Below are 55,548 nucleotides of genomic sequence, written 5' to 3' on the forward strand. Positions count from 1 at the left end.
CTCTATTTTTTGTCGTTTTTTTGTTTTGGGGGTCGGGGGGGGGGCCCCCCCCCCCCACCCCCGCCCCCCCCCCCCCCCCCCGGTGGGGGGGGGGGGGGGGGGCCCCCGGGGGGGGGGGGGGGGGCCGCTTCGACCGGTGTCGGCGCCAGGGCGGTGCTGAATTGGGCGGCGCCTCCTGAGGCGACCCCCTCCGTCCGCTTCGCGGACACCTCCCCCTCGAGGAGGGAGGAAAGTGCGGCGTCGATATCGGCTTTTACAACACGGCCGTATGGGCCTGTGCCGGATACGGTGGAAAGAGCAATGCCCGCCTCACGAGCTAGGCGCCTGGCCAAAGGTGTCGCGCGGGCTTTCCCCTCCCCCTCGAGGGGAGGGTGGCCGGCCGCAGGCCGGTCGGGTGGGGTCGGTTCGACTGGGCTCGACGGTACAGGGGTGCCTCCTGAGGCAACCCCCTCTCTCGACTTCGTCGACATCTCCCCCTCGAGGGGGGAATTTGGCGCATAGCTTTCACCGTCGGCATAGATCCACGCGACGGCAGCGCCGACCGCGATATCGACACCTTCCTTGCCGCTGACATCGCGCAGCACGCCGCTGGCCGGCGCGTCGATTTCCATCGCCGCCTTGTCGGTCTCGATCTCGAACAGCACATCGCCCTTCTTGACGTGCGCGCCTTCCTCGGCGAACCAACGCGAGATCTGTCCGGTCGCCATGTCCATGTCGACCTTGGGAAGAATGACTTCGGTCGGCATTTCTCAGCGAACCCCTTTCACGAGGTCACGCGCAGCGGTGATGATGTCGGGAATTTGCGGCACCGTCGCCTTCTCGAGCTCCGGATTATAGGGGATCGGCGTTTCGGCGCCGCCCAGCCGCACGATCGGCGCATCGAGATAATCGAACGCTTCGCTCTCGGCGATCATGGCGCTGACCTCGGCGCCGATGCCCAGCGTCTTGACCGCTTCGTAGACGCATAGCAGCCGCGACGTCTTCTTGACACTGTCGATGACGGTCTGCTTGTCCATCGGCCGGATGGTGCGGAGATCGACGACTTCGACGTCGATGCCTTCGCTCTCCAGCGCGGCAGCCGCGTCGAGCGCCTTCTGCACCATGATCGAGGTGGCGACGATGGTCAGGTCGCGGCCCTCGCGGCGGATATCTGCCTTGCCGATCGGCACGGTGTAATAGCCTTCGGGCACCGGTCCCTTCATCTTGTAGAGCAGCTTGTGCTCGAAGATCATGACCGGATCGGGATCGGCGACCGCCGCCAACAGCATACCCTTGGCATCATAGGGGGTCGCCGGCTGGATGACTTTCAGACCCGGCACATGGCCGAGCCAGGCTTCCAGGCTCTGGCTGTGCTGAGCCGCCGCACCGGTGCCGGAACCGGCGGGAAAGCGCATCACCACGGGAACCGAAACCTCGCCGCCCAACATGAAGCGCATCTTGGCCGCCTGGTTGACGATCTGCTCCATGGCAAGCGTGGCGAAGTCGGAAAACTGGAACTCGAAGATCGGCCGCATGCCCGTGAGGGCAGCGCCCACCGCGACGCCCGCGCCGCCCAATTCCGAAATCGGCGTGTCGATGACGCGGTCAGCGCCGTAACGTTCGACCAGGTCGCCGGTGACCTGGAAGGCGCCGCCATAGACACCGATATCTTCGCCCATCAGGAAAACGCGTTCGTCCATGTCCATGGCGATCGCCATGGCTTCCTGGATCGCCTGGGCGTAGCTCAGTTCACGCACCATCGCGTCCATCACGCCTGCTCCGTATACACGTAATTTCCGGTCTCGCTGATATCGGGCGACGGGCTCGCCTTGGCGAACTCGATGCCCTCGGCGATCTCTTGCGCCACGGCATCGCGAATGGCCTCGATGCCCTTGTCGTCGATGAAGCCGAATTCCCTGAGCTCGCTTTCGAACAGGATGATCGGATCGCGGTTCGACATCCAGTCCTCGATCTCTTCCTTGGTGCGATAGCGGTTGCGGTCGCTCTTGGAATGGCCGCGATGGCGGTAGGTCTTGGACTCGATCAGCGTCGGCCCCTCGCCGGCGCGGGCTCGGGCGATAGCCTGATGAGACGCCTCGGCGACCTCGGAGAAGATGTTGCCGTTGACGATGACGCCCGGCATCGAATAGGCGGCGGCGCGCTCGGCGATGTTCTTGACCGCGGTCGAGCGGGCTGTCGATGTGGACATGCCATAGCCATTGTTCTCGCAGACGAAAATGACGGGCAGCTTCCAGACCGCCGCCATGTTGAGCGCCTCGTGGAAAGCGCCTTCATTGTTGGCGCCATCGCCGAAGAACGAGACCACGACCTTGCCGGTCTTCATCATCTTGGAGGACAATGCCGCCCCGACGGCGATCGGGATGCCGCCGCCGACGATGCCATTGGCGCCGAGATTGCCCTTGCCGACATCGGCGATGTGCATCGAGCCGCCACGGCCCTTGCAATAGCCTGTGGTCTTGCCGAAGAACTCGGCGAACATGCGCTTGACCTCGGCGCCCTTGGCAATGCAGTGGCCATGACCGCGATGCGTCGAGGTGATCTGGTCATCCTCGGCAAGAGGCATGCAGATGCCCATGGCGCTGGCTTCCTGGCCGATCGACAAATGCATGGTGCCGTGGATGAGGCCGCGCGTGTAGCACTCCTCCGCGCCCTCTTCGAAGCGGCGGATCAGGTACATCTTGTGGAGCACCTGCTTGAGCTGCTCGGCGCTGTACTGGCGGTAGACGAAGGGCAGATTGGCGCGACTGTCAGTGACGGCTTTGCTGGCTGTGGCCATGATCACGCTCCCACGGACCCATAGACGAGCTTGTCCTGGCGGGCGCGCAGTTCGGCGATCTTGGAGCCCGCCGCGGGCGCTGCATTCGCGTAGGTTATGAGCTCGCCCTTCTTGATCGGCGCGGTGACCGAGCCGCCCTGCAGCAGGCCGCAGGGAATGGCCTTGGCGGCGCGCGCCTCAGGTGTCGTCATGATCCAGGCGCGGTAGCAATATTCACCGATCGCATCCAGCTTCTCGCCGGGCTGCATGTCCTTCTTGGCCACGGCGGCGACTTCGGCCACCGGTTTGGCCAGCGGCACCATGTCGGCCTTGCCGTAGAGCACGACGCGCGCACAGGTCAGCGGCACTTCGAGCGAGGTCAGGTGATAGGGACGATGGAAAGTGAAATACGGGCCTTTGCCCATCTTCAAATCTTCCATACGCTCGGAGATGCGCGGATGCGACATGTCGGCAACGACGAAGACGCCGGGCGCGACACCCTTGCCGATCGAATAGTCGACGACGCCGACCCTCGACAGCACGCCGCCATCCTTCTGCGGCACCAGCACCTTGGATAGTTCGCCAAGCGTCGCCGCCGGCCCATGCATGCCGGCCTTGTCTGGCACCAGGCCGGTGGCATTGGCGATCGCCGCCATCTCGACCATGGTCTTGGAGCCGTCGACGAATTCGACCAGCATCCGCACATTCATGTGCCGGCGCTTGGCTTCCTCCTCATAGTCTGGGGGAATGGCGTCGATGTTGAGCGGGTTGTTCTTGCCCTTGCCGGCGGCAACGATCGGATGCCCCATGGCCGAAACGAACTCGATCAGCTCCATGCAGGAGGACGGCTCATCGCCGGCGCCCAGCGAATAGGTGACGCCGAGCCGGTCGGCCTCGCTCTTCAGATAGGCGCCGATGGTGACGTCGGCCTCGACATTCATCATCACCAGATGCTTGCCATGTTCCATGGCGCGCAGCCCGATCTCGGCGCCGACGGCGGGAACCCCGGTGGCGTCGATGACGACGTCGATCAGATCATTGTTGATGACAAGGCTGGCATCGTTGGTGACCGCCACCTTGCCGGCCTCCATCGCCGCCGTCATCGCCGACGCGTTCGACACCTCGCGCGCATGCCCGGTTTCCTGGAAGGCGATATCGACGGCCTTGCTGGCGGCAGGCAGGTTCAGTTCGGAAATGGCGCCGATCTCGATGCCCAACATATGGGCGACACGAGTGACGATGTCAGTTCCCATCTCGCCCGAGCCGATCAGGCCGATGCGGATAGGCTTGCCCGACTTGGCGCGTTCCTCGAGATCGCGGGCAAGGCCCGTCAACGAAACATTGGAAGCCATACCGCTCGTTCCTCCCATAATGCAGGCTTGTTCGATTGCCTGACGGGTATTGAACATCTGTATTTCTGTCAAGACTAATGTCCAGATTCTTGTGCTTTTTGGGCACTTTCACCACAGTCCAGCGGGACGAAAAAGAGGCTGGAAAACCTGATGCAGCGCAGTCGCCGTCAGTGCGCGGATGGGCATCGGTTGGAATCGTTCAGCTCAGCAAAGGCGCAGCCTGTTGCGCTGCCGTGCAATAGGCCGGCGCATGCGACTGGCGGCATCTTGGCCCTCGCGGGAAGTCCTGCTCAGTGTTCCGCGAAGCCGCCACGGGCAACCCGCCGCGTCGATCGGAAAATCATGGAAATGCACGACCACGCCATCCGCATCGATCAAGACCACGGCATAGGCGGGTGCTTTTCTGCTAGCGCCCAGCGGCACCAGCCGGCAAACGGAACGCTTGGATTACCCTCTACTGTGCCGTCCAGCCGCCGTCCATCGGCAAGGTCGTGCCGGTGATCTGCCTGGCCGCGTCCGAACACAGGAACAGCGTCAACGCAGCAAGCTCATCGACGGTGACGAATTCCTTGGTCGGCTGGGCAGCGAGCAGCACATCGTGCTTGACCTGTTCCTCGGTCATGCCGCGCGCCTTCATGGTGTCGGGAATCTGCCTTTCGACCAGCGGGGTCCAGACATAGGGTGGGCGACGCCTATTTGGCGATCTCGAGCAGGGACGATACCAGAAGCTCGCGCTCGTCTTTCGACAGGACATCCGAATCGAAGAGGTTCATGCTGCGCAATCCCTCGATGGCGAGATAGCAGATCAACAGCGATTTGAGGTCCGGCGTCTCGCCCTTCAGCCGCTCGAAAAGCTGCCGCTTGAAGGTCTTTATCGGCATCATGAAATCTGGATCCTCGGCGATGGCCGAGAAAATCCAGGACGCCGACGGCTGCTTTTCCTCGCAATCATTGGCTGACAGCCTGATGTAGACAGCCAGGGGATTTTCGTCCTTGTCATTTGTGCGGGCGGCTTCCAGTGCGTGCTCGAACTCACGCAGATAGCCTTCGACCAAACCTTGCATCAATTTGGCCTTGGTCGGGAAATTGTAGAGGAGCCCTCCCTTCGACACGCCGGCACGGCTGGCTACGGCATCCAGCGACAGGCTGCCTGGTCCGGATTCCCGGGCAACATCAGCCGCCGCGGCGAGAATCTTCTCGCGCGAATTCGGTCTTTGGGCTCTCATGGGGCCTCCCATCGCAAGCTTAGGCCCAATTGACAAGACCGTCCAGACGGTACAGGAAGACCGCCATTATTTGAAATCGGGACCCGCAGTCGATATGTGTCCCGATATCCGCGCTTCGCGCCGGATTTCGACTGAGGGGACTTCCTTGTTCAAGCGCATACTCCGTATCTTTATCATTGTTCTGGTTCTGGCTCTGCTCGTCGTTGTGGTCGGCGGCATCGTCGGCTTTAACTTCCTGCGCGACAACGGCATCAAGCAGTACTTCGCATCGATGAAGCCGCCGGCGGCAACCGTTTCGACGACCATCGCCAAGCCTTCGGCCTGGACGCCAGGCGTCGAGGCGATCGGTACGGTCAGGGCTGTGCGTGGTGTCGACCTGACGGTCGAGACCACCGGGATCGTCAAGGACATCCTTTTCCATGCCAACCAGAAGGTGGCCGACAATGCGGTTCTGCTGCAGCTCGATGACGCCGTCGAGCGCGCCGATCTCGACGCACAGAAAGCGCAGGCCGCGCTCGACCAGACCTCGCTGGCCCGCGCCATTGAACTGACCAGGCGTGGCGTCGGCTCCGACTCGACGCTAGACACGGCGCGTGCGGCGGCCTCGGCCTCGGCATCTCAGGTCACCAAGCTGCAGGCCGTACTCGAACAGAAGCAGCTGACGGCGCCTTTCGGCGGCACGGTGGGCATTCCGAAAATCGATATCGGCCAGTATCTGGCGCCCGGCACCGCCGTGGTGACATTGCAGGACCTCGACACGATGCGGGTCGATTTCTCGGTTCCCGAACAGCAACTCGCCTTGCTCAAGATCGGCCAGACGATTCGATTGGGCCTTGGCGGTGAGGACAGGCCATTCGCAGGCGCCATTCGTGGCATCGACCCGAAGATCGACTCGTCCAGCCGGCTGGTGAACATCCGGGCGGAAGTCGCCAATCCCGATGGCAAGCTGACCCCCGGCCAGTTCGTGCAGGTGCGTGTCGAACTGCCCGAAGAGCAGAACGTGCTGACGCTGCCGCAGACGGCGCTGACGACAAGCCTCTATGGCGACTACATCTTCGTGGTGCAGCCGGCCAAGCCTGCCGAGGCGGCCCCAGCCAGGCCGGAGGAAAAACCCGCCGCGCCGTCAGCCGACAAATCGGCGGAAGCCAAGCCTGCGGACACCAAGCCGGCCGATGCCATGAAGCCGGCGGCTGATGCAGCCAAGCCTGCCGCCGATGCGGCAAAACCAACCGACAAGGCTGCCGATCCGGCCAAGCCGGCGGCGGAAGGTGACAAGCCCGCGCTCGTGCTGTCGCAGGTGTTCGTCAAGCCCGGCCGCCGCAATCAAGGCATGGTCGAGATCGTCGAGGGGCTGAAGGCCGGCGACGAGGTCGTCACCGCCGGCCAGAACCGCCTCTTCAACGGCATGTCCGTCGTTGTGGACAACACCATCGACCCGACCAAATCGGCGAACAAGCAGGCCGAACAGCAATGAGCTTTTCAGATCTCTTCATTCGCCGGCCTGTTCTTTCGACGGTCCTTGCCTGCATGATCCTGCTCCTGGGTTTCCAGGGCATCTTCAACCTGTCGATCCGGCAGTATCCGAAGGTCGACGAAACCGCGATCACCATCACGACGGCCTATCCAGGCGCCAGCGCCGATCTGATCCAGGGCTTCATTTCCGCCCCGATCGCCCGCGCCGTCGCCTCGACCGAAAACATCGACTACGTCACCTCGTCCAGCCGCCCGTCCTCCAGCACCGTGACCGTGCAGATGAAGCTCGGCTCGAACCCCGACGTCGCGCTGACCGAAGTCCTGTCCAAGGTCCAGGGCGTGCGCGGCACCTTGCCGGACGCATCGAAGGACCCTGTCATCGTCAAGGGCACCGGCCAGCAGTTCGCGATGATGTACATCTCGATGCAGAACCCGAACATGACGAAGGAGCAGCTGACCGAGTATATCGAGCGCGTCATCAGGCCGCGCATGTCGACGGTCGAAGGCGTCGCCGACGTGCAGATCTTCGGCGCCCAGGAATACTCGATGCGCGTCTGGATCGATCCGGTCAAGCTTGCCGCGCGCGGCGTGACGGCCTCCGAACTGCTGACGGCGATCAACAATTCCAACTTCCTGTCGGCGCCCGGCAACACCCAGAACGAGTATGTCGTTTCCTCGATCACCGTACGCTCGACATTGCAGACGCCGGAGGCATTCGCCGAGCTGCCGCTGCGGTCGACTGACGGCAATGTGGTGCGGTTGCGCGACGTGGCTCGCGTCGAACTCGCGGCCGAGAACACCGACACCCGGGTCTCGTTCAACGGCAAACCCGGCACCTTCCTCGCCATCTTCCCGACGCCGGCGGCCAATCCGCTGACCACGGCGGCTGCGCTCACCAAGCTGGTGCCGCAGATTCAGGAGACGCTGCCGAAAGGCATGACGATCGAGGTCGTCTACGACGCGACCGGGCAGATCAGCGCTTCGATCGAAGAGGTGTTCAAGACCATCGCCGAGGCGGTTGCCATCGTCATCGTCGTCATCCTTCTGTTCCTTGGCTCCTTCCGGTCGGTGATGATGCCGATCATCACCATCCCGTTGTCGCTGATCGGCGTCTGTTTCCTTTTGTTTGCGGTGGGCTATTCGATCAACCTGCTGTCGCTGCTGGCCATGGTGCTGGCGATCGGCCTGGTCGTCGACGACGCCATCGTGGTGGTGGAGAACATCCATCGCCATATGGAAGAAGACCACATGTCGCCGATGCAGGCCGCGTTCAGCGGTATGCGCGAAATATCGTCGGCCATCATTGCCATGACCATGACACTGGCCGCCGTGTTCGCGCCGCTGGCCTTCACCGGCGGCCTGACCGGCGCATTGTTCCGTGAATTCGCAGTCACGCTCGCCGGCTCAGTGGTGCTGTCGGGCGTCATCGCCATCACCATCACCCCGATGATGTCGGCACGCCTCCTGAAGTCCGGCACGCCGGGCCGTTTCCAGCGCATTGTCGACGGCGCCTTCGCGCGCGTCGAGCATGTCTATGAACGCGCCGTCACCGGGTCGCTCAATTATCGCCCATTGACGCTGATCATCGTGCTTGCGCTTGTCGGCGTCACCGGCTTCATGTTCACCAAGACCTCGAGCGAACTGGCGCCGGAAGAGGACCAGGGCTTTCTGCTCTCGATTGTGACAGGGCCGCGTTATGCGACCTCCGATTACACCGAGACATACGTCAACCAGATCCTCGGCCTGGTGAAGGATATTCCCGAAACACGGGCGCAGTTCTCGGCCGTCGCCTTCGGCGGCACGACAAACAGCGCCTTCGTCGGCTATGCCTTCAAGGATTGGGCGGAACGCAAGCGCAATTCGAAGGAACTACAGGCCGACATCACGGCCCGTATCGCCAAAGTGGCCGGCGTCGAGGCCTTCGTCTTCGCGCCGCCGACGCTGCCCGGCTCTGGTGGCGGCCTGCCCATTTCCATGGTGGTGCGATCGACCGGCGCTTCCTCGGAAGTGTACGAGGTGGCCGAGCAGATCAAGAACAAGGCGCAAGCCTCCGGCCGCTTCATCGTCGTGCAGAATTCGATGGCTTATGACGCACCAGAGGTGACGGTGACCATCGACCGTGATCGCGCCGCGGCGTTGAACCTGCCGATCGCCGATATCGGCCGCACGCTGACCTTGCTGGTCGGCGGCGCCGAAGTGGCGCAGTTCGACCGTGACTCCAACAGCTACGACATCATCCCGCAGGTGCCGCAGGAGTTTCGCGACAACCCCGATAAGCTCGGCGAATACTTCGTACGCAGCGTGACGGGCGAGATGGTGCCGCTCTCGGCGGTGGTCAAGATTTCGAACAATGCGGCGCCGGCGGCAATCGAGCAGTTCAACCAACTGAATTCGTCGACGATTTCGGCGCTCCCGCTGCCCGGCGTCACCACCGGCGACGGGCTGAAGGCGCTGGAGGACATCGCCAAGGAGAGCCTGCCCGACACCTTCTTCCTCGACTATTCCGGTCAATCGCGGCAGGAAAAGGAACAGGGCAACACCATCCTGATCGCTTTCGCGGCGGCCGTTGTCGTCATCTATCTGGTGCTGGCGGCGCAGTTTGAAAGCTTTCGCGACCCCCTGATCATCATGATGGCGGTGCCGCTGTCGATCTTCGGCGCGATCGTGCCGCTCAATCTGGGCCTCGGCACGCTCAACATCTACACGCAGGTCGGCCTGATCACACTGATCGGTCTGATCACCAAGCACGGCATCCTGCTGGTCGAGTTCGCCAACCAGCAGCGTGAAAAGCATGGCATGCGACGGCGCGACGCCATCATCGCCTCGGCCAAGGTGCGCCTGCGGCCGATCCTGATGACGACGGCGGCGATGGCGCTCGGCGTGGTGCCGCTGATCACGTCCAGCGGCGCTGGTGCCGCGGCCCGCTATTCGATGGGCCTGGTCATCTTCACCGGCATCCTGGTCGGAACCCTGTTCACGCTCTTCGTCGTGCCCATGTTCTACACCTTCATCGCCAGCAAGGACCTGCCTCATTTGGCGGAGAAGCCGGATCCCAAGCTGATGCCGGCACTGCCGAGCTAGGGTGGGGCTTCCTGCCCGGAAATGCGCAGGACAAATGCAAAAGAAAAGAGGCCGGAAACTTTCCGGCCTCTTTTCTTTTTGGCTGGGCTCGATACCGCCGGTTTGAGCTGTACGCAATACCTCGGTTCGAGCCGTGCTCGATACCGCAGCGTTTTCCGGCGGGAGCCTTGAACGGCGCGGCAGCATGCTGACACGCCGTCGGTCACAGCCTGCTACTTGACGATGACGATGCTGGTGTTGGTCGCCCCGAAGGTTTCGACGAGCTGGTAGAAATCGGCGGCGTTGTCGGGGTGCAGCCGCACGCAGCCATGCGAAGCCGGCTGGCCGAGGCGCTTGATCGCATAGGTCGCGTGCACCGCATAGCCGCCGCTGAAGAAGACTGAGTGCGGCATCGGGGCGTTGTCGTATTTCTTCGAATACCACATTTCATGCATGCGGGTCGGCTTGAACGAGCCGGTCGGCGTCACATGGGCCCGGTCGCCGGTGGAGACTTTCCAGGCGAAGGTCGGCCGGCCGTCGACGGAGACTTCCATGATCTGCTGCGAAAGCGAAACGCGCGCCACGATCTTGTTGGCGGCGTGCGCCGCACCCGAGCCGGCGCCGAGCAGCAGTGCTGCACCAGTCAAGGCAGCGGCGGTGATGTTGATAAGTTTGGCGGAAATGGCGGTATGCATGATGAAGTTCCCTCTCTCTGCCGGTTGGTCCGGCTCCAATTTCGATGGCCGCTTATCCCAACGTCATGTTTCGAGAAGATTTCGCAAAATGCTCGCTTCTGTTTCGAATCTGTTTCCACCGGTTAACAAACGTCCCTCTTATAGATGGGGTTGGACACGCTCGGCAGGCCCCGCCAGCAAAGACCAGCGGCGGGAACATGAGTATCCGCCTCCAAACGAAAGTGCGAATTGCATCATGTGAAAGAACAGTCGTCGACATCGAAACCAACCTGCAACAAAGCGCGGCTCCGAGCGGCATGATCCGGATACGGGGTGCGGGCAAAGTTGACGCAACGAAAACAGCCGGAAACGAACATGGGAACGAAATCGAACGCGCTGTCCTGGCTTCTCAGGATCAGCATCGCGGCAACGGTCATCGGCGGCGTCGGCACGGTTGCCGGCACCCCGCTGACAAGCCTCGGCGCGATGACATCAGGCGAGATTTCGACGCTGCATGCCGCACTGTTTTTCGCCACGGTCTGGATTGTTTCCAGCCTGCGCATCGCCCGGCTAAAGGCCCTCTGGCGGGTCGGCCTTAGGCTGACGGGTTTGCGCGGCGCCTCCGGCAACTTGCTGCCGAGAGGACCGAAGGCCCGCGCCGCGACGGGGGGCTCCGTGGGCGGCGCGGGCACTTCGGGGGTATCCTGAAGCGGCCCGCAACAGGTTCATTTTTGAAGAATTGGCATTTGGGGAACTGCGACGATGAAAACGAAATTCGCTGCTTCGGTGCTGTCCGCACTGCTTTACGCCCAGGGCCTGCTCGGCTTTGCCGGTCTTGCTACCGTGCTCCTCAGGGACCGCGCCCATGCAAGCGAACTCACCATGGGCAGTGACATGCCGGTGGGGCCATCGCTTCTGCTGGTACGCTGAGCGTCAAGAGCATCGGGCCCAGAGATGGAAAATCCGATGCCCTACAAAAGGGATTGCGCCAGTACCCGGCGGTCAGTCGGCGAATTGCCGCGGCGGATCGAACCGGTAGCCGGCGCCACGTATTGTGGTGATGGTGTCGGTGTCGAGCTTGCGGCGCAGCCGCACGATGCGCGAATCGATCGACCGATCGAAGGCGTCGGCGTTTTCGGCCGGTGCCGCGGCGATGATATCATCGCGCGTCAGCACCTTGCGCGGACTGGCCAGGAACAACCTGAGCAGCGCCACCTGACCGGGCGAAAGCTGTTCCTCGGAGCCGGAGCGATGCATGACCATGGCCGATCTCAGATCGACGGTCGCGTTCTCCAGCACGATCAGTTCCTGGGTGCCCCTGCCGCGGCGCGAAAGAAGGCCGCCGACACGAGCGGCCAGTTCACGGACATTGAGCGGGCTCTCGACGACGTCGGCCGCACCAAGCTCCAGCGCCAGCACCTTGTCGACAAGATCGGCCGGCCGGCAGATCAGGATGAAATCCGGCCCGCCCTCGCCGCCTCCTCCTTGGCCGCCATAACGTCTGAGCAGGTCGCGCCCCTCCGCCTGGCTGAGGCTGTCGCCGACGACGACGACGTCGATGCCCTTTCCCGACAGCAGCGATTCGGCCTCCCAGGGCTGGCGCGCCTGATGCACGTCGTGGCCGCGCCGCTCGAGATGGTCGGCGAGTTCGGTCGCCACCACTTCGGCTACCGAAACAAGCGCAATAACGGATCGTGCGGCCATATTTTCCAACCGTTCCCTGGCAACCCGGATATGAGTGCTGGACATGATGTTTATACCCAATCTACTTTCCACTGAAAGTGGGAGCGAAAGCATCGTGCGGGCAAGAATTGTTATCGTCGAGGACGAGCCCGATTTAAGGGATGCGGTTGCCGAATACCTCGAAGCCGCGGGCTATGAAGTGGTCACCGCCGAAAGTGCTGCCGCCGCGCGCAGCCTCGTTGAAACGCAATCGTTTCATCTCGCCATTCTCGACATCGCCATGCCCGGCGAGGACGGCCTCTCGCTCGGCCGCTGGCTGCGTTCGAAACTGCCGATCGGCATCATCTATGCGACCGCGGCCGGCACCGCGCTCGACCGCATCGTCGGGCTGGAACTCGGTGCCGACGACTACATCGTCAAGCCCTACGAATTGCGCGAAGTGCTGGCCAGGGTGCGCAGCGTGTTGCGCCGCGTTCCCCAGCCGAAGGAGCTCCAGGACAAGAAGGCCGGGACGGATCGCCGTTCCGTTGCGTTCGGGCCCTTTCAGGCCGATCTCGACGGCAGGCTGGTCACCGGTGCCAATGGCGCGGTGATCGACATGGCCAAGAGTGAGTTCGACGTGCTGGAGATTTTCCTCACCCGCGCCAACCGGCTGCTGACCCGCGCCGCTATCTCCGAGGCGATCGGTTTCACCGAAGATCCGGAATCGTCGCGCGCGGTCGACATCCGCATCATGCGGCTGCGCAAAAAGATCGAGGCCGATCCCGCCAATCCGAAATTCCTGCGCACGGTGCGCGGCGAGGGCTATATCTTCTCGCTGCCGACCGGCGACGGCAACTGAGCACCGGGCCAGAAGGATTCGGCTGCTCGCCAGCCGGAATTGGCACGACTCCGAATTGGCGCGACTCCGGAATGACAGCACAAGATGATCGCTGAAGCAGCAAGCACCGATATGCAAGGGTTCAGGCAGGGCGCGGCGATGGCGGCCGTGCGCGTCGTTCGCCGGCTGCGCGAGGCCGGCGACTGGCAGCGCGAGATGGACGGCATACTGGAAACGCTCTGCCGGGCCATGGATTGCCAGCGCGGCATCCTGTTTCGCTTGCGCGAACTGCCAGGCCAGGGCTTCGCCCAATCCGTCGCCGCCTATTGGATCGACCCTCTTTTCGGCGGCGAGCTGGCGTCGCCAACCGTCATCATGCAATCGATCGTCAATTCCGACCCCCTGCTGGAGCGGCTTGCCGAGGACGAGAGGCAGGGCAAGATCTTCGCCGGCCATACGCGCGACCTCGAAGGCTTCCTGAGGACCGATTTCGAGAAGCAGAACATCAAGTCGTTCCTCTCGGTCTCGGTCTTCGCGCATGGCCATCTCTGGGGCACGCTGGCGGTCAATGACTGCGTCAGCGAGCGTGCATGGACCGACGAGGAAGAGGCGACGCTGCACATCATCGCCCTGGCTATCGGCGACGCCATCGAGCGCTCGCCCTCCGACGCCCATGCCAGCGAGGTCATTCGCCGCACTATGCTGCAGGCCTCGCTCGATGCCATCGTCGTCATCGACGAGACCGGCTCGATCATCGAATTCAATCCGGCCGCCGAGAAGATGTTCGGCTTCCAGCGCAGCGACATTCTCGGCAAGGATCTGCTCGATACGATCGTGCCGATCTATTACCGCAAGGGCTATGCTTCGGGGGCCGAATACATGTCCGGCCGCGGCGCGCCGATGGTCGGCCAAAGGCTCGAGACGGTGACCCAGAATGCCGCCGGCGAAGTGTTCCCGATCGAGCTGACGGCGACCGAGATGCGGGTCGCCGACCGCCGCCTGATCTTCGGCTCCATCCGCGACCTACGCGACAAATTGCGTGCGGAGGAGGAAATCGGCCGGCAGCGCGAGAAGCTGCACCAGAACGAGAAGATGGCGGCGATGGGTTCGTTGCTGGCCGGCGTATCGCACGAGCTCAACAATCCCCTGGCCGTGGTTGTGGCGCAATCGACGCTGCTGCACGAATTCGCTTCCGATCCGCAGACCAAGGTGCGCGCCGAGAAAGTCCGCGCTGCGGCCGAGCGCTGCGGCCGCATCGTCAAGAGCTTCCTGTCGATGGTCCGCCTCCATCCCGCGGCACAGGCCGAGACCGACCTGAACCAGGTGATCCGGTCGGCACTCGAAGTGACCGCCTATGGCGCGCGCTCAAGCGGCATCGTCATCGACACCGATTTCGCCGCCGGCCCGCTGCTGGCCATGGCCGACGCCGATCATGTAACGCAGGTAGCGGCCAACTTCCTCATCAACAGCCAGCACGCCTTGGCTGGCATTGCCGGTGACCGGCTGATCAAGGTGCGGACGTTCCGCAGCGACCGCGGTCATCCCTGCTTCTCGGTCGAGGACAATGGGCCCGGCGTGCCGGAAGCGATCCGCGGCCGCATCTTCGAATCCTATTTCACCACCAAGCCGGTCGGCGTCGGCACCGGCATCGGCCTGTCGATCTCGAAATCGATCATCGAGCGGCACAATGGCAATGTCTGGTTCGAGGAAGTGCTCCCGAGAGGCGCGCGTTTCGTCGTCCAGCTGCCGGCCATCGTGGCCGGCCTCGCCACCGCCGGCGACAACCAGCCGCGATCGAGCGGCCTGCGCCATGCCTTGATCATCGACGACGAGCCGGATGTCGCCGGCTCGCTCTCCGACATACTCGAACTGATGGGCATCAAGTCGCGGATCGTTCCTGTCTGGGAATCGGCCGCCGCCACTTTGAGCGGCCACATGCCGCCGGACATCGTCTTTTCGGACCTGCGCATGCCCGGCGTCAGCGGCATATCGATCTATCGCGAGCTGCTCGCCGAAAAGCCTGACCTGGCGCGGCGTTTCGTGCTGGTTACAGGCGACCTGATCGGTGCGAAAGCCGAAATCGAGGCCCTGCCGGCACAGCAGCGGCCGCAGATCCTGGAAAAGCCGTTCAGCACGCTTGATGTGCGCAGTGTGCTGTCCGCCATTGCCGAACAGGCGGCCTTTAAAGAATAAAAAGAGGCCCCCGGGGGGCGGGGGCCGAAGAAGAGCGCGCTGGAGGGAGCGCTCGGGGAGTCCAGAACATGATCCCAAAACGGGAACGGTTTCGGATCAGGCTACGATAAAATCAGAAAATATTCGGCGTGTCGGCCAACGGTGCGGCAGTGGCGATCATGCGGATGGCGCGGCTCTTGTGTGTTCCGGACTGTTCGGCGATTGCGCGCAGGCAGTCGATACTCTCGGCACCCCAGGTCTGGCCCTTGCAGGCGAAGTCGGTCACCGGTACCGGCAGACGCGCGATCCTGGTCGTCGTCTGCGCCCCGTCGATGAGATTGGACGGCGGATTCAACGAAGCGAAGGCCGGCCCGATTGTCGGCGTGAACGCCATGCCGACGAAGGCGCAAGCAGCCAGCACCATGAACATCGCCATGGGGTGGTCGCTGGCCCGCTGGCGCAGCGCCAGTTTCGGACGGCGGTCATTGCGCTCTGGAGCCTGAAGGCGGCTCTCGCCGCGGATCGTCTGGATTTTCGCATGCATTGCCTTCCCCTTCGCTGATTTTCTTTTGGCGGTGAAATGAACTTATCCGCACTTTGTAACGACGATGGGGTGGCGAAGGACTGGCACTGTAACCAATTCGAAACAGCATTCGGGCGAAGTCGGGCAAAATCGGGCATAGCTTCGACGGCGCTCGGGCTCGAGGCGCAACCTGACCGATCTTGCCAAACAGTTTTTCGAAAAGACCAGGCTCAGACCGGAGCTTGAAGTTCGGCAATGATCTTGTGCGCGGCGATACGCCCGGCAATGATGGCGCCCTCGACATACCCCGGAAACGACGGCGAGAGTTCAGAACAGGCGAGATACACCGGGGGTGCGCCGGCAAGGATCGTTCGCTCGGCATCTCTTGCTGTCACGTCGACAACAAGATCGCTGTACGCGCCGCCGCTCCAGCGATCTCTTACCCAGTCACGCAAACTGAAATCGATGACGTCGCCGGCACTCGGGCCGAGGGCTGCCTCCAACCGGCCGGTCACCTCCGCACGCAGTTCCACCTCACCGAGGTCGCGCCAGCGCAGCGCGAGCGACCCGCCGACGAACACGACGAGCGCGGCATGCTCCACATCCTTGCCGGCGTCGCAGGCAAACAGTCCCGGCGGATCGAGCCACATCACCATGCCGTTCAAATCCCGCCCGCGCCAAAACGGTTTGGCATAGCGCACCAGGATCTTGATAGCCGCGCCGCTTTTCCAGGCGCCGAGCGCCCGCCCCAGTCCAGCTGGCAAGGCGGGGGCAAAGGCGAGCTCCGTCACCGTCGCCGGGGGGACGGCAACCAGAACCGTGCGCGCCTCGATGGCACCCCCGGCCGAAACGACAAGAACACCTTGCGAACTGTGCTCGATGCGCGTGACCGGCTCGCTGAGCCGCAACCGATCACTGAGGTCGCGGGCCAGATCGTCGGCCAGTGAATGCATGGTTTCGCGCACAAAATATTGCAGCTCCGGCACCTCGTTGGTGACGCGTCGGTCATTGTCGATCAGATACCAGAGAGGAATCTGATCCAGCGCCATGCACCAGAGACCTTCGATCATCGAACGGAAGACGGCCCTGGCATCGGCCGAATCGCGCTGGCGGGCAAGCCAGTCGGCAACGGTCAGTCCGGCAATCGAGACGTCGTCCGGATCGACCCCGTTCATGCGCTCGCGGATTGCCATTGCCGCGTCATAGATCCGCTCTGCTCGTTGTACGGACATCGTCGGCTGGGTGATGAAATCGCCATCGACATAGGTTTCAACCAGCGTCTTGCCGCGCGACTCGATCAGCGCCATCAATTCCGGCATGTCCTCGCACAGGAACTGGCCGCCACTATCGATCCGTTCGCCAAGTCCGTTCAGTCGGGACTCGACGCGTCCGCCGACCCGGTCGCGTGCTTCGAGCAGAATGAAATCGATGCCGGCCTTCTTCATCTCGAGCGCCGCCGACAGGCCTGTGAAACCCGCACCTACGATGACGACATCGGTTCGCTCGAATTCGCCGCCCTCATCCGTGGAGGTCTTCAGCATTGCCGGCTATCCACCCAATCGCATCCGGCTTCCACCGACGAAGTATGTTTTGTCGACATATGCCGGCGGGCCGCACGCGCCATGCCGCAGGCTGTCTCTAACCTATCGTTTTCTCGAGCATATTGAGCCAGTTGCGATAGGCGATTTTTTCGATCAGTGCGCGGCCGAAACCGCGTGCCGCCAATGCATCGATCAGCTTCGGCAGGCCGGCGACATCCCCGATGACGGCCGGGATCATGGCGCCGTCGAAATCGGAGCCAAGACCAACGCCGTCCTCACCCAGCGCCTGCAGCAGCGAATCGATATGCCGCACCATGATGTCGAGGCTTGTGTCGGCATTCATGCGACCATCCTCGCGCAGGAAGCCGGTTGCGAAGTTCAGCCCGACCATGCCGCCGGTTTCGCGGATCGCGCCGAGCTGCCAGTCGGTCAAGTTGCGCGAATGGCCGCAGATCGCGTGCACGTTGGAATGGGTCGCGACCAGCGGCGCATCGCTGAGCGCCGCGACATCGCGAAAGCCCTTCTCGTTGAGATGCGAGAGGTCGATCATGATCTTCAACTGGTTGCAGGCCTTGACCAGCGCCTTGCCGGCATCGGTCAGGCCGGGGCCGGTGTCGGGCGAGGACGGGAAGCGGAACGGCACGCCGTGGCCGAAGGCGTTCGGCCGGCTCCAGACGATGCCGAGCGAGCGCAGGCCGGCTTCATGCAGCACGTCGAGCATGGTGAGCTCGGGATCGATCGCCTCGACCCCTTCGATGTGGAACACCGCGGCGATCGAGCCTTGCGCCATGGCACCGCGCACATCGCCGGCGCTGCGGCAGACGGTGAGCGCTCCGGCCCGTTCCAGCCTGAACAGGATCGAGGCCATCGCGATGGTCGAGGTCAGCGCCTCATTGCGCGGAACCTCGGGCGGCAGCGGCTCGGCGGCACTCGGCGCCAGGGGCACGGCGCCGCGCCTGGATTTGTCGACAGGCGGCGGAAAGATGGCGAACATGCCGCCGGCGAAGCCGCCGGCTTTGGCACGCGGCAGGTCGATATGGCCGCCCGATTTCCCCTCTATGAACAGCTTTTCGACATCCGTGTCTTTCGACTGGTAAAGTCTGAGCAACGTATCGTTGTGGCCGTCGAAGACGGGAACGAGATCGGTTTCGGTCATAGGGGATCATTCGGTTCGTTTGTCGGCAAGGGGCTGAGATATATCATATCGACTTAGGCAGGATGCGCTACCCGCACAAATGCCAAAGTCATCCCCGTGGGGATCGCAGCCGCTTTCCGCACCGTTTCCAAGCGACGAAACCCCTATTGCTTCAGCACGTCGGCCCATTCCTGATGGCGGCGAAACTGGGCGTTGGCGAACGGGCAGAGCGGGATGATCTTCTTACCCGCCGCACGCGCATCCTCGACGGCGCGGGTGACGAGGCGAAGCCCGGCACCCTGGCCGCGAAAGACGTCCGGCACCTCGGTGTGGTCGATGATGATCTGGTGCTCACCGATCTTGGTGAAGGTCATCTCGGCCTCGGCGCCATCGGGTCCACGCAGGACATAGCGGCCCTTGGAACCGCGATCCTCAAGTTCGATCTCAGGCAGTTGGTCAGGCATCGCTATGCTCCTTGGGCAGCATCGGCAAAGAACCGCCGTGCCGCCTCGATCTCGTTTGGCCGCACCTCGTGCCCGCCATCGTGCCATTCCACTGTGACATCGGCGCCGTCGGCACGCAAATATGCCTCGAGTCGCGTGGTCAGGTTCGGCGGGCAGATCGGGTCGCGCTTGCCGGCGGTCATCAGAATATGGCGGCCGGCGAGACTGCCCTTCACCTGCGGCTCGAACGGGATCAGCGGATGCATCAACACCGACGCGTCGAACAGCGCTGGAACCGCGAACACCACCGAGGCCAGGACATTCGCGCCGTTGGAATAGCCGAGACCCAGCACGGCCGATGGCTTCGCTGCTTCGACATGGGCCGCCTCGACATGAGCTTTGACGAAGCCCGCCATCCTGATCGTCGCCCGTGCCAGATCCTCCATGTCGTAGACGCCCTCGCCGGCGCGGCGAAAGAAGCGCGCGGCACCCTGTTCGGACACATCGCCGCGCGGCGAGATGATGGTTGCCTGGGGCGCGAGATCGCGCCCCAGCGACAGAAGCTGGTTCTCATCGCCGCCAGTGCCATGGAAGACGAACAGCAGCGGACCGCCCGGCGAACCGGGCAGCAGCTTGTGGATGTAAGCGTCCTTGCTCATGACCTCAGCCTTCCAGTCTCTGCAGATGCTGTTCCAGATACGGCCGCAGGTGCTGGTGCTGCGACGGCAGCTTCAGCGCTTCGCCCAGATGAGCGGTATCCTCGTCGCGATCGAAACCCGGCTCGTTGGTGGCGACTTCGAACAGCACGCCACCCGGAGTGCGGAAATAGATCGCCCAGAAGTAGTCGCGATCGATGACCGGCGTCACCCCATAGCCGGTGTCCATCAACGCCTTGCGTACCTCAAGCTGCCTGGCGCGGTTCTCGACCGCGAAGGCGACGTGATGGACAGAGCCGGCACCGAGATCGGCGAAGGCCGTGCTCGGCAGCGATTCGATGTCGATGACGTCGGCGCCATTGCCGTTCTTCACCGCCAGCCGCTTGAGATTGCCGGACTTGTCGACTTCCTCATAGCCCATGAACTTCAGCAGCTCCTCAGTGGCGCCGCCATCCTTCAGCCGAAGCGACACCGAGTGAAAGCCACGGATCGCCTCGTCCGTGGGAACACCGCCCTTCGCCCAGGGTGCTCTTGCGTCGGCCTTGTCCTCGACCAGCGCGAAACCGTCGCCATCCGGTCCGGCAAAGGCCAGACGCTTCTCGCCGAATGTCTCTTCACGCGACAGGCCGGTGACGCCCTCATCGGCAAAACGGCTTTCCCAATAGCCAAGCGTGCCTTCCGGCACCGAGTAGACGGTGGTTCCGACTTCCCCGACGCCATGCCGGCCCTTGCCGATGTCGGGAAAAGGGAAATAGGTCATCACCGAACCCGGCGTGCCGGCCTCGTCACCATAATAGAGGTGGTAGACGTCGGGCGCGTCGAAATTGACGGTCTTCTTGACCCGGCGCTGGCCGAGTTTCCTGGTGAAGAATTCGTTGTTCTGGCGGGCATCCCTGGCCATCGACGTGACGTGATGCAGGCCCTTGATCTGGTCGAGCATTGTCTTGCTCCTTCCTTGGTGCATGTGCGGCCCTCGCCGCTGTCCACGCCAATATGAGGACCAGAGCAGTTTAGGCAAAGGCGGCAAACACAGAATGGACTGTGTCGTAAAAGTGAACGATGGAACAAGGTTCGTTCACCAATTGGCCCGCAGAGTCGGGCTTGCGCCGTGGCCGGAATTCGGTTCCATGAACGGCGTTCGACATCCCGCGAAAAAGGTATCGTGAGTGACTGGAAAAGCCAGGCGGCCCAACATTCTCCTGATCACATGCGATCAGTGGCGTGGCGATTGTCTGTCCGCAGCCGGCCATCCGGTCGTGCAGACGCCCAATACCGACGCTTTGGCCGCGGAGGGTGTGCTGTTCAAGCGGCACTATGGCGGCGCGGCACCCTGTTCGCCCGCTCGCGCCTGCCTCTACACCGGCCTCTACCAGATGAACAACCGCGTCTGCCGCAACGGCACGCCGCTCGACGCTCGCCACGGCAACATCGCGCTCTCGGCTCGCGCCCTGGGCTATGATCCGACGCTGTTCGGCTACACCGACGTCTCGCTCGATCCGCGCCTGCTGGCGCCGGGCGATCCGCGGCTGCAAAGCTATGAAGGCGTGCTGCCGGGCTTTACGGTGCGCCAGTTGCTGCCCGAGCACCAGAAGCAATGGCTATCCTGGCTGGAGCTGCAAGGTGTCGACGCCAGCGCCGGGTCCCCCGACATCCACCGTCCGCTGGCCGACGGCGTGGCCGGGACCATCAGCAACGCGCCGCCCGTCTACTCCGGGCAACAAACGCCGGCGGCTTTCCTGACCGGCGAATTCACGCGTTGGCTTGGCGAACAGGAGAACGCCACGCCGTGGTTCGCGCATCTTTCCTTCATCAGCCCGCACCCGCCTTTCATTGTGCCGGAGCCCTACAACACGATGTACGATCCGGCTGACGGCCCGGCCTTCCGGCGCGCGGCAAGCTGGCACGAAGAGGCGAAAAACCATCCCTATCTTGCCTATGATCTCGGCCGGCAGAGACAGATAAAATTCCGCCCGGACGCCAGAGGCAAGGTGCACGACTGGAGCGAAGACGATTTTCGCCGCATCCGCGCGATCTATTACGGCATGATTTCCGAGGTCGACGCGCAGCTCGGCCGCGTCTGGCAAGCGATCAAGGCAGCCGGGGCGTGGGACGACACCATCATCGTTCTGACCTCGGACCATGCCGAGATGATGGGCGACCATTTCATGCTGGGCAAGGGTGGCTATTTCGACGGCAGCTACCACATTCCGCTGATCATTCGCGATCCGCGCCACGGCAAGGCGACCGGCGGCAGTGTCGACAGCTTCACCGAAGCGGTCGACATTTTGCCGACGCTTCTCGACCTGCTCGGCGAAAAGCCCGCGCCGCATCTCGACGGCGCCTCGCTGAAGCCGTTCCTGGGCGGAGAAACCCCTGCGGCCTGGCGCGATGCCGCGCATTGGGAGTTTGACTTCCGCTCGATTGCCGCGGGCGAGGCCGAAAGCCATTTCGGCATCGCCGCACGCCAATGCAACCTCGCCGTGATCCGCACGGAACATTTCAAATATGTGCATTTCGGCGGCAATCTGCCGCCGCTGCTCTTTGATCTTAAAAGCGATCCGGGCGAGCTGGACAATCTCGCGGCCGACCCCGGCCATCTCACCGTGCGCCTGGAATTCGCCGAACGGCTGCTCGCCTGGCGGGCCGAACATCTCGACCAGTCATTGGCACTGGCCGAATTGACCGAGAACGGCCTCGTCGGCCATGCCGCTGGCCTGCCACCTGGCCACACATAAATAAAGCCCGCGCCGTTGCCAGCGCGGGCTTCATTTGGCTGAACAGAATTACCTTACGATCATGCGCTGCTGATCGCGCTGCTCAGCATAGCTGCCCTTGTCATAGGCGGTTTGAGCCTCGAGCTGTTCCTTGGTGAAGGTCGTGTAGAGGTACTTGTTGCCGTCCTTGTCGGTCATGAATTTGAGATTATCCATACCAACCGCGACCTCCTTTTCACCGACGCCTAAGAAGCCGCCAACGTCGACGATCACCGCGTCCGTCTTGTTGTCAGGCGCAAGCACGACATCACCGATTTCGCCAACCCTGGCGTCGTTTGCGCCGTAGACAGTCGTGCCCTTCAGGTCATCGGCACGAATCTCGCCGACCGGCATCTCGGTCAACGTCGACTTGTCGATGGCGGCAGTCTGTGTCTGGTCGGGAGCCGAGGCGTCAGGGGTGGTCGCTGCCGGAGCTTCGGCGCTCTTGTCTGCCGGAGCGACAGCAGGAGCCGTCGTGTCGGACGGCACAGCAGCCGGAGCGGTGGCCGCAGGCTCGTTGGAAGCCGTCGTGGCCGGCGCCGGATCATAGGCCTTGCGGTCGAAATCGGGCTGCGCCTGCAGCTCTTCCTTGGTGGTCTGGGCCACCAGCCAGCGGTCGCCATTCTTCTCGGCCCACTGCGCCTTAGAGAAATCATAGGTGACATTCTTGGCGCCGAGGCCAAGGAAACCGCCCACGCCGATGACCAGGGACTCGGCCTTGCCTTCCTTGGTCAGCACGATGTCGTTGACGTCGCCGATGTTCTGCGCGTCATCACCGGTTCCGTTATATACGTCTTCACCGATGATGTTGGTGGCAAGGTTACCGTCCGCGCGCTTTACCGGTTCCGCCGGAGCGGCGTTCATGTCGGCCGGCTTTTGTGCCGTATCCGTCGTAGCAGGTGCCGTAGGTGCGGTCGCGTCGGTCGATGCCGCAGGTGCGGGGGCCGGACTGTAGGGCTGGCTGTCGAATTCCGCCTGAGCGGTCAACTCGTCCTTGGTCGTCTGGGCTACCAGCCAGCGGTCACCATTCTTTTCGGCCCACTGCAGCTTGCCGTACTCGAAGGCGACGCTCTTGGCACCGACACCCAGAAAACCGCCAACGTCGATGACGACGGATTTCGCCTGCCCATCCTTGTCGAAGACGACGTCGCTGACATTGCCGATGTTCTCGGCATCATCGCCGGTGCCGTTGTAGACGGATTCACCGATGATGTTGGTGACGATGCTGCCCTCTGCGCGGACCGTCGCGGCGCCTGACTCCTGAACGGCTGGGCTCTGTGCCGGCGCCGGGGTCGTCGCGCTCTGCGCATATGCGCCCGTCGCGATCAGTGTTGCGAGTGCGGTCGTGGCTAAAAGATTGCGGATCATGATAGTCTCTCCTCGTGCCTGATCTCATGCGCCGCGTCGTGGTCGCTGGGGAAATCGGACGCGGCATCTACAGGTTCACAACGTCGTGACCAGTCTGTTGTTCCGACAAAACCACTGCGGTTCGGGAAACGAAAACACGGAAATGATCGAGCGGCTTAGAAGCCCCTCCGTGTCAAGGGAACCTTTCCGTCGCCGCCGCGTTTCAGCCATCGGCTGGGCGTGTCCCGGCCACTTTTTGGCTGACGTGGTGGAGCGGGGTATGAAATTCGCAGCGGTGCTGAACCGGGATGGCGGCACTTTGCGCACCACCGACCTCGTCGCCTTCTCCGACAGGATGCATCAGACGCTGGAGACGGCAGGGCACTCGCTCAGCATCGAAATTGTCGCCGGCAAGGACGTGGTGGAAACGCTTGACAGCGCGGCTTCGCGTCGCTCTGTCGACATCGTGCTGGCGGGTGGCGGCGACGGGACCATTTCCGCCGCGGCCGCCCGGCTGATGGGCACGAAGAAGGCGCTTGCCATATTGCCGGCCGGCACCATGAACCTGTTCGCGCGGGGGTTGGGCATTCCGCAGTCACTCGATGGAGCGCTGAAATCCTTCGCCGACGGCGAAATCATCGCGGTCGACGTGGCGACAGCCAATGGCCAACCTTTCATACATCAGTTCTCGATCGGCATGCATGCGAAGATGGTGCAACTGCGCCAGAAGATGGAGTTCGGTTCGCGGTTGGGAAAGATCCGCGCCTCGGCCAAAGCGGCTTGGGCGACGATCAACAATCCACCTGCGATGAATGTGACGCTCAGCATCGGCGAAGCCGAAATGGCGGCACGCATCACCGGCATCGGCATCACCAACAATTTGTTCGGCGAAGGCCATTTGCCTTATGCCGACAATCCGGCGGGCGGCGTACTCGGTGTCTATGTCACGGTGGCGAAGCAGCGCGCCGAACTGGTCAAGTTTTTCTTCAACGTGGCGCGCGGCAAATGGCGCGACAACGAACATGTCGAAATCCACCAGACGAACAGAACGGTGCTGAAAATCCATTCGAGCAGCCGCAAGTTTCGCGCTGTGATGGACGGCGAATTGGTCAGGCTTGACCGTGAAACGGTAATCGAAATCCAGCCTGGCGCGCTGAATGTACTGGTGCCGGCGAGCGCGACCCAATCGAGAGCCGCCTGATGCGATGCGTTGCAACGAACAAACCGGCTTTAGCCAGCAGGAGCCTGCTCGGTGGTGCTGGGCGTGGGGACATGCTGTTCATCGCTGGTTGGCGCCTTGATCAACACACCATAAATCTCGGCAATGCCCCACGCAGCAAACACCAGAAGCAATGCGGCGATCAGGATTCGAAATCCATGCCAGCCCCATCGCCCCTGCCGCGCCTTGTTTTCTGGAATGATCTTGGCCATGCTCGATCCCTGTCTCATTCTGCACCAGCTGGCGCGCTCGGCAAATCATGGTCGGGTAACGGTTCCTCGCTAGGATGGTTCCGGAAAAGCGCGCTGGCCTTGCACCAGCGCAAGCAGGCGGCGGCGAAGACCGAGACGAGGCAATTGGGGTGACTGGCAAGACGCAAACAGTGCCCGAGCTGCCGGCCGAAGTTGCGCGCGCAGTCAAGGATGTTGACCGGCTCGCCGTGCTGCACGGGTTGGAGATGCTGGATACGGCGGCCGATCCCGATTTCGACCGCGTCAGCAGCCTTGCCGCGGCGGTGATGCAGGTGCCGATGGCCCTGGTCACACTCGTCGACCTCGAACGGCAGTGGTTCAAATCCTGCTTCGGCCTGGACGAGGCCGAAACCGCGACCGACGTCTCCTTTTGCGCCCATGCGATTGCCGCCGGCGACGAACCGATGGTGGTGGTGGATGCAACGACGGATCCCCGTTTCAAGACCAACCCGCTGGTCACCGGAAAGCACCATGTCCGCTTCTATGCCGGCGCGCCGATGATCGTGGCAGGTGCCCGCATCGGCACGCTGTGCGTGCTCGACCGCTCGCCGCATGGTTTTCCATCCCACGCTGAGCTCGACCAGTTGAAGTCGCTCGCCGGCCTCGCTGCCAGCCTGTTCACCCTCAAGGACGCAACCCGCAGCGGCGCGATCGCCGAGGCTGCACTGGTTCGCGAGGAAAAACGGCGCGCCATCGCACTCGATGCGGCGTCGCTCGCTAGTTGGGCATGGGATATCCGCACCGATATCATCGAATGCGACACATTGATGTCGGAGCTGTTCAACCTGCCGCGATCCAACCGGCTGCGCGCACGCGACATCCTCACCGCCATCGATCCGCGTGACGTCTACCAGACCGAAACCCGCTTTCGCGACGCCCTGACCGGCAGCGACGACTATTTCGGCGAATACCGGGTGAAGGGCTTTCATCCGCCGCGCTGGCTCGCCACGCGCGGCCGTGTCATCGAGCGTGACGGCGACGGCAAGCCGACCTTGATCTTCGGCGTCAACTACGACATCTCCGAGCGTAAGCTCGGCGACGAACGCCAACGGCTGCTGCTGCGTGAGCTCAACCATCGCGTCAAGAACACTTTGGCGACCGTCCAGGCGCTGGCAACGCAGACCGTGCGCCATGCCCGCCAGCCAAGCGAGTTCCTCGAGGCGTTCGGCGCCAGGCTTCAGGCCTTGGGCATCGCCCACAATCTGTTGTCGGACCGCGAGTGGCGCGGCATCGGCATCAGTGAACTCGTCCAGATCGAGGTCAAACCTTTCGAAACGGCCGAGCAGCCGCGCATGACGATCTCCGGCGACGACCTGCTGCTGTCGCCCGACCAGGCCGTCGGGCTTGGCCTGATCCTGCATGAACTGGCCAGCAACGCGCTGAAATATGGCTCGCTGTCGGTGCCGTCAGGCAGGGTCGATCTCGGCTGGAGGATGCAAGGCAGGAGGGATGCCCGGCGTCTTGTGCTGACCTGGCGCGAAAGCGGCGGCCCGCAAGTCGCTCCGCCGGATCGGCACGGCTTCGGCTCGATCCTCATTCGCCGCAGCCTAGCCAAGGTCATTTCCAGCGAAGTGACCCATGAATTCCGGCCGGAAGGCGTGTTTGCCGAAATATCGATGCCGCTGGAAGAGTTGTCAAAGTGACCTCTCCCAACAGCTCTATCTCCGTTCGCTCTCATCCGGATCGTCGGATTTCACATTCTCGCGGTAGATGGCGTAGGCCGCGAGCGCCACGGCCGGCCCCAGAATGACGCCGAGACCGCCTTTTCCCTTGAGCAGACTCGGCAGCACGGCGAGTGCGGCGGTGATGCCGATCGCCTTCATGTCGGCATTGCGGCGCTGCGCCCGGCGCCGGGCGCGTGAGCCTGCGGAGATCCGGTAGATCAGCAGGATAAGTCCGGCAAGCACCAGGAAACCGACGCCAAACCCCAGCGCCGCGGCAAGCGGCCCATAGCGCATCGCCGTCCAGATATAGGCGGCCCCGACAAGAAAAACGAGACCGCAAAGTGCGGCGGCCATGGCGATCACATAGACGATTGCCGCCGTGCGCGCCCGGTGTATGGCGGCCACGGTTTCCCCCGAGGCGAGGCCCGAGATCAGGGTTGCCAACATTCCCATCTGGAGCGCGACTAGCGACGCGCGATGAGCGCGAAAAGGAAGCCTACGCCGGCGGCGATCGCCAGTGACGTCACCGGCTTTTCACGCACGCTTGCCATCATCTGCGCTTCGATGTCCTTGGCATTGCTGCGCAGGCTGTCAAAGGCTGCTTCGCCCTGCGCACGCAACTGCTCGACCCCTTCCGTGGCTGCGCGGCGCGCGGTGCCATAGCCATGCTCGCCGGTCTTGGCCAGTTGTTTGGTGAGCTTGTCGATGTCGGCCTTCAACTGCCTGATGTCGGCTTCCAGGTCCGCATTTGCACGGGCGTCGTTTGCGGTCTTTCCTGCGGCAGTGGCCATGGCTTAACTCCTTGTGATTGCTTGGTTTCAAACGCGCTGCGCGTCTCAAGGTTCCGGCATTGGGGACAAAGTAGCCGAAAACGCATCGGCGCGCACCCGGTCCGCCGGCTCCGGCAAAACACGCTTCCTCAGATTAATGGCCGGCGCGCTTCACCCAGCCCTTCCCAGCCGGCGAGCCGCTTGAGCCCTTCATTGTCGGAAACCACGCAGCCGCCGTCGCGCCAGACGATCAGCTTGCGATCCATCAGCTTGCGGATCGTCTTGTTGGTGTGAACCAGCGACAGGCCAAGCGTATCGGCGATGTGCTGTTGCGTGATCGGTATCTGGACGGATTGGTTGCCATTCAGTCCGACGACCTTGGCGCGGCTGCCGATGAAGGCGATGAGATAGGCAGCGCGCTCGATCGCACTGCGGCGCCCGAGGCTGAGCAGATTCTCGTCCAGCATCCGCTCTTCACGCGATGCGATCCAGGTGATGTCATAGGCCAGCCCGGGATGATTGCGGTACAGCTCATGCAGATATTCGCGCTCGAAAACACACAGCAGCATCGGCGACAGTGCCTCCACGGAATGCTGCATCTCGCCCATCACACTGCCTTGCAGGCCAATCAGATCACCGGGCATGAGATAGTTGAGGATCTGGCGGCGGCCGTCCCGCAGCAGCTTGTAGCGGAACGCCCAGCCGGAGAGCACGGTGTAGAGATGGGCGCTATGGCTTCCCTCCACCAGCACCGTGCCACCCTTTTCGACTGCGAGTTCGCCCTTCTTGAATTTGCTGATGAAGGCCAGTTCCTGTTTTTCGAAATCGCGAAAAATCGGCAACGGCCGCAATGGGCAGTTCTCGCAAGGATATTGGCGGCTGGAGAAAGCGCTATTGTTCTGAACCGACATTTCGACCCCCCTTCGAAAGCCGCTCTTGGAGAGCGCGTTTCAACGCGTTGCAAGGATTGAGGTTCCGCCCGCTTGCCACATGTCTTTTTTAAATGACAGCAAGCGAATTAGCGATCATGACTCCGGCGTTTCAAGGAGTCTTTGCCTGTGCCCACATTGCTCGACGGATTGCGAATTCTGGTCCTGGAGGACGAATTTCTGATCGCCATGGACGTCGAGCAGCTTTGCCGCGACCATGGCGCCGATGAGGTGGTGATCGCCCGTGACCTGACCGAGGTCGATGGCCGCGAGGTCGCCACGCGATTCGATGCAGCCATTGTCGACTTGATGCTGGGCGGCGCCTCAACCATCGATTTCGCCTCCGGGCTGCGCGCGGCAGGCATACCTTTCGTGTTTGCGTCGGGCTATTCGGATGTCGATGAAATCAAGGCATCGTTTCCGGGCGTCAGGCTGGTTGGCAAACCCTATTCGGGTGAAGACCTCGTGCAAGCGGTCGCCGCGGCCTGCGGACGCGCTTGAGACGATCGCGGTCAGCTCGCCGGCGAGCTCGTTACCTGGGCCGAAATTGCGTCCGGACCATACTCGTCCTCGCCTGATATTTTCAGGATCTCCTGCAAGCGCGTACGGGCTCGGCTGACGCGGCTCTTGATCGTTCCCACCGCGCAACCGCAGATCTCGGCGGCCTCCTCGTAGGAGAAACCAGATGCGCCGATGAGGATGATGGCTTCGCGTTGGTCCTCCGGCAATTGCTCCAGGGCGCCGCGAAAATCCTTCAGGTCGAGTTGGCCGTGCTGGGCCGGATGAACGGCAAGCCTGGCCGTCATGATACCGTCGCTGTCCTGCACTTCGCGCCCGCGCTTGCGCATCTGCGAATAGAACTCGTTGCGCAGGATGGTGAAAAGCCAGGCCTTGAGATTGGTGCCGGGCTGGAAGCTCTCATGCTTGTCCCAGGCCTTGACGAGCGTTTCCTGGACGAGGTCGTCGGCTTTGTCGGCATTTTGCGTCAGCGACACGGCGAACGCGCGCAGACTTGGGATTGCCCCAAGCAGATCGGTCTTGAAGCCTTGTGAGACCGCGGCCATGCCTCAGTCCTTCTTCTGTGCGGGTTCAGCCCGTTCCAGCTGGCTAAGCAACTGGGAAAAGCGATCCGGCACATCGTCGGAGACCAGCGCGTCGTAATATTGTTTGAGTTTGCGTCCGATTTCGGAGTTCGGCCCAAGAGCATCACCAGAACCGTTCCGGCGCCTGCTCTCGGCGCCAGCCAGAATATCTTTCGTCATATCCTTCATTTTGCCCTTGTATTCCCAGCGCTCAAACCGCTCTTATCATACTCAACACAACGCAAGCGGCGCCCTCGTCTGGTTGCCCATCCCGACCCCAAACGCCCCTCCCCGGTATTTGTTCCGTCGAGGCGGAACTTTTTCTAAAAATCCGCGTTATCGTCAGGGCTTGCAGTCAGCTTGACCTGCTACGCATTCACGTCATTCTGAGGGAGACGTCTTACCATGAGCTTATCCGCCACCATCGCACCACATCTGCCCTTCCTGCGCCGCTTCTCGCGGGCTGTTTCCGGGTCGCAAGAGAGTGGTGATGCGCTGGTAGCCGCGATGCTCGAGGCCATCATCGCCGATATCGAGATATTTCCCGAAGCATCGAGCGACCGCATCGCGCTGTACAAGGTTTTCGCCAAGCTGTTCACATCGGTCGCCATTCGCGTTCCACAGGAGCAGGCGCAATCGGCGTGGGAACAGCGCACCGCCGCCAATCTGAATGCGATCGCGCCGCGGCCCCGTCAGGCCTTCCTCCTCGTGGCTGTCGAAGGCTTCAGCGAGGACGAAGCGGCTGAGATCCTCGACGTCGGCGACCAGGAATTTTCAGAGCTGCTTGCCCAGGCGAGCAACGAGATATCCCGTCAGGTGGCAACCGACGTTCTGATCATCGAGGATGAACCGCTGATCGCCATGGATATCGAAGAAATGGTAGAGAGCCTCGGGCACCGCGTCGTTGGAACGGCGCGCACCCATGCCGAGGCCGTGATGATGTTCGGCAAGACACGGCCGAAGATGGTGCTGGCCGACATCCAGCTTGCCGACGGCAGTTCCGGCATCGAGGCCGTGAACGAGATCCTGTCATCGACGTCGGTGCCGGTCATCTTCATCACCGCCTTCCCCGAGCGCCTGTTGACTGGTGAACGACCGGAACCAGCCTTCCTGGTCACCAAGCCGTTCAATCCCGACATGGTCAAGGCGCTGATCAGCCAGGCACTGTTTTTTGACCGGCAGGCGAAAGCAGCCGCATAGTCGCGAATTGAGGAGTGGAGGAATTGAGGAATTGAAGGCGATAGCCTCGCTCGCCGATTTCTCCAGATCATCAAAATCGTCAATTCATCAATTCCTCAATTCTTCAATTCTTCACTTCGGGCCGCCTGATCCACGCATCGGGCGGTGAGGGCGAATTTCCTGCGCGTCCGGCTGCCGAACGAATTGCAAGCTCGGTCTTTTTCGGCAAAGGGTGGGAACAAACCGCAACCACCCACGTTTTTATCGCATCATTCGAAGGAGATGCATCATGCTTTACTGGGCGCTCGTATTTCTCGTCGTTGCGATCATCGCCGGCGCGCTTGGTTTCGGCGGCATCGCCGGTACATCTGCCGGCATAGCGCAGATATTGTTTTTCATCTTCCTCGCTTTCCTGGTCATTTCGCTTCTTGCGGGCCTGTTCAAAAGGGCTTCGTAAAGACGGACGGCCGAACACTGGAAGCCGCACCCCTCAAACGGTTTCCAGCCACCGCCGGGCGGTGTCCTTCAAAGGACGCCGTCCGGCGGACCGTTTTTTGGCGGCGGGTTCGGGAAACCTCTTTGGAACCCATTCACCGGTGAGCCGTTCAGCCTGAATTGGGTGGACAGTTTGGCCGATGGGTTCCAGGACCGGAAACAGGAAGGACGACGTGCAAAGCGATGAAGTCATCGCCCTCCATCCTGCCGAAAGCGGCATGCAGCTCGGCCGCGCCCTTCTTCACGCGTTGCACAATGCCGGCATTTCCGTTCTCTACCAGGATCGCGAGATGAAAACCGTATGGGCGCGCAACATGCGTGCGCCCTGGGTTTCGGACACCGCCGACAGCATCGGTATTCTGCCGGAGGCGCAGGCCGACCGCATCGGCGCGGCCAAGCGCGACGTCATTGCATCCGGCAACCCCCAACGTCTCGAGATCAGCGTTCCCGTCGAGGATGGCAGCCGCTGGTTTGAGGTCTGGATCGATGCCGACCACGGCGACGGCGGCACGGTGCAAGGCGTCGTCACCACGATGGTCGAGACGACCGAGCAGAAGCGCCGTGAGCAGACCCTGACGACGCTGTTGCGGGAGGTGAGCCATCGCTCGAAAAACCTGCTGGCGATCATCCAGAGCATAGCCACCCAGACCGGTCGCTACTCCGACAGCATCGGCGATTTCCTGACACGTTTTCGCGGCCGGCTGCAATCGCTGGCTTCGTCCCAGGATCTCGTGACCTCTTCCAACTGGCGGGGCGCCGCACTTCGCGAACTCGTATCGGGCCAAGTGGGCCGCTACGGCGGCGATCCGGTTCGCAGCCTGAGGTTTCAGGGGGCCAACCCCTATCTCAATCCCAACGCTGCCCTGCATATCGGCCTTGCGATGCATGAACTCGCCGTCAATTCGGTGAGCTATGGCGCCCTGTCGCGGCCCGATGGATTCGTCAATGTTACAGCCAACCTGACCGCCGCCGACACGGGAACCTCCCTGTCGCTGACATGGGCCGAGGCAATCGGAGCCAGTGATGTCAGGCGTAGCGAGAAGCGCTTCGGCAGCGTCGCACTCGAACGGGTCGTGCCGGCGTCACTGAACGGAACGGCGACGCTCGAAATCGCGGCTGGCCGTCTCGAGTACCGCCTTGTCGTTCCACATGGCAATTTCGAGACGGATTGAGCGACCCGAGCTTTCTTAACCAGCTGTTCACGATAAAAGCAGATGCTGTTTTTCCCAGATACCGCTGGAACCTGTTGCATCACCGAACATTTCCGCAGCAGGATTTGCAGCATGGTGCGGGAGGGAATGCCTTGACGGTTGCCGATATGAACAGACTGGAGCAGGCCGCCCGGATTTCCATGGGCGAGTTTGAGGACTCCGAGTCATCCGCGCCACCGCTGGCCCCTGTCCCCAACGGAGCCTTGCGCCTTGTTGCGTTGGCCTTGGTGGCGGTGATCGTGGTGGTCGCCCTGTACCAGCTGGTCTATTGAGGCCAGCTCGTTTCGGCCGGCGACAGAATCAATTGTCGCCGTCTTATTTCCCTGCCCGGCCCAGCGCGCCAGGAACTTTGGCTGATGTAGACCGTTACTATGGCGAGAGGACTTTCCCGCCATGGAACATATCGCTGCATTGCTGCTGGTCATCGGTTGCTCGAACACGATGGCCGACTGCCGTGAACTCCAGGTGCCCGTCAGCATTTTCGCGACCGCCGAGCAATGTGTGGCCGAGCGCCCATTCGTCTTGGGCGACGTGCAAGGGCAGGCTGATCACATCGTCGCCAAATGTCTTGCCGTCGATCCGGTGCTTGAAGACGACTATGATCAGATCGTCTGGAACGTGCGCGCCGATGGTACGCTTGACGCTTCATTGGCAATTTCCAGCCTGGTAATGGCGTCGAACGCGGCAGGCCCAGAAAAAGACTATCTTCACCAACAATAGATTGCAGCAGCAAAGGCCGTCATTTCATGCTAAATGGCAGCTGGAGCTTTACCAAGTGAGGACAAAAAGTGAGGAGTGACTCTATGCGGAAGATGATTATTGCCCTGGTTGCGGTGGTTGCCGTCAGCGGCTGCACCTCGACCGAACAGGACGTGGTTGGCGGCGGCTTGATCGGCGCCGGTGTCGGCGGCTTGGTCGGCGGCGGCAAGGGCGCGCTGATCGGCGCGGCCGTTGGCGCCGGTTCCGGCCTGCTGGTGCGCAATCTGCGCAACGGCTATTGCCAATATCGCGATCATCGCGGCCGGATCTACACGGCTCGCTGCAACTAATTCGGCGATAATCGAAACGTCGATCCGGAGGCTGGTCCGCTGGCCTTCGGATTTTTCATGTCCGGACGCTTGATCCTTTTCGGGTGAAGGTCGCGCTCAATTGGCGAGTGGAATTTTGATTTCCACGTTCAGCCCATTGGCCTGGTAGTCGCGCTTGATCGTACCGCGTAATTCGCGCGTCACGTTGAGATCGATCAGCTTGGTGCCGAAGCCGGTTTCGGCGGGAGCTTCGAGTTTCTTCTGCCCGTTTTCGCGCCAGTTGAGGGCCAGCGTCCTGTCGCGCCCACGCCCTTCCAGAGACCAATCCACTTTCAGTGCCCCCACGGAATTGCCGGCTTCGCCGTATTTCAGCGCATTCGTCGCCAGTTCGTGGAAGGTCAGGCCGAGCGCTTGCGTCGTGGTTTCGTCAAGCAGCACCTGCGGCCCTGACAGCAGCCCCTCGGGCAACTCCTTGCCGAACACCTGGCCGAGTTCGATGCGCAAGAGATCGCCAAGATCGGCCTTCTGCCAGCGAGAGCGCGTCAGCATGTCCTGGGACGCTGCCATCGCCTGCAGCCTGGCCGAGAAAGATGCGGAAAACTCGTTGACGTCGGTAGCTCGCGATGCCGTCTGGCGCGCGATCGCCAGCACCCTGGTGATCGAATTCTTGATGCGATGCTTCATCTCCTGCAGCATCAGGTCTTTTTCGATCAGGCTCTTTTCCGTGGTTTCGTGCAACCGCGACGCTGCCTCATAGGCCCGCTCCTGATATCGCGCCACCAGCGCGATGGCGCCCGCCAACAGCAGGCCGAATAGCCCCAGCATCACCGGAATGGCGCGCGACGACGGCTGCGAGAAGGCGCTTGTCGGCCGGAACAGGACAGTCCATGGCCGTCCGGCGACGATGATCTTTCGGGTGACCAGCAGCCTGTCCCCGAAAGTCGAAGCTGGCGGCGTCTCCGACCGGAACAGCAGATTGTCGCCGCTCACGGCACCATCGCCGTCATAGATTTCGGTGTTGACCGGCAGTAGCGGCGACCGGCTGAGCGCGGTTTGGAACAGATCGCGAGCCCGGAAGGCCGCATAGAGAAAACCTGATGTCGAGGATCTCGAAGCATTGATGACGTCGGGAGCGGTTTCGACATTGAGCCGCACGAAAACGAAGAAGCCGGTGAACGTCTGCGAGGCGCCCGTGTCCTGGCCCAGTTGCACCAACCCGCTGGCGTGCTGCTGGTCGTCGGACATCGCCTTTTCGATCGCCACACGCCGCATCGGTTCGCTGAACATGTCGTAGCCGATGGCGGCTTGGTTGGATGGATCCAGCGGTTCGAACAGCACGATAGGGGTACGCCAGGGTTGCGTGGTATCCGGGTAGATTGGATGACTGACGCCATAATCGTGCAGCATATCGCGTTCGACCGTCGCCTCGTCGCCCGTCTTTGCCAGCCTGAGGAAACCGATGCCGCGCAAGCCGGCGAAATTCTTGTCGACATCGAGCGCGTTGAAGAACGCCTTGAACTCATTGCGAGAAATATCGCCATTGCGGGCGTCGAACAGGGCCTGCGTCGAGCGCAGCAGCGACAGATGCAGGTCGATGCGGCTCTCGATCCGGTTGAGCGCGTCGTCGGCAGTCGCCTCGAACTTGATGCGCGCGGCTTCCTGTGTGGCGAAATAGGCGAAACCTGCCATCACCATGCTGATTAGTGCGACGGCGATAAAGGCGATGATCGGGAAAAGCTTCTTCAACGGATCGTGCGGTCCCTGAGCGATATCGGACCTTTATGGGCAAGTCGCCGTGCCAACACAATGCCAAGGCCAAGCCATCCTTACGGCTGGCATATCACGTGTCCGGCAACGGCGAGCTGGCTTGATCTCAGGCTGCGATCTTCAGCGCGCCCGGTCCTGGAATGGCGCCCGGCGGGCATTTGCCAAGAATGATCATCCCCAGCACCTCGTCCTGGGTGACATCGGTGGTGCGGGCGGTGCCAACGACCTGGCCGTTCTTCATGACGCAGACCCGGTCGGCAAGCTCGAACACATCGTGGATGTCGTGGCTGATCAGGAAGATGCCGATGCCATCGGACTTGAGCTGCTTGACCAGTTCGCCGACCTGCGCCGTTTCCTGCGGACCAAGCGCCGCCGTCGGCTCGTCCATGATCAGGATGCGGGCGTTGAACAGGATCGCACGCGCGATCGCCACCGATTGCCGCTGGCCACCCGACAGCTTGATCACCGGCTCCTTGAAGCGCTGGAAGCGGGGATTGAGCCGACCCATCACCTTGCGCGCCTCGGCCTCCATGGCAACGTCGTCGAGCGTGCCCCAGGCGGTCATCAACTCGCGGCCGAGGAACAGATTGGCGGCGGCGTCGACATTGTCGGCCAACGCCAGCGTCTGGTAGATCGTCTCGATGCCGTATTTCTTGGCGTCGCGTGGATTGGAGATCGATGCCTCCTCGCCGTTGACGAAGATCTGGCCCGAATCGCGCTTGTAGGCGCCGGACAGGATCTTGATCAATGTCGACTTGCCGGCGCCATTGTGGCCGAGCAGCGCCACGACCTCGCCGGGGAAAAGATCGATCGAGGCGTCGTCGACGGCGCGGATGCCGCCAAACGCGATCGAGATGTTCCTCATGTCGATCAGCGCGGTGGCTGCAGGAGCAGTCTTGTCATTCATGGCATGCCCTCCTAGACGCGCTTGCGATAGACGGTGTCGAGCCACACGGCGATGACCAGTACGGCCCCGACGACGATGCTCTGCAGCGGCGAGTCGACGCCGAGCAGCACCATGCCGGACTGCAGCGACTGCATCAGCAGCGCGCCCAGCATGGCGCCGATGATCGTTCCCGATCCGCCGGCAAGCGACGTGCCGCCGATCACGGCGGCTGCAATGACGAGCAGTTCGTCGAGCGTTCCAAGCACGTTGGTGGCCGAATTCTGCCGGGCCGAGGAGATCGCCGCGGCAATCGTGGCCAGCACGCCCATGATCATGAACACCTTCATGGTGATCCATCGCGTGTTGATGCCGGCGAGATTGGCCGCCTCGGGATTGCCGCCGATGGCGAACACATAGCGGCCGAAACGGGTGCGGTTGGTGATGAAGGTCATGACCAGCCCGACGGCGACAGCCATCAGCACCGGTATGGCGATACCGTGGGCGATGAACAGGCCGCCTTCGGGAACGGTGATGTTGTTGGCGGCCGCATATCTGTTCACGATGCCGATCGGCCAGGGGTAGGAGTTGGCGAGCCAGACCGCACCCATGATGGCGCCGCAGGTGACGACTCCAAGCAGCGCCTCGGCCCAGATCGGACGTAGCGGAAACCGGAAACGCTTGCGCTGCACCCGCCCGTTGAAAAGCCCAAACACCACGGCGAGGCAGGCGACGATCCCAACGACCCAGCTCCAGGTCGCGCCGATCGATCCCGCCGGCCCACCGCCCATCAGCTGAAAAGTGGCGTTAAGCGGCGCCACGGTCTGGCCTGAAGTGACCCACCAGGCGGCACCGCGCCAGACCAGCAGGCCGCCCAGCGTCACGATAAAGGCGGGCACTTCGAGATAGGCGATGACGAAGCCTTGAAAAGCGCCGATCAACAGGCCGAGCGCCAGGCCGATGACCAGTGCCAGGACCCAGATCCACGGGTTGCCGAGTTCGAGCCCGACAAAGCGCACCAGGAAATGCACCTGGGCAAATCCCATCACCATGCCGATCAGGCCCTCGGCGGAACCGACCGACAGGTCGATGTTGCGCATGACGATGACCAGCACCATGCCGCAGGCCATGATGGCAACCGCGGATGTCTGCACCGACAGGTTCCACAGATTGCGCGGCGTGAGAAAGGTGCGGCTGTCGAAATCGAGCGGATTGACGCCAAGGCGCAGGCTGGAAATGACATGCAGCCCAATCCAGATGACCAGCAGCGCGCCGATCATGCCGAGCATGCGGGTGTCGATCTCGGTCGCCTTCAGGAACCGGGCGACGGCGCCGAGTTCCGACGCGCGCGCCGTATCGGTCTGCGGGTTTGACGTCGTATCGGTCATGGTTTCCTCCCACCGGCTGGCCGTCTGACACGCATGCCGGAGCCCAGCCTAGAAGCTATCCGCATGATGCGGAAACACAATTCTTTGAGAAAACGCCGCGGCTTTTGGGCCGCGGCGTTCAGATATTGCAAAGTGGTACGGATCAGTTGCAGGCCGCCACGGTGCCGGCGGCGACACCCGCGCAGACTTCGTCCTTCTTGATCCAGCCGGCGTCGATGACGACGTTGAGATTGTCCTTGGTGATGGCAACCGGGGTCAGGAACAGCGACTTGACGGTGTTGCCGCCCGGCGTCGTGAAGTCCTTGGCGCCGGCGATGTCGCTCGTCTTCTTGCCGTCGGCCAGTTGCGAGGCGATCTCGGCGGCATTCTTGCCGAGCTCCCGCGCGTCCTTCCACACCGACACGGTTTGCGTGCCGAGGGCGATGCGGTTCAGCGCGGCGTGGTCGCCGTCCTGACCCGAGACCGGCACGGTGCCGGCCAAGCCTTGAGCCGTCAGCGCCGCGACGACGCCACCGGCAGTGCCGTCATTGGCCGCGACCACCGCGTCGACCTTGTTGTCGTTGGCGGTCAGGAACTGCTCCATGTTCTTCTGGGCGTTGGCGGGCAGCCAGCCATCCGTGTAGGCTTCGCCGACATTCTTGATCTTGCCGCTGTCGATGGCTTCCTTGAGCACTTCCATCGAGCCCGAGAACAGGAAGTCGGCATTGGGATCGGCACCGGAGCCCTTGATGAAGACGTAGTTGCCTTCCGGCTTGACCTTGAACACTTCGCGGGCCTGCATGCGGCCGACTTCCTTGTTGTCGAAGGTCAGATAGAAGACGTCCTTGTTCTCGATCAGCCGGTCATAGCCGACGACCGGAATGCCCTCGTCCAGCGCCTTCTGCACCGCCGGGCCGATGGCCGACGCATCCTGCGCCAGGATGATCAGTGAATTGGCGCCCTGCGAGATCAGGCTTTCGACATCGGTAAGCTGCTTGCCGGGATTGGACTGCGCATCGGCGGAGATGTACTTGTCGCCGGCGGCCTCGATCGCCGTCTTCATGGCGGCCTCGTCGGTCTTCCAGCGTTCTTCCTGGAAGTTGGACCACGAAACGCCGACAACCTTGTCCTTCGCCTGCGCGACAGACGCGAGCGTCAGCGACATGGCGGCACCCGCCAGGATGGCGGCCGTGAATCTTTTCATATTATCCTCCCTGCGCCGCGTATGGCGCGACCAAACTGACCCGAGGGCCGGCACAGAGGCTCTATTTTTTCGAGCCTCGAAAAAATACTGGGCCAACGCCCGAACGCTGTCAACATCGATTCTGATGGATTTTGATGTCATTTCGAGTTTTTTTCGAGTCTCGGAATAAATAAATGACACGGCCTGCAGCTTCTGCCAGTATTTACCGGCGTCACCGACAGCGTTCCAGGGGCAGGAGGAACCGCGGCGACCGGGAGGATATGAAAGAACATGTCGGTCGGAATCCGCCACGACGATCTGCGCCGCCGCAACCGCGCCATGGTGATCGCGGCAGTGCGCCGCGCCGGACAGCCGTCGCGAACCGAGATTGCCGCGACCACAAGCCTCAGCCATTCGACCATCTCGGCGATTTCATCCGACCTGATCGTCGAAGGCATCCTGACCGAAAGCAAGCCGAGCGAGGCCGGCTCGCTCAAACGCGGCCGGCCGCAGGTCGGCCTCAGTCTCAATCCGGAAGCGGCCGCGGTAATGACCGTGGTGCTGTCGCTGAACTTCCTCTCCGTCGCCGTCATCGACTATGCCGGCCAGGTAATATCCGAGGAGCAGCGCCGGCTGGACACGCTGACGATGTCGCGCGAGTCGCTGATCGGGGAATGCACGGCCATCGTGCGGCGCCGCCTGGCAGATCCCGACCTGGACGTGCGCAGCATCGCCCGCATCGCGCTGGCCATCCAGGGCATCACCGACACCCGTGCCCGCGCCATGCTGTGGTCGCCGATCACGCCGCACACCGACATCGCCTTCGCCGACATATTCGAAGACGAGTTCGGCATCCCTGCCATAATGGAGAACGACTGCAACATGATGGCGGTGGCGCTGCGCTGGCGCGACCCCGATCGTTACCGCGACGATTTCATCGCTATCCTTTTGTCGCATGGCATCGGCATGGGACTGGTGCTGAAGGGCGAATTGTTCACCGGCACCCATTCTTCGGGCGGCGAATTCGGCCACATGATCCATCGGCCGAACGGCGCGCTATGTCGCTGCGGACGGCGCGGCTGCGTCGAAGCCTATGCGGGCAATTACGCCATCTGGCGCAACGCCAGGCAGATGGGCGAGGATGCAGAACCCGTTGCCGATGTCAGCGACGCCGACATGCGCGCCCTGGCTGCCGCGGCCCGCGAAGGTGACGGACCCGAACGGGAAGCCTATCGCAAGGCCGGCGAAGCGCTCGGCTACGGCCTCGGCAGCCTGTTCGCGCTGATCGATCCGGCGCCGGTCGCCATGGTCGGTGTCAGCGCCGCCGCCTTCGACCTGATCGAGCCGGCATTGCGGCAAGCGATTGCCCAGACCGCCGGCGGCCAGCATTCCAAATCGATTTCTTTCGACACCGAGCCGAACGAACTGCCGCTGATCCGCGAAGGCTGCGCCATGCGGGCGCTGATCTTCGTCGATCAGGAGATTTTTGCGCCGGGCGTGCAGGCGAGATCCGGTTTCGGCGGCAAGAACGTGGCGTGAGTTCAAACGAGGGAGTTCAGTCCTCTCGGATGGCGTATCCGGCCCCACGGATCGTGCGGATGACATCAGGCATACGGCCATTGTTGACCGCCTTGCGCAGCCGGCCGACATGCACGTCGACCGTGCGCTCATCGATGTAGATCGTCTCGCCCCAGACATTGTCGAGCAGTTGGCTGCGCGAGAACACGCGGCCTGGATGGCGCATCATGAATTCGAGCAGGCGGAATTCCGTCGGCCCAAGCCGGATCTCGCTCTTCTTGCGATAGACACGGTGCGACTCGCGATCGAGCACGATATCGCCGACCTTGAGCACGCTGGACAGCACTTCCGGCTTGGCCCGGCGCAGCAGCGCCTTGACCCTGGCCATGAACTCCGGCGTCGAGAAGGGCTTGACCAGATAGTCGTCGGCGCCGGTCGACAGGCCGCGCACGCGGTCGCTTTCCTCGCCTCGCGCGGTCAGCATGATGATCGGCAGCCGCTCGGTCTCGGGACGCATTCGCAGGCGCCGGCAGAGTTCGATGCCCGAAACCGCAGGCACCATCCAGTCGAGCACCAGAAGATCGGGAACGTTCTCCTGCAGCCGGATTTCGGCCTCATCGCCGCGCGTCACCACCTCGACCTGGTAACCTTCGGATTCAAGATTGTAGCGGAGCAGCACGCCTAGCGGCTCCTCATCCTCCACCACCATGATGCGTGGTGCGATCATCGGCTGGTCACCCCTGTTATGCCGCTGGCGCGGACATTGCCGTCTCGTCCTGCTTCGGACGATTGGCTGGCAGCTGCGTGCCGGTCAAAACATAGTAGGCATTTTCGGCGATGTTGGTCACGTGGTCGCCGATCCGCTCGAGGTTCTTGGCGCAAAACAACAGGTGCGTGCACGCCGTGATGTTGCGGGGATCTTCCATCATGTAGGTCAGCAGCTCGCGGAACACCGAGGTGTATTTGACGTCGATGCGTTCATCATTGTTTCTGAGCGTGGCAAGCGCTGCCGCGTCAGCGGCGGCATACTCGTCGACGACCCCCTGCACCTGGATCAGCACCAGCTGCGCCATCGCGTCGATCGAATGCGAAAGATCGTGCGGCGTGACGCTCAGCCCGACAGTGCCGACGCGCTTGGCGATGTTCTTGGCAAGGTCGCCGATGCGCTCGAGGTCGCCGGCCATGCGGATCGAACCGACCACCGCACGCAGATCGTTGGCCATTGGCTGGCGCTTGGCGATCAGCGTGATGGCGCGATCGTCCAGCTCGCGCTGGCGGGCATCCATGATGGCATCGTCGGAAACCACGCGCTGCGCCAGCGCATTGTCCGAATTGAGCAAAGCCTTGGTCGAGCCACTGACCATCGAGCGGGCGAGATCGCCCATGTCGCGGATCAGCTGGCTGATCTGCTCCAGATCCTCATCGAAAGATGCAACGGTATGTTCACCCATGATCTTCGTCCCTCATATGCCTGAGCTCAGCCGAACCGGCCGGTGATGTAGTCCTGGGTGCGTTTGTCGTCGGGGGTGGTGAACATCTTGTCGGTGGCGCCCTCCTCGACCAGATAGCCTAGATGGAACATCGCGGTGCGCTGCGACACGCGCGCTGCCTGCTGCATCGAATGGGTGACGATGACGATCGTATAGTTCTGGCGCAGTTCGTCGATCAGTTCCTCGACGCGAGCAGTGGCGATCGGGTCGAGCGCCGAACACGGTTCGTCCATCAGGATCACCTCGGGTGACACGGCGATGGCGCGTGCAATGCACAGACGCTGCTGCTGGCCACCGGAAAGACCCGTGCCAGGTTCCTGCAAACGGTCCTTCACCTCGTTCCAGATTGCCGCCTTCTTCAGGCTCGACTCGACGATCTGATCCATGTCGGCCTTGCGCTTGGCCAATCCGTGGATGCGCGGGCCATAGGCGACGTTCTCGTAGATCGACTTGGGGAACGGATTGGGTTTCTGGAACACCATGCCGACGCGCGCCCTGAGTTCGACGACATCGATGTTCTTGTCGTAGATGTCTTCTTCGTCGAGCGTTATCTTGCCGGTTACCCGCGCGGAATCGATGGTGTCGTTCATGCGGTTGAGGCAGCGCAGGAAGGTCGACTTGCCGCAGCCGGAAGGGCCGATCAGCGCCGTCACCTGATTCAGGCGGACGTCGAGATTGACATCGAACAGCGCCTGCTTCTCGCCATAGAACACGCCGACCTTGTCGCCGCGCATTTTGATCACTTCGTTCGACTTGGCGTTCATCTTATCGCCCACTGCGTTTTCAAGGGACTGTTCGGTCATGATGTTCATACCAAAATGCCTTTTTTCTACCAGCGCCGCTCGAACCGACGCCGAAGCACGATCGCGGTGATGTTCATGGCCATGAGGAAGACGAGCAGGATGATGATCGCGCCCGACATGCGCTCGACGAAGGCGCGCTCGGCCTCGTTCGCCCACATATAGATCTGCACCGGCAGCGCGGTGGCCGGATCGAAAGGCGTCGTCGGTGGATCGGCGACGAAGGCGACCATGCCGATTAGCAGCAGGGGCGCGGTTTCACCGAGCGCACGCGCTAGACCGATGATGGTGCCGGTGAGGATGCCGGGTGCGGCAAGCGGCAGGATGTGCTGGAACACCATCTGCATCTTGGAGGCGCCAAGACCGAGAGCCGCCGAGCGGATCGACGGCGGCACCGCGGCAAGTGCAGCGCGCGTCGCGATGATGATCGTCGGCAGCGTCATCAGTGTCAGCACCAGGCCGCCGACGAAAGCGGCGGAGCGCGGCATGCCCAGGAAATTGATGAACACCGCGAGGCCGAGCAAGCCGAAGACGATTGACGGCACCGCTGCCAGATTGTTGATGTTGACCTCGATAAGGTCGGTGAAACGGTTCTTCTTGGCGAACTCCTCCAGATAGATGGAGGCGGCGACGCCGATCGGCAGCGCCAGGAGCAACACGATCACCATCATATAAAACGAGCCGATGATCGCCACGCCCATGCCCGAGGTTTCCGGGCGGCTGGAGGCGCCGTAGGTGAACAGGCCGCTGTTGAAGTGCTCGGCCATCGCGCCCTCGGCCTTGAGCTTGTTCATCCAGGTGATCTGCTGGTCCGAGACCTTGCGTCGCGCTTCCTCGACACTGAGGTCGATCTGGCCCTTGAAAGCCGAGTCGAGATTGGCGGCGGCGAGGATGTTGACGTTGCGTGTCGTGCCGATCACGGACGGATCGGCGGCAACGATGTCGCGCAACTGGACGCGGGCGCCTTCCGACAGGAAGCCCTTGAGCTTCTGGATCATCGGCTTGTCATCAGGAGAGATGCCGAGCTTGGCCACAAGCGCGTTTTCGGCGAGCCTGGGATAATTTGCCTTGATCAGAACGCTCGGATCGGTTGCACGCTTGCCGGAAGGATCGATCACCTTCTCGTCGAACGAGATCGGCAGTGATACCGTCGTCTGCCAGAAGGCGGTGTAGCCTTTCGAGACGATGGTGATCAGCATGATTGCCAGGAACGCCAGGCCTACGGAAATCGCCACGACGCCATAGATGCGGAAACGGCGTTCGGCGGCGTAACGGGCCTTCAGGCCGATGTCGCGGCGCGGATGGGCCGCCGCCCTGACCATCGTATCCATGGAAATGTCGGTCATTCGTACTGCTCCCGATATTTGCGCACGATGTAGAGCGCGACGATGTTCATCACCAACGTCAGCGCGAACAGCGTCAGGCCGAGTGCGAAGGCGACCAGCGTCTGCGGCGAATTGAACTCGAGGTCGCCGGTGAGCTGGTTGACGATCTTGACGGTGATGGTCGTCATCGCCTCGAACGGGTTGATGGTGAGGTTGGCGGCGACGCCCGCCGCCAGCACGACAATCATCGTTTCGCCGATGGCGCGCGAGGCGGTCAGCAGGATGGCGCCGACGATGCCGGGCAGTGCAGCCGGCAGGATCACCCGCTTGATCGTCTCGGAGCGGGTCGCGCCGAGGCCAAGCGACCCGTCGCGCATGGCGCGCGGCACCGCGGTTATGATGTCGTCCGAAAGAGAGGACACGACCGGGATCAGCATGACGCCCATGACCAGGCCGGCGGTGAAGATGCTCTGGCCCTGGATGAAGGGCGAACCGCCGGTCAGCGCCGCGGACAGGTCGCGCAGGAACGGCCCAAGCGTGACGACGGCGAAGATGCCGTAGACGATGGTCGGTATTCCGGCCAGCAGTTCAAGCGCCGGCTTGACCACCGAGCGCACCTTGGGCGTTGCATATTCGGCCATGTAGACAGCCGACATCAGCCCGACCGGCACCGCAACCAGCAGCGCGACGGCGGCGATGTAGAGCGTGCCCGCAAGAAGCGGGATCAGACCGAACTGGCCCTGGCTGCCGCCCGAACCGGCAGCGGCAAAACGCGGATCCCAGACGGTGCCGAAGAAGAAACTCATCGGCGAGACGCTTTCGAAAAAGGTGATCGTCTGGAACAGCATCGAAAGCACGATGCCGATGGTGGTCAGGATGGCGATGGTGGAGGCGGCAAGCAGCCCCCACAGCATCAGCCTCTCGACATTGTTGCGGGCCCTGGCGCGCGGCTCGATCTGCCTGAGCGCATAGAAGGCGCCGGCGATCGAGGAAACGAGAATGACAATGGCGCCGAACAGGCCGAGCCGGTCCTGGACCTTGTTCGCCTCGATGGCGATCGGGATCATGTAATCCTGCGTGTCGCTCGCCAGTGCCACACCCTTGGCGGCGAGCAGCGGCTGCAGCTCGGCAAAGCTGGCAGGCATTGCGGCCAGTGTGCCTGCATCAAGTTTGCGCAGGCCCCTGGCGAGGCTCTTTACGAGGCTGACATCCAGTGCCTCACTGGCAACCTTGCTGTCGACGGTGCGCTCGGGCAAGGCAGTGTGAATGTGTCGGTCCAGATAGACGGAAGACCCGACGGTCCAGACGGCAAGCAGCAAAAGAGCAGGCAGAACGGCGAGCAGGAAGGCCCACCAGCCATGATAGTGGGCGCGCGAATGCGGCTTGACCTTGCCATTGTCCTGGGCCGCGGCACGTTGCCGACCGATGAAAAAGGCAACCAGGCCGACGGCAACGACGATGGCCAGTACGAGCAAGGACGACATGGACCCACCCCAAGAGAAATTCTTACGCAGCCGCCATTGCGGCCTGCGATGAAACCGGGGCGCGGGATTTGGCCCGCACCCCGGTTCGGCAGCTGATTACATCGACTTTCCGGCGGCGAAAGCGTCACGCTGGGCCTGACGCTCGGCATCCGGAGCCGCAACGAGGCCGTATTCGGCGAGCGGGCTTTCCGGGCCAACCATCTGGTCGTCAAGGAAGAATTCGACATATTCCTTGAGGCCGGGAACGACGCCCAGATGCGCCTTCTTGACGTAGAAGAACAGCGGGCGCGAGACGGGATACTTGCCGCTGGCGATCGTCTCGGTCGAAGGCACGACGTCTTCCACGGTGGCGACCTTCAGCTTGTCGGCATTGTTCTCATAGAAGGCGAGGCCAAACACGCCGACGCCGGTCTTGTTGGAGTCGATGCGGGCGAGCGTCTCGGTATAGTCGCCATCGATGTCGACGGCCTTGCCGTCCTTGCGGATGGCGATGCAGGTTTTGCCGATTTCCTTGTCGTCGGCAATGCCGGCGGCCTTGAGAGCAGCCTTGTCACAGCCGGCATCGAGAAGCTTGGTCTCGAACACTTCGCGCGTGCCGTGCTTTTCGCCCGGAATATAGGCGGCGATGTCCCAGTCGGGCAGCTTCGGATTGACCTGGCTCCACTTGGTGTTCGGATTGTCGACGAGCTTGCCGTCGACGACCAGCTTGGCCGCCAGCGCCTTGTAGATGTCGGCGGGAACCAGCGCCCAATCCGGGCCCTTGATGTCGGTGGCGAAGACGATGCCGTCATAGCCGATCCGGACTTCCTGGACTTCCTTCACGCCGGCGTCGGCGCAGGACTTGAGTTCGTCCGCCTTGATCGGACGCGACGAGTTGGCGATGTCGATGGTATCTTCGCCGACGCCCTTGCAGAATTCCTTGATGCCCGCGCCGCTGCCGCCGGATTCGACGACCGGGGTCTTGAAGTTGGTGAATGTTTCGCCGAACTGCTCGGCGACGATCTTGGCATAAGGTAACACTGTCGATGATCCGGCGACCTGGATCTGGTCGCGCGCGGCGGCGAAGCCGGACGTCGCGGCGAGCGCAAGCGCAGCGGCCGACGCCGTATAGAGGAATTTCTTCATGTGGCCTGCTCCTGTTCGGAAGATGGTCTCTCGGCGCTCGTCAGTCGGCGCCCGCTGAGGCCAATAGCCTTCGATTATAACAGTCGCATGACAGTTTGATGTCACCCCGGTAACGCGTCATCGGGATGAGCAGAATGCCGCCTGGCCGGCACTCCCGACGCAGCCCCGCTTTGTCACCGGAATCAGGGACTTGCTCGATTCGGTCGAGGCTGGCCGGCGATTTGGGGATCAGCCGGCCTTTATGAAGAAAAGCCGGACGGGAGCGCGTTGCTCTCAGCCAGACGGTGTCGTGGCCGGGCCATCGCCGAAAACAGGTCCGTTGGGGTAGGTTGACGCTGTCTCATGCCGGCGGTCGCTGCTCCCGCCCGTAACTGGGAAGAGCGGAATTCGAATGTCGCCATTGTCTCGGCTGGATGCCGCCTTTCATATGGTGCGATCGCACCATAGTCTTGGCCGCTGACAGGGGCGCGAATCTTCGCCGTATTCCCGGTACTCGGGCAGAGCCGGCCTTAGCCGGCGTTGCGCTGCGCCTGCAGGCTGGCGCCGACCCAGCGCTCGACCTTCTCGAGCAACGCCCGGGGACTGATCGGCTTGGGCAGATAGTCGTCCATGCCTGCCTCCAGGCAGCGCTCGCGGTCGCCCTTCAGCGCATGCGCGGTGACGCCGACGATCGGCACATGCGTGCCGGTTTCTTCCTCCAGCCGGCGAATGGCGGCGGTTGCTTCGAGACCGTTCATCTCCGGCATGGAGACATCCATCAGGATCATGCACGGGTTGAGCCTGCCGAAGGCGTCGAGCGCCTTGCGGCCATTGCCGACGATCTCGAAACCATAACCGGTCTCGCCGAGGATCTGGGTGAACACCATCTGGTTCACCTCATTGTCCTCGGCCACCAGGATATCCAGCCTGTCGCCGCCAGCCGCCACCGGTGGCCGGGGGCGAATCGAAGGCGGCTGCAGCAGCGCCCGCTGTTCGGACGGTGCCGAGGGCTGCGACCGCATCACATAACCCGTAGCGACGTCGGCTGCGAGCGGCTGCGCGTCGCTGCCGCTCGTGTTGTGGCGATGCCGCTGGATGGTGGCGACCAGCGTTTCCAGCAGCACCGAGGAGCGCGCCGGCTTGATCAGCTGGGCATCGATGCCAAGATCGCGATAGCTGGTGTTGGCGAGCGACTGGTCGACCGAGGTCAGCATGATGATCGGCGTGCCGGCAAGGCCGGCGGTGCTGCGCACGATCCGCGCCATTTCGGCGCCGCTCATTCCAGGCATCTGGTAGTCGAGCACGACGCAATCGACCGGGACACCATAGGCAGCGGCGGCGATCAGTACCTTGAGGCCTTCGGCGCCGCTTTCGGCCGCGCAGGAATCGAACGTCCACGATGTCATCTGTTCGGTCAGGATGGCCCGATTGACGGCATTGTCGTCGACAATCAGCACACGCGCACCGGTCACGTCGATCGGCATGATGCGCTGTCCGTTCTGCTGTCCGGCCCTCGGCAGCGTCACCGAGAACCAGAAAGTCGAGCCCTTGCCTTCCGCACTTTCGACCCCGATGTCGCCGCCCATCAGCTCGACGAGCCGCGAGGTGATGGCAAGACCGAGGCCGGTTCCCTCGTGCCGCCTCGTCGAAGAGGTGTCGACCTGGCTGAATTTCTCGAACACCAGTTTCAGTTTTTCCTCGGGGATACCGATACCGGTATCGGTGACCGAGATCGTCAGCTTCGTTCCGGTCGGAACCCTCTCGCCGGTGACGTCGACCAGCACATGGCCTTCATCGGTGAACTTCACCGCGTTGCCGAGCAGGTTGGTGACGATCTGTCTGATACGGCCGACATCGCCGACGAACAGGCTCTCGAGCCGAGGTTCGACACGCACGATCAGCTCGAGGTCTTTTTCCTTGGCTCGTGTCGACACCAGTGTCGCCACATCCTCGATCGCCTCGGCCAGATTGAAGGGCGCCGGATCGAGCACCAGCTGACCGGCATCGATCTTGGAGAAGTCCAGGATGTCGTTGATGATGGTGAGCAGCGCATTGCCCGATTTCACGATGATGTCGGTAAACGTCTTCTGCTTCGGGTCGAGGTCCGATTTGGCCAGCAGCTCGGCCATGCCGAGCACGCCGTTCATCGGCGTGCGGATCTCATGGCTCATATTGGCGAGGAATTCCGACTTGGCGCGGTCGGCGAGCACGGCGCGCTGACGCGCTTCGCGCAGTTCCGCCTCTCGCATCTTCAGCTCGGTGATGTCGGTGGTCGAGCCGATCAGATAGAGCGAGCCGTCGGAGGCGATCATCGCGCCCTTGCGGGCGAATTGATGCCTGACGCTGCCGTCGGCCAACGTCACCGTCTCTTCGACCTCCTGGGTTTCGCCGGTGCGCAGCACGGCGAGGTCGCCATTGACGAAAGCCTCGCCATCCGGCCCGAAAATCTCGATGTCGGTCTTGCCGATAGCCTCTTCCTTGCTGAAGCCCGTGAGATCGGACCAGCCCTTGTTGACATAGAACTGCCGGAGATCGGAGCGCTTGGCGTAGATCGATACCGGCACGTTGTCGATCAGGCTGCGGAACACCTCGTTCTCGCGCATGCTCTCTTCCAGCGCACGCTCGCGCGCCTTGACGTCGGTGATGTCGGTGCTCGAACCGACCAGATGCACCGACCCGTCCAGCGTCACCAGGCGGCTCTTGCGCGTCATCAACTGCCGAACCGTGCCGTCGCGATGGGTGACGGGTTCCTCGACCTCCCTGACGGCGCCCGTCACGGCGACTTGCGTGTCGTCATGGCTGTAGCCATCGGCGTCCTGCGCACCGAACAACTGCCGGTCGGTGCGGCCGATGACATCCTCCTTGGCCAAGCCGGTGATCGCGCACCAGGCCTTGTTGACGAATTCTATGCTCAGGTCCTGCGCCTTGATGAAGGCGGCCACCGGCAACTCGTCCATCACGTGCCGGAACAGGTCGATCTGGCGCATCGAATCGCGCAATGCCGCCTCGCGGCTCTTGATCTCGGAGATGTCGACGCGAACACCGATGAAGGTGCCATCATCGGTCCGCATGTCGTAGACCTGGTACCAGCGGCCGTCGGGGTTATGACGCTCGTAGCAGGAATTGGGCAAGCGGTAGCGGGCGAGGATCGCATCCAGCCAGCGGTCATGGTCGCTGTCGTAGAGCTGGTCGACTTGTGGATCGCCGCTGTCGCGGAAATAGCCGTTCGCATGGCCCAGAACGAGTGCCTCGCGGAATGTGCAGCCGGGCTGCCATGCCGGCTTCAAGGCCGGCAGCGTATCCTGGATCTTGCGGTTGGCGAAAACGAACCTGTCGTCGCGATCGTAGATGATCACGGCGGCCGGCAAGGATTCCAGCACGTTGGCGAGATGCTTGCGCGCATCCTGCGCCTCCGTCTCGCGTCGCTTCATGTCGGAAATGTCGAACAGGAAGCCGGCAACGTAGTTGCGGCCGCTGGCCATGCCGACGCGGCTCTTCCTGACGACGCGTGATCGGCTGGCGCCATCGGCCTCGAAGTTTTCTTCCACTTCGTAAGCGCGTCCGGTTGCAAGCACCTCCCGTTCGCTCTGCTCGAAGAGCGCGACAGCGTTCGTCGGGAGGAAATCGCCGCCGGGCTTGCCGAGCATGGCTTGCGGCGTCTGGCCAAACAGGGCCGCGAACGCCTCGTTGACGAAGACAAAACGCAGATGGTCGTCCTTGACGAAGATCGGATCCTTGACGGCGTTGATCACCGCTTCCGCCAGCCGCGCTTTCTCCAGCGCGTCGGCGAGTTCGGCCTCCCGGTCCTTCATGTCGGTGACGTCGACATAGGAGATCAGCCGCTTGCCGCCGGCCAGCGGCGCCATCGACGATATCAGCGTGCGGCCGTCATTGCGCGGGAACTGCCGCGCCGCGGCGATCCCGGCCCTGATTTCCGCCTCGCGCTCGGCGATATGCCGCTGCCATGATGCATCGTCGGCACCAAACGGATCGATGTCGCGGCTGGCGTCCATCAGATCGCGGAAGCTGCAGCCGATCTCGGCGCGCCGGGCGTCGATCTGCCAGAAATCATAGAAAGCACGGTTGATGATCTCGGTGCGCATATCGGCGTCGAGGACGAGGACACCGATCGGCATCTGGTCGACCATGGTGCGGAGACTGGCGAAGGTCTCGGCGATCTTGGCGTTCGCGCTTTTGATCTCCGCATCGCGTTGCTTGATCTCGGTGACCTCATAATAGGTCAACAGCCGCTTGCCGCCTGACAGCGCCGTCACCGAGAACATCATCGTCCTGCCGTTGGCATGGACAAATTCGCGCGGCGCGACGGATCCGGCGCGAATCTCCTCGAGACGAGTGGCAAGGTAGCGCTGCCATTGCCGTTCGTCGATGTCGCCATAGATGCCGCTGCGGCGGTTGAGCTCCATCAACAGGCTGAACGGAGCGCCGACGCCGACAGCGCCGTCCGGAATCCTCGAGAGGTCGCGATAGGCCTTGTTGACGATCAGCGTGTCGAGCCTGGCGTCGAGGAGCACGACGCCCATGTGCATGGCGTCCATCGTCCGCTCGAGGTCGGCCAGATGCTGGTCGGGCTCGCCGTCGGCCGATGGTTCCGGCCCCGGACCCTTGAAGGCGCCGGCCAATGCCGTGACGTTGCGGCCGATTCCGCGATAGCCGGCAAATCTTCCTTCGTCGTCGAACTTCGGAAAGCCTGATGTCAAGACCCAGCGACAGTCGGCGCTGCCACCCTTGAGTTCGTAGACGAAGTCGCGAAAAGGCCGGTGCGCCTGCAGATCCTCCAAATGCGCGGCGCCACTACGATCGCCGTTCAGGACCTGATTGAGGAAGTCGAAGCGGAACCGGCCAAGCACGTTTGCCGGATCGATGCCGGTGGCTGCCTGGTAATTTTGCGAGAGCCAGGAGAAGCGCAGTTCGGCGTCGGTCTCCCAGACCCAGTCGGAACCGGCTTCGACGAGTTGGCGAAGCGCATCGTTCGAATCCATGCAAGAGGCGGACGATGATGCATCGTCGCCATGCGCTGTGGATCTGCGAGGCGCGCGCTTGCCGCGCGCGCTGATTGTTTCGTTCGCTTCCGCCATGCCGTCCCCACCCCGAAAACCAAGGCCGAACCCTCCTCCGCGGTTCGTCGGCAAAATGTGCCCGAGAAGCATTAAGGATCCGCTAACCTTAACGGTCAGTTAGCTTCATTCCGCCCGGTTGTCGGCGGGGTCGAACCCGCTATATAAGCAACGGCAGGGGTATTGCTGATGCTTGGACGGATTGTGCCTTTTTTCATGGGGCTGGCGCTGCTTTTCGGCGGCGGTTGCTCGCGCAGTTATGACGGCACGGTCGTCATCCCGAGACCGCTCGATGTCCGGCGCATCTGGGATCGGCCGCCACCGAATGTCGACTACGGCCAATCCGAGGTCGAAAACGGCGCTTTTCCGGTGGCGCCGCAGCCGCCCCGGCGTTTTTCCGAGCGCAAGGTCAGCCATGCCGCACCGAAACGGCACCAGACGAGGTTGCCTGCGTCGGCGTCCCTATCGGCGCCGGCGAAGTCGCTGACCTGCAGGAACATCAGCGAGCCTGGCAAGAGAGCTCGCATGGTCTGCGATTAGATTGGAGCTTGGTCCTAAAAGCGGGATTCGGTCAAACAAACACGATCCGCGGATAGCTCGGCGAACGGGCTTTCACAGGGAAGCAGCGCCTTTTTTCGGCTCCTTCGCTCCGAGCTTGTCGAGTGCAAGACGAACCTGACGCAGATCTTCCTGCCAACCGTCATCGTCGTCCATTGGACCCTCCGAGGCAGCCCGCTGCAACCCACGCGCCTCGGATTCGATCTCGCGCAGTTCGGCGATTTTCTGTTCGGTGGTCAGCGAGTCGTCTTCGACGATCTCCAGCACCCGCATTTCCCTGAACGTAGCCATGGCGTTCCTCCCGGCTGATGTCGATCACAACGCCGTGAGCGCCCCTCTGTTCCAGACGGATCGCGCAGCCGCATAGCAGCAGGCACGCCGCCGCCGGTGATCGCAAATCGGGGAAGACCGGCGATCATTCGGCCGGGAAAAATGCCGGGCCGACCAAGCGCACCGGCCGCTCGCCGGCCTCGATCGAAAGGTGCTGGGCGGCACCTGGGGCTTCGGCATCGATCCCGGGGACGGCCGCAACCGTGCCGAGATCCGGCTTCGCCGTCGGCAACGGAATAATGGCGTTGCGCATGTTGGCGGGCGTCACGGTCCTGGCTCGCAGTTCGGTGACCCGCTGGTAGTAGCGCTTGACGTCGCATGCCTTGAAATTCGCATCATCGCGATATCTGAAGGCTGCCGGCAGCTCGGTATAGGGTTTGCGCGTGTCGAGCGCGGTCATCTGGTCGGTTTCGAGGCTGGCGTCGTTCAACGTGTAGAGGTCGACGCCGGGGTCATCGCAGATGTAACGGCATTGATCGACCGTCTCCTTCAGATCGCCGCTGGCGGCGAATTGCGACTTTGGCGCCGGGAAGAAATATCCGTCCGACAGACGCACGCAAAACAGCATCGCATTGCCGGCGAACGTGGTGTTCGCCGATTGGGTGCTGGGCGCGGCGCGCACAGGCCGTTGCTTTGCCGAAGGCGCACAGCCAAGCGCGACGAGGCGCGCCTGCAGGCCCGCTGTGTCGCGGCCCGAATTCCCAGCGGCAGCAATCCGGCGCTGCACATCCGAGCGGCTCCTGGCGAGATCGGCGCAAGCGTTGAAGAGACCACCAAGCGAACTCTTCGCCGTGCACTGGCGCTGTCTCTCGATAGTCTGGATGGCTGCAAGTTGCCGGCGCAACTGGGCAAGCTCCGGGCTCGCCCCGCCGCTGCGGCCAGCCGAAAGCAACTGGCTTCTGATCGCGCCGCAGCTGTCCGCGTAGGACGAAAGCGTACCGAACAAAACTGCCGCCAGCGAAATAAATGCGATCACCATGGAAGGCCAGAAACGGATCATCGGGACAACTGGTCCTTTTTGCGGAGAACCTGGAATTTAGAGTCCATGACTTCAGCAAGCTTCGGTTACATGAGTAGTTCCTAATAATCTAACGAATTTCGACATGAATGACCTATTGTCTATTGTACTACGTCACCTCATGTAAATTCGATATTACATTTTTATTTCAAGATTGAGACGAACCTCGAAAGAAAGCGCAAGCCTGACCATCGCCGAGGACCTGCAGCGCAACGGACCAAGATCAATGCGCCATTATCGCCAGGGGTTCGAAACCTTTGTCGGGCCTTCCGCGTTGAAGGACCAAAGGGAGAACGCAGATGTCGATCCACTTCACCGTCTCCGACCTGACAAGAAACCTGTTTCACTCGCTGGGGCTGGACCAGCGCGCGCCAAGGCCACTCAATCCCGAGCAAAGCCTGTTGCTGGAATGCTATCTGGCCGGCCAGGTTCCTGAATCAGCCTGGAGCGACTACGTCTTCGAGACGCCCGATCTTGCCCGGCATGCCGAGGCCAGGCGCAGTCACCACTGACCCGACAACGAGGCTTACTTGGGAGAGGCGAATTGCAACGTAAACACGTTGCCAGCGATCCCTTGCGCCAGCTTCGCCGAGAAAGTCAGGGGCAGGCAATCCTGCAGGGCCGCTGTCGCGGCATCGACAAACGTTTTCTTCGATTTGGCATCACCATCCACTTTAATGGCCGTCGGCCTCGGCGGGCCGATCAGCGTGCCGTCCCGCTTGAAGCTGAAGCTCAAGGTGACGCTGGCGGTCCCGGCGTCCGCCGGCGGTGTCCAGCATGCCTGGATCGCTGCCCCGACATCGTCCATAGTGTTGAGTTCGGCTGCACTCGAAGCATCGACAGCGGCCGCCAGCATCACGCCCGCAACCGCAATCCGTCTCGCAACGCTTTTCATCGCCAGCCCTCGTCTCATGCCTGACCGACAATCCATGCCGGACTGCCGAAATGGATGGTAGGGCCAAGGCCGGCAATGACAATATCTCTCGACAAAAGTTGACGCCAAAAAAGCGACACTGGACGAGGCCTGCGTGCCAGATCGCACTTGGCGATGGCGTGCGAACAGCAAAAAGGCCGGCATTGCGCCGACCTTTCCTATCGCTACGACGTTCTGCGCCAGTACATCCGTGGTCGCGGGCCGAAAGCGAATTGCCTGCAGTAGACAGGGCTTTGGTTAACGAATCCTTAACCTCAGGCTTTGGCCTGCGACTTCACATGGGCGATGTAGCCGCGCACATCGCTGGCCGGCTCGCTATAGGCCTTGCCGAGCGTCTTCTCGATCGCCGCCACATAGTCCTTCGCCCACTTGGGCAAAGCATAGTCGACGACGGCCAGGAATTCGAGCGTCGCCGCCAGGCGGATATCGGCGATGGACGGGTTCTTGCCGCCGATGAACGGCTTGCCGTCCCTGAAGAAGCTGTGAAACACTTCGAGCGGCTCGGCGATCGCCGCCATCGCCGCCTTCTGGGCCTCCGACTTCCTGTCGGGGTGCGCGTCGCTGTGGCCGACCTCGCCGGCATATTGTGGGAAGCCGAGCGCCGGATAGGTGGCGCGTGCCACATAGGGGTAGAGCGTGCCGATCAGGTAGAACATGGCACTGTCGACCATCGCCCGCTTGGCCGGCGCCTTCGGATAGAATTTCTCCAGCCCGTGCTTGTTGGCGAGATACTGCATGATGGCGCAGCTTTCCCACAACACGCCTCTAGGGAGGCCCTTGTCCTCGATCATCGGTGTCAAATGGGCGGGATTTCGCGCCATGAACTCCGGCGAACGGGTGTGGCCCCAGGCATCGGTCTCGGCATGGTCGAAACCGGCCGCGCGCGCAAACACCCGCACGGTCATGTTGTTGACGCTGGGCTTCAGCATGCTGAGCTTCAACGCCGGCTTCTTGGCCGGCTTGGCCTTGGGCGCGGCTTTTGCCGTCGCCTTCACCGCAGGCTTGGCGGCCGCCTTGGCTTTTGGCTTTGCCGCAGCTTTCGCCGCGGATTTCCCGGCAGTCTTCGTCGCTGTCTTGGCCATCTTGTTCCTCCCTCTGGTCTGTTCAGTATGGGTTCTTCGGCGCCCGATCGTCCGACAAGGTGGCGCGGGAACGCTCGACGAGCGCCTGGATCGCATCGGCGAGATGCACTTCGGCGATGTTGTAGTCGCCGCGCGCGACCCGCAGCCTGTGCGCTTCCATCAGCACATCGGCGTGGGTGAAGCCCGCTG

At 62.5% G+C, this 55,548-nt stretch carries 54 protein-coding genes and 2 pseudogenes (1 of these 56 only partly in view); 19 read left to right on the top strand and 37 right to left on the bottom strand.

The features are described from left to right. Positions 1-89: 89 nt before the first annotated feature. The 6 genes and pseudogenes from AC0L3E_RS07980 to AC0L3E_RS08005 all read right to left on the bottom strand — a co-directional run. Positions 90-746 (bottom strand): annotated as a pseudogene (locus AC0L3E_RS07980) (biotin/lipoyl-containing protein); the annotation flags it as partial. A gap of 3 nt (positions 747-749) precedes the next feature. After that, on the bottom strand, positions 750-1,748 hold the full coding sequence (locus AC0L3E_RS07985; RefSeq protein ID WP_127267172.1) for an alpha-ketoacid dehydrogenase subunit beta: 999 nt from the start codon (positions 1,746-1,748) through the stop codon (positions 750-752). Further along, positions 1,748-2,776, bottom strand: a complete 1,029-nt coding sequence (locus AC0L3E_RS07990) for a thiamine pyrophosphate-dependent dehydrogenase E1 component subunit alpha (RefSeq protein WP_127321726.1) — start codon at positions 2,774-2,776, stop codon at positions 1,748-1,750. Before AC0L3E_RS07990 ends, AC0L3E_RS07985 begins: the two co-directional genes overlap by 1 nt. Before the next feature lie 2 nt (positions 2,777-2,778). After that, complete coding sequence (locus AC0L3E_RS07995; RefSeq protein WP_473604581.1) at positions 2,779-4,107, bottom strand: NAD(P)H-dependent oxidoreductase; 1,329 nt, start codon at positions 4,105-4,107, stop codon at positions 2,779-2,781. 454 nt (positions 4,108-4,561) lie between these two features. After that, positions 4,562-4,804: pseudogene (locus tag AC0L3E_RS08000) on the bottom strand (SDR family oxidoreductase); the annotation flags it as partial. After that, a complete protein-coding gene (locus AC0L3E_RS08005) occupies positions 4,800-5,333 on the bottom strand; it encodes a TetR/AcrR family transcriptional regulator (RefSeq protein ID WP_023811021.1) in 534 nt (177 codons plus the stop codon). The pseudogene AC0L3E_RS08000 and the gene AC0L3E_RS08005, both read right to left, overlap by 5 nt. A 145-nt stretch (positions 5,334-5,478) precedes the next feature. Here AC0L3E_RS08005 and AC0L3E_RS08010 point away from each other — a divergent pair, with 145 nt between their 5' ends. After that, positions 5,479-6,807: an efflux RND transporter periplasmic adaptor subunit gene (locus tag AC0L3E_RS08010; protein WP_473604582.1), complete on the top strand. Its 1,329-nt coding sequence runs from the start codon at positions 5,479-5,481 to the stop codon at positions 6,805-6,807. Continuing rightward, entirely contained in the window at positions 6,804-9,887 is a 3,084-nt protein-coding gene (locus AC0L3E_RS08015; RefSeq protein WP_127272041.1) for an efflux RND transporter permease subunit, read from the top strand. The genes AC0L3E_RS08010 and AC0L3E_RS08015 overlap by 4 nt, the downstream gene beginning before the upstream one ends. A gap of 212 nt (positions 9,888-10,099) precedes the next feature. Here AC0L3E_RS08015 and AC0L3E_RS08020 read toward each other — a convergent pair whose 3' ends face one another. Continuing rightward, on the bottom strand, positions 10,100-10,561 hold the full coding sequence (locus tag AC0L3E_RS08020) for a L,D-transpeptidase (RefSeq protein ID WP_023811018.1): 462 nt from the start codon (positions 10,559-10,561) through the stop codon (positions 10,100-10,102). A gap of 354 nt (positions 10,562-10,915) precedes the next feature. Here AC0L3E_RS08020 and AC0L3E_RS08025 point away from each other — a divergent pair, with 354 nt between their 5' ends. Both AC0L3E_RS08025 and AC0L3E_RS08030 read left to right on the top strand, forming a co-directional pair. Then, entirely contained in the window at positions 10,916-11,248 is a 333-nt protein-coding gene (locus AC0L3E_RS08025) for a hypothetical protein (protein WP_127330363.1), read from the top strand. 54 nt (positions 11,249-11,302) lie between these two features. Then, complete coding sequence (locus AC0L3E_RS08030) at positions 11,303-11,470, top strand: hypothetical protein (protein WP_081738724.1); 168 nt, start codon at positions 11,303-11,305, stop codon at positions 11,468-11,470. Positions 11,471-11,542: 72 nt separating this feature from the next. On the opposite strand, the gene AC0L3E_RS08035 is transcribed toward AC0L3E_RS08030, so the two are convergent. Beyond that, entirely contained in the window at positions 11,543-12,244 is a 702-nt protein-coding gene (locus AC0L3E_RS08035; protein WP_127271440.1) for a response regulator transcription factor, read from the bottom strand. A gap of 46 nt (positions 12,245-12,290) precedes the next feature. On the opposite strand from AC0L3E_RS08035, the gene AC0L3E_RS08040 reads away from it, so the two are divergent. After that, positions 12,291-13,064, top strand: coding sequence for a response regulator (locus AC0L3E_RS08040; RefSeq protein ID WP_206631195.1), 774 nt, complete (start codon positions 12,291-12,293; stop codon positions 13,062-13,064). A gap of 84 nt (positions 13,065-13,148) precedes the next feature. After that, positions 13,149-15,236, top strand: coding sequence for an ATP-binding protein (locus AC0L3E_RS08045; protein WP_164893022.1), 2,088 nt, complete (start codon positions 13,149-13,151; stop codon positions 15,234-15,236). A gap of 112 nt (positions 15,237-15,348) precedes the next feature. Here AC0L3E_RS08045 and AC0L3E_RS08050 read toward each other — a convergent pair whose 3' ends face one another. The 6 genes from AC0L3E_RS08050 to AC0L3E_RS08075 form a co-directional block, all read right to left on the bottom strand. Continuing rightward, complete coding sequence (locus tag AC0L3E_RS08050) at positions 15,349-15,759, bottom strand: hypothetical protein (RefSeq protein WP_127321947.1); 411 nt, start codon at positions 15,757-15,759, stop codon at positions 15,349-15,351. Positions 15,760-15,968: 209 nt separating this feature from the next. After that, the gene (locus AC0L3E_RS08055) at positions 15,969-17,279 is read right to left on the bottom strand and encodes a flavin monoamine oxidase family protein (RefSeq protein WP_473604583.1); all 1,311 of its coding nucleotides are present in this window, start codon (positions 17,277-17,279) and stop codon (positions 15,969-15,971) included. A gap of 97 nt (positions 17,280-17,376) precedes the next feature. Then, complete coding sequence (locus AC0L3E_RS08060) at positions 17,377-18,435, bottom strand: dipeptidase (protein WP_473604584.1); 1,059 nt, start codon at positions 18,433-18,435, stop codon at positions 17,377-17,379. A 143-nt stretch (positions 18,436-18,578) separates the two neighbouring features. After that, positions 18,579-18,878 carry a GNAT family N-acetyltransferase gene (locus AC0L3E_RS08065; RefSeq protein ID WP_127322535.1) on the bottom strand — a complete coding sequence of 100 codons (300 nt, stop codon included), beginning with the start codon at positions 18,876-18,878 and terminating at the stop codon, positions 18,579-18,581. 2 nt (positions 18,879-18,880) lie between these two features. Next, positions 18,881-19,516, bottom strand: a complete 636-nt coding sequence (locus tag AC0L3E_RS08070; RefSeq protein ID WP_352582002.1) for an alpha/beta hydrolase — start codon at positions 19,514-19,516, stop codon at positions 18,881-18,883. A gap of 4 nt (positions 19,517-19,520) precedes the next feature. Next, entirely contained in the window at positions 19,521-20,453 is a 933-nt protein-coding gene (locus AC0L3E_RS08075; protein WP_352582001.1) for a VOC family protein, read from the bottom strand. Between the two features lie 226 nt (positions 20,454-20,679). Between AC0L3E_RS08075 and AC0L3E_RS08080 the strand changes: the two genes are divergently transcribed. After that, positions 20,680-22,248, top strand: coding sequence for an alkaline phosphatase family protein (locus AC0L3E_RS08080; RefSeq protein WP_352582000.1), 1,569 nt, complete (start codon positions 20,680-20,682; stop codon positions 22,246-22,248). 48 nt (positions 22,249-22,296) lie between these two features. On the opposite strand, the gene AC0L3E_RS08085 is transcribed toward AC0L3E_RS08080, so the two are convergent. Beyond that, positions 22,297-23,634: a PRC-barrel domain-containing protein gene (locus AC0L3E_RS08085; protein WP_473604585.1), complete on the bottom strand. Its 1,338-nt coding sequence runs from the start codon at positions 23,632-23,634 to the stop codon at positions 22,297-22,299. A gap of 259 nt (positions 23,635-23,893) precedes the next feature. On the opposite strand from AC0L3E_RS08085, the gene AC0L3E_RS08090 reads away from it, so the two are divergent. Next, on the top strand, positions 23,894-24,814 hold the full coding sequence (locus tag AC0L3E_RS08090; RefSeq protein ID WP_352581998.1) for a diacylglycerol/lipid kinase family protein: 921 nt from the start codon (positions 23,894-23,896) through the stop codon (positions 24,812-24,814). Positions 24,815-24,843: 29 nt separating this feature from the next. Here AC0L3E_RS08090 and AC0L3E_RS08095 read toward each other — a convergent pair whose 3' ends face one another. Beyond that, on the bottom strand, positions 24,844-25,044 hold the full coding sequence (locus AC0L3E_RS08095; RefSeq protein WP_127269171.1) for a hypothetical protein: 201 nt from the start codon (positions 25,042-25,044) through the stop codon (positions 24,844-24,846). A 170-nt stretch (positions 25,045-25,214) separates the two neighbouring features. On the opposite strand from AC0L3E_RS08095, the gene AC0L3E_RS08100 reads away from it, so the two are divergent. Continuing rightward, a complete protein-coding gene (locus AC0L3E_RS08100; protein WP_256747411.1) occupies positions 25,215-26,726 on the top strand; it encodes a sensor histidine kinase in 1,512 nt (503 codons plus the stop codon). Positions 26,727-26,741: 15 nt separating this feature from the next. Here the strand turns inward: AC0L3E_RS08100 and AC0L3E_RS08105 are convergent, their stop codons facing one another. The 3 genes from AC0L3E_RS08105 to AC0L3E_RS08115 all read right to left on the bottom strand — a co-directional run bounded on the left by AC0L3E_RS08105 (position 26,742) and on the right by AC0L3E_RS08115 (position 28,428). Beyond that, positions 26,742-27,200: a hypothetical protein gene (locus tag AC0L3E_RS08105; protein ID WP_473604586.1), complete on the bottom strand. Its 459-nt coding sequence runs from the start codon at positions 27,198-27,200 to the stop codon at positions 26,742-26,744. Positions 27,201-27,211: 11 nt separating this feature from the next. Beyond that, positions 27,212-27,538 (bottom strand): ElaB/YgaM/YqjD family protein, encoded by a 327-nt coding sequence (locus AC0L3E_RS08110; RefSeq protein ID WP_023811001.1) that lies wholly within the window; start codon positions 27,536-27,538, stop codon positions 27,212-27,214. Between the two features lie 128 nt (positions 27,539-27,666). Then, positions 27,667-28,428, bottom strand: coding sequence for a Crp/Fnr family transcriptional regulator (locus AC0L3E_RS08115; protein ID WP_256747408.1), 762 nt, complete (start codon positions 28,426-28,428; stop codon positions 27,667-27,669). Positions 28,429-28,635: 207 nt separating this feature from the next. Here AC0L3E_RS08115 and AC0L3E_RS08120 point away from each other — a divergent pair, with 207 nt between their 5' ends. Next, a complete protein-coding gene (locus AC0L3E_RS08120; RefSeq protein WP_164748877.1) occupies positions 28,636-28,947 on the top strand; it encodes a response regulator in 312 nt (103 codons plus the stop codon). An 11-nt stretch (positions 28,948-28,958) separates the two neighbouring features. Here AC0L3E_RS08120 and AC0L3E_RS08125 read toward each other — a convergent pair whose 3' ends face one another. Then, positions 28,959-29,510 (bottom strand): RNA polymerase sigma factor, encoded by a 552-nt coding sequence (locus AC0L3E_RS08125; protein ID WP_013529285.1) that lies wholly within the window; start codon positions 29,508-29,510, stop codon positions 28,959-28,961. A gap of 3 nt (positions 29,511-29,513) precedes the next feature. Next, the gene (locus AC0L3E_RS08130; RefSeq protein WP_127269630.1) at positions 29,514-29,717 is read right to left on the bottom strand and encodes a NepR family anti-sigma factor; all 204 of its coding nucleotides are present in this window, start codon (positions 29,715-29,717) and stop codon (positions 29,514-29,516) included. Positions 29,718-29,933: 216 nt separating this feature from the next. Between AC0L3E_RS08130 and AC0L3E_RS08135 the strand changes: the two genes are divergently transcribed. The 6 genes from AC0L3E_RS08135 (at position 29,934) to AC0L3E_RS08160 (ending at position 33,462) form a co-directional block, all read left to right on the top strand. Further along, on the top strand, positions 29,934-30,728 hold the full coding sequence (locus AC0L3E_RS08135) for a response regulator (RefSeq protein WP_023810997.1): 795 nt from the start codon (positions 29,934-29,936) through the stop codon (positions 30,726-30,728). Positions 30,729-30,996: 268 nt separating this feature from the next. Further along, positions 30,997-31,164: a DUF1328 domain-containing protein gene (locus AC0L3E_RS08140; protein ID WP_013529282.1), complete on the top strand. Its 168-nt coding sequence runs from the start codon at positions 30,997-30,999 to the stop codon at positions 31,162-31,164. 178 nt (positions 31,165-31,342) lie between these two features. Then, positions 31,343-32,374 (top strand): sensor histidine kinase, encoded by a 1,032-nt coding sequence (locus AC0L3E_RS08145; protein ID WP_164748875.1) that lies wholly within the window; start codon positions 31,343-31,345, stop codon positions 32,372-32,374. Continuing rightward, on the top strand, positions 32,371-32,685 hold the full coding sequence (locus AC0L3E_RS08150; protein ID WP_236383520.1) for a hypothetical protein: 315 nt from the start codon (positions 32,371-32,373) through the stop codon (positions 32,683-32,685). The genes AC0L3E_RS08145 and AC0L3E_RS08150 overlap by 4 nt, the downstream gene beginning before the upstream one ends. Before the next feature lie 121 nt (positions 32,686-32,806). Further along, on the top strand, positions 32,807-33,133 hold the full coding sequence (locus AC0L3E_RS08155; RefSeq protein ID WP_127267715.1) for a hypothetical protein: 327 nt from the start codon (positions 32,807-32,809) through the stop codon (positions 33,131-33,133). Positions 33,134-33,216: 83 nt separating this feature from the next. Next, positions 33,217-33,462, top strand: coding sequence for a YMGG-like glycine zipper-containing protein (locus tag AC0L3E_RS08160; protein ID WP_023810994.1), 246 nt, complete (start codon positions 33,217-33,219; stop codon positions 33,460-33,462). A gap of 96 nt (positions 33,463-33,558) precedes the next feature. Here the strand turns inward: AC0L3E_RS08160 and AC0L3E_RS08165 are convergent, their stop codons facing one another. From AC0L3E_RS08165 to xylF, 4 genes are all read right to left on the bottom strand, one after another. Beyond that, positions 33,559-35,187: a CHASE domain-containing protein gene (locus AC0L3E_RS08165; RefSeq protein ID WP_127321395.1), complete on the bottom strand. Its 1,629-nt coding sequence runs from the start codon at positions 35,185-35,187 to the stop codon at positions 33,559-33,561. A gap of 127 nt (positions 35,188-35,314) precedes the next feature. Next, positions 35,315-36,115, bottom strand: coding sequence for an ATP-binding cassette domain-containing protein (locus tag AC0L3E_RS08170; RefSeq protein ID WP_127267717.1), 801 nt, complete (start codon positions 36,113-36,115; stop codon positions 35,315-35,317). 11 nt (positions 36,116-36,126) lie between these two features. Beyond that, positions 36,127-37,479 carry a sugar ABC transporter permease gene (locus AC0L3E_RS08175; protein ID WP_127267718.1) on the bottom strand — a complete coding sequence of 451 codons (1,353 nt, stop codon included), beginning with the start codon at positions 37,477-37,479 and terminating at the stop codon, positions 36,127-36,129. Positions 37,480-37,621: 142 nt separating this feature from the next. Further along, positions 37,622-38,662, bottom strand: coding sequence for a D-xylose ABC transporter substrate-binding protein (xylF, locus tag AC0L3E_RS08180; RefSeq protein ID WP_013529274.1), 1,041 nt, complete (start codon positions 38,660-38,662; stop codon positions 37,622-37,624). 270 nt (positions 38,663-38,932) lie between these two features. Between xylF and AC0L3E_RS08185 the strand changes: the two genes are divergently transcribed. Then, positions 38,933-40,180, top strand: coding sequence for an ROK family protein (locus tag AC0L3E_RS08185; RefSeq protein WP_127267719.1), 1,248 nt, complete (start codon positions 38,933-38,935; stop codon positions 40,178-40,180). Between the two features lie 16 nt (positions 40,181-40,196). On the opposite strand, the gene phoB is transcribed toward AC0L3E_RS08185, so the two are convergent. The 7 genes from phoB to AC0L3E_RS08220 all read right to left on the bottom strand — a co-directional run bounded on the left by phoB (position 40,197) and on the right by AC0L3E_RS08220 (position 51,458). Continuing rightward, positions 40,197-40,886 (bottom strand): phosphate regulon transcriptional regulator PhoB, encoded by a 690-nt coding sequence (gene phoB, locus AC0L3E_RS08190; protein ID WP_010911896.1) that lies wholly within the window; start codon positions 40,884-40,886, stop codon positions 40,197-40,199. Between the two features lie 16 nt (positions 40,887-40,902). Then, positions 40,903-41,610: a phosphate signaling complex protein PhoU gene (phoU, locus tag AC0L3E_RS08195; RefSeq protein WP_127267720.1), complete on the bottom strand. Its 708-nt coding sequence runs from the start codon at positions 41,608-41,610 to the stop codon at positions 40,903-40,905. Positions 41,611-41,636: 26 nt separating this feature from the next. Then, positions 41,637-42,461 carry a phosphate ABC transporter ATP-binding protein PstB gene (gene pstB, locus AC0L3E_RS08200; protein ID WP_127267721.1) on the bottom strand — a complete coding sequence of 275 codons (825 nt, stop codon included), beginning with the start codon at positions 42,459-42,461 and terminating at the stop codon, positions 41,637-41,639. Between the two features lie 17 nt (positions 42,462-42,478). Continuing rightward, complete coding sequence (gene pstA, locus AC0L3E_RS08205; RefSeq protein WP_127330389.1) at positions 42,479-43,795, bottom strand: phosphate ABC transporter permease PstA; 1,317 nt, start codon at positions 43,793-43,795, stop codon at positions 42,479-42,481. After that, the gene (gene pstC, locus AC0L3E_RS08210; RefSeq protein ID WP_128308851.1) at positions 43,792-45,258 is read right to left on the bottom strand and encodes a phosphate ABC transporter permease subunit PstC; all 1,467 of its coding nucleotides are present in this window, start codon (positions 45,256-45,258) and stop codon (positions 43,792-43,794) included. The genes pstA and pstC overlap by 4 nt, the downstream gene beginning before the upstream one ends. Before the next feature lie 96 nt (positions 45,259-45,354). Further along, positions 45,355-46,383, bottom strand: coding sequence for a PstS family phosphate ABC transporter substrate-binding protein (locus AC0L3E_RS08215; RefSeq protein WP_127271977.1), 1,029 nt, complete (start codon positions 46,381-46,383; stop codon positions 45,355-45,357). 509 nt (positions 46,384-46,892) lie between these two features. Next, positions 46,893-51,458 (bottom strand): PAS domain-containing protein, encoded by a 4,566-nt coding sequence (locus AC0L3E_RS08220; RefSeq protein ID WP_473604587.1) that lies wholly within the window; start codon positions 51,456-51,458, stop codon positions 46,893-46,895. A gap of 168 nt (positions 51,459-51,626) precedes the next feature. Here AC0L3E_RS08220 and AC0L3E_RS08225 point away from each other — a divergent pair, with 168 nt between their 5' ends. After that, positions 51,627-51,977: a hypothetical protein gene (locus AC0L3E_RS08225; protein ID WP_128288233.1), complete on the top strand. Its 351-nt coding sequence runs from the start codon at positions 51,627-51,629 to the stop codon at positions 51,975-51,977. 72 nt (positions 51,978-52,049) lie between these two features. Here the strand turns inward: AC0L3E_RS08225 and AC0L3E_RS08230 are convergent, their stop codons facing one another. Continuing rightward, positions 52,050-52,286, bottom strand: coding sequence for a hypothetical protein (locus tag AC0L3E_RS08230; RefSeq protein ID WP_013529265.1), 237 nt, complete (start codon positions 52,284-52,286; stop codon positions 52,050-52,052). A 124-nt stretch (positions 52,287-52,410) separates the two neighbouring features. Beyond that, positions 52,411-53,325, bottom strand: coding sequence for a DUF2865 domain-containing protein (locus AC0L3E_RS08235; RefSeq protein ID WP_473604588.1), 915 nt, complete (start codon positions 53,323-53,325; stop codon positions 52,411-52,413). 317 nt (positions 53,326-53,642) lie between these two features. On the opposite strand from AC0L3E_RS08235, the gene AC0L3E_RS08240 reads away from it, so the two are divergent. After that, on the top strand, positions 53,643-53,855 hold the full coding sequence (locus AC0L3E_RS08240) for a hypothetical protein (RefSeq protein ID WP_023810978.1): 213 nt from the start codon (positions 53,643-53,645) through the stop codon (positions 53,853-53,855). A gap of 14 nt (positions 53,856-53,869) precedes the next feature. Here AC0L3E_RS08240 and AC0L3E_RS08245 read toward each other — a convergent pair whose 3' ends face one another. The 3 genes from AC0L3E_RS08245 to AC0L3E_RS08255 all read right to left on the bottom strand — a co-directional run. Beyond that, positions 53,870-54,238 carry a hypothetical protein gene (locus tag AC0L3E_RS08245; protein WP_473604754.1) on the bottom strand — a complete coding sequence of 123 codons (369 nt, stop codon included), beginning with the start codon at positions 54,236-54,238 and terminating at the stop codon, positions 53,870-53,872. 293 nt (positions 54,239-54,531) lie between these two features. Beyond that, on the bottom strand, positions 54,532-55,359 hold the full coding sequence (locus AC0L3E_RS08250; protein WP_473604589.1) for a glutathione S-transferase family protein: 828 nt from the start codon (positions 55,357-55,359) through the stop codon (positions 54,532-54,534). A 22-nt stretch (positions 55,360-55,381) separates the two neighbouring features. Further along, a protein-coding gene (locus AC0L3E_RS08255; protein ID WP_473604590.1) for a VOC family protein crosses the window boundary here: on the bottom strand, positions 55,382-55,548 show its 3' portion. Its footprint extends 415 nt past the window's final position; 167 of the gene's 582 nt are visible here — the last part of the coding sequence; its start codon lies beyond the right edge, outside the window — the gene reads right to left on this strand; its stop codon occupies positions 55,382-55,384.

This window comes from Mesorhizobium sp. WSM4822, from assembly GCF_055811155.1.

Bases quoted from the DNA above. Each gene is read 5' to 3' on its own strand.
- AC0L3E_RS07985 (WP_127267172.1), bottom strand. From the start codon at position 1,748: ATGGACGCGATGGTGCGTGAACTGAGCTACGCCCAGGCGATCCAGGAA.
- AC0L3E_RS07990 (WP_127321726.1), bottom strand. From the start codon at position 2,776: ATGGCCACAGCCAGCAAAGCCGTCACTGACAGTCGCGCCAATCTGCCC.
- AC0L3E_RS07995 (WP_473604581.1), bottom strand. From the start codon at position 4,107: ATGGCTTCCAATGTTTCGTTGACGGGCCTTGCCCGCGATCTCGAGGAA.
- AC0L3E_RS08005 (WP_023811021.1), bottom strand. From the start codon at position 5,333: ATGAGAGCCCAAAGACCGAATTCGCGCGAGAAGATTCTCGCCGCGGCG.
- AC0L3E_RS08015 (WP_127272041.1), top strand. From the start codon at position 6,804: ATGAGCTTTTCAGATCTCTTCATTCGCCGGCCTGTTCTTTCGACGGTC.
- AC0L3E_RS08020 (WP_023811018.1), bottom strand. From the start codon at position 10,561: ATGCATACCGCCATTTCCGCCAAACTTATCAACATCACCGCCGCTGCC.
- AC0L3E_RS08025 (WP_127330363.1), top strand. From the start codon at position 10,916: ATGGGAACGAAATCGAACGCGCTGTCCTGGCTTCTCAGGATCAGCATC.
- AC0L3E_RS08030 (WP_081738724.1), top strand. From the start codon at position 11,303: ATGAAAACGAAATTCGCTGCTTCGGTGCTGTCCGCACTGCTTTACGCC.
- AC0L3E_RS08035 (WP_127271440.1), bottom strand. From the start codon at position 12,244: ATGGCCGCACGATCCGTTATTGCGCTTGTTTCGGTAGCCGAAGTGGTG.
- AC0L3E_RS08040 (WP_206631195.1), top strand. From the start codon at position 12,291: ATGTTTATACCCAATCTACTTTCCACTGAAAGTGGGAGCGAAAGCATC.
- AC0L3E_RS08045 (WP_164893022.1), top strand. From the start codon at position 13,149: ATGATCGCTGAAGCAGCAAGCACCGATATGCAAGGGTTCAGGCAGGGC.
- AC0L3E_RS08050 (WP_127321947.1), bottom strand. From the start codon at position 15,759: ATGCATGCGAAAATCCAGACGATCCGCGGCGAGAGCCGCCTTCAGGCT.
- AC0L3E_RS08055 (WP_473604583.1), bottom strand. From the start codon at position 17,279: ATGCTGAAGACCTCCACGGATGAGGGCGGCGAATTCGAGCGAACCGAT.
- AC0L3E_RS08060 (WP_473604584.1), bottom strand. From the start codon at position 18,435: ATGACCGAAACCGATCTCGTTCCCGTCTTCGACGGCCACAACGATACG.
- AC0L3E_RS08065 (WP_127322535.1), bottom strand. From the start codon at position 18,878: ATGCCTGACCAACTGCCTGAGATCGAACTTGAGGATCGCGGTTCCAAG.
- AC0L3E_RS08070 (WP_352582002.1), bottom strand. From the start codon at position 19,516: ATGAGCAAGGACGCTTACATCCACAAGCTGCTGCCCGGTTCGCCGGGC.
- AC0L3E_RS08075 (WP_352582001.1), bottom strand. From the start codon at position 20,453: ATGCTCGACCAGATCAAGGGCCTGCATCACGTCACGTCGATGGCCAGG.
- AC0L3E_RS08085 (WP_473604585.1), bottom strand. From the start codon at position 23,634: ATGATCCGCAATCTTTTAGCCACGACCGCACTCGCAACACTGATCGCG.
- AC0L3E_RS08090 (WP_352581998.1), top strand. From the start codon at position 23,894: ATGAAATTCGCAGCGGTGCTGAACCGGGATGGCGGCACTTTGCGCACC.
- AC0L3E_RS08095 (WP_127269171.1), bottom strand. From the start codon at position 25,044: ATGGCCAAGATCATTCCAGAAAACAAGGCGCGGCAGGGGCGATGGGGC.
- AC0L3E_RS08105 (WP_473604586.1), bottom strand. From the start codon at position 27,200: ATGGGAATGTTGGCAACCCTGATCTCGGGCCTCGCCTCGGGGGAAACC.
- AC0L3E_RS08110 (WP_023811001.1), bottom strand. From the start codon at position 27,538: ATGGCCACTGCCGCAGGAAAGACCGCAAACGACGCCCGTGCAAATGCG.
- AC0L3E_RS08115 (WP_256747408.1), bottom strand. From the start codon at position 28,428: ATGTCGGTTCAGAACAATAGCGCTTTCTCCAGCCGCCAATATCCTTGC.
- AC0L3E_RS08120 (WP_164748877.1), top strand. From the start codon at position 28,636: ATGGACGTCGAGCAGCTTTGCCGCGACCATGGCGCCGATGAGGTGGTG.
- AC0L3E_RS08125 (WP_013529285.1), bottom strand. From the start codon at position 29,510: ATGGCCGCGGTCTCACAAGGCTTCAAGACCGATCTGCTTGGGGCAATC.
- AC0L3E_RS08130 (WP_127269630.1), bottom strand. From the start codon at position 29,717: ATGAAGGATATGACGAAAGATATTCTGGCTGGCGCCGAGAGCAGGCGC.
- AC0L3E_RS08135 (WP_023810997.1), top strand. From the start codon at position 29,934: ATGAGCTTATCCGCCACCATCGCACCACATCTGCCCTTCCTGCGCCGC.
- AC0L3E_RS08140 (WP_013529282.1), top strand. From the start codon at position 30,997: ATGCTTTACTGGGCGCTCGTATTTCTCGTCGTTGCGATCATCGCCGGC.
- AC0L3E_RS08145 (WP_164748875.1), top strand. From the start codon at position 31,343: ATGGGTTCCAGGACCGGAAACAGGAAGGACGACGTGCAAAGCGATGAA.
- AC0L3E_RS08155 (WP_127267715.1), top strand. From the start codon at position 32,807: ATGGAACATATCGCTGCATTGCTGCTGGTCATCGGTTGCTCGAACACG.
- AC0L3E_RS08160 (WP_023810994.1), top strand. From the start codon at position 33,217: ATGCGGAAGATGATTATTGCCCTGGTTGCGGTGGTTGCCGTCAGCGGC.
- AC0L3E_RS08170 (WP_127267717.1), bottom strand. From the start codon at position 36,115: ATGAATGACAAGACTGCTCCTGCAGCCACCGCGCTGATCGACATGAGG.
- AC0L3E_RS08175 (WP_127267718.1), bottom strand. From the start codon at position 37,479: ATGACCGATACGACGTCAAACCCGCAGACCGATACGGCGCGCGCGTCG.
- xylF (WP_013529274.1), bottom strand. From the start codon at position 38,662: ATGAAAAGATTCACGGCCGCCATCCTGGCGGGTGCCGCCATGTCGCTG.
- AC0L3E_RS08185 (WP_127267719.1), top strand. From the start codon at position 38,933: ATGTCGGTCGGAATCCGCCACGACGATCTGCGCCGCCGCAACCGCGCC.
- phoB (WP_010911896.1), bottom strand. From the start codon at position 40,886: ATGATCGCACCACGCATCATGGTGGTGGAGGATGAGGAGCCGCTAGGC.
- phoU (WP_127267720.1), bottom strand. From the start codon at position 41,610: ATGGGTGAACATACCGTTGCATCTTTCGATGAGGATCTGGAGCAGATC.
- pstB (WP_127267721.1), bottom strand. From the start codon at position 42,461: ATGAACATCATGACCGAACAGTCCCTTGAAAACGCAGTGGGCGATAAG.
- pstA (WP_127330389.1), bottom strand. From the start codon at position 43,795: ATGACCGACATTTCCATGGATACGATGGTCAGGGCGGCGGCCCATCCG.
- pstC (WP_128308851.1), bottom strand. From the start codon at position 45,258: ATGTCGTCCTTGCTCGTACTGGCCATCGTCGTTGCCGTCGGCCTGGTT.
- AC0L3E_RS08215 (WP_127271977.1), bottom strand. From the start codon at position 46,383: ATGAAGAAATTCCTCTATACGGCGTCGGCCGCTGCGCTTGCGCTCGCC.
- AC0L3E_RS08220 (WP_473604587.1), bottom strand. From the start codon at position 51,458: ATGGCGGAAGCGAACGAAACAATCAGCGCGCGCGGCAAGCGCGCGCCT.
- AC0L3E_RS08225 (WP_128288233.1), top strand. From the start codon at position 51,627: ATGCTTGGACGGATTGTGCCTTTTTTCATGGGGCTGGCGCTGCTTTTC.
- AC0L3E_RS08230 (WP_013529265.1), bottom strand. From the start codon at position 52,286: ATGGCTACGTTCAGGGAAATGCGGGTGCTGGAGATCGTCGAAGACGAC.
- AC0L3E_RS08235 (WP_473604588.1), bottom strand. From the start codon at position 53,325: ATGATCCGTTTCTGGCCTTCCATGGTGATCGCATTTATTTCGCTGGCG.
- AC0L3E_RS08240 (WP_023810978.1), top strand. From the start codon at position 53,643: ATGTCGATCCACTTCACCGTCTCCGACCTGACAAGAAACCTGTTTCAC.
- AC0L3E_RS08245 (WP_473604754.1), bottom strand. From the start codon at position 54,238: ATGAAAAGCGTTGCGAGACGGATTGCGGTTGCGGGCGTGATGCTGGCG.
- AC0L3E_RS08250 (WP_473604589.1), bottom strand. From the start codon at position 55,359: ATGGCCAAGACAGCGACGAAGACTGCCGGGAAATCCGCGGCGAAAGCT.